This is a genomic window from Pseudomonas sp. CVAP#3 (genome assembly GCF_018986375.1).
In the GTDB taxonomy this organism is placed as follows: Bacteria; Pseudomonadota; Gammaproteobacteria; order Pseudomonadales; family Pseudomonadaceae; genus Aquipseudomonas; species Aquipseudomonas helvetica.
In genome coordinates this window covers 1-56003 of the sequence record NZ_JAHMSC010000009.1, presented here as the reverse complement: position 1 = coordinate 56003, position 56003 = coordinate 1, and the positions used below count along the sequence as shown (strand labels likewise).

At 59.1% G+C, this 56003-nt stretch carries 53 protein-coding genes and 4 tRNA genes (1 of these 57 running past the window's edge); 27 read left to right on the top strand and 30 right to left on the bottom strand.

Annotation, left to right across the window (positions count from 1 at the left end; all coding sequences use genetic code 11):
• From clpB to KRR23_RS16815, 5 genes are all read left to right on the top strand, one after another.
• A protein-coding gene (gene clpB / locus KRR23_RS16835) for an ATP-dependent chaperone ClpB (protein WP_216743425.1) crosses the window boundary here: on the top strand, positions 1-1115 show its 3' portion. 1450 nt of this gene lie to the left of the window's left edge; 1115 of the gene's 2565 nt are visible here — the last part of the coding sequence; its start codon lies beyond the left edge, outside the window; the stop codon is at positions 1113-1115.
• A gap of 296 nt (positions 1116-1411) precedes the next feature.
• Positions 1412-1487: transfer RNA gene (locus KRR23_RS16830), tRNA-Asn, on the top strand.
• A 9-nt stretch (positions 1488-1496) separates the two neighbouring features.
• Positions 1497-1573, top strand: a tRNA-Pro gene (locus tag KRR23_RS16825).
• Between the two features lie 5 nt (positions 1574-1578).
• Positions 1579-1654 (top strand) — tRNA-Lys (locus KRR23_RS16820).
• A 98-nt stretch (positions 1655-1752) separates the two neighbouring features.
• Positions 1753-1829, top strand: a tRNA-Pro gene (locus tag KRR23_RS16815).
• A 197-nt stretch (positions 1830-2026) separates the two neighbouring features.
• Here KRR23_RS16815 and KRR23_RS16810 read toward each other — a convergent pair.
• The 3 genes from KRR23_RS16810 to KRR23_RS16800 form a co-directional block, all read right to left on the bottom strand.
• Positions 2027-3325 (bottom strand): NAD(P)/FAD-dependent oxidoreductase, encoded by a 1299-nt coding sequence (locus KRR23_RS16810; RefSeq protein WP_216743424.1) that lies wholly within the window; start codon positions 3323-3325, stop codon positions 2027-2029.
• Positions 3326-3385: 60 nt separating this feature from the next.
• Positions 3386-3559 carry a DUF3094 family protein gene (locus KRR23_RS16805; protein ID WP_054595534.1) on the bottom strand — a complete coding sequence of 58 codons (174 nt, stop codon included), beginning with the start codon at positions 3557-3559 and terminating at the stop codon, positions 3386-3388.
• A 76-nt stretch (positions 3560-3635) separates the two neighbouring features.
• Complete coding sequence (locus KRR23_RS16800) at positions 3636-4262, bottom strand: DUF1780 domain-containing protein (protein WP_216743423.1); 627 nt, start codon at positions 4260-4262, stop codon at positions 3636-3638.
• Positions 4263-4514: 252 nt separating this feature from the next.
• Between KRR23_RS16800 and KRR23_RS16795 the strand changes: the two genes are divergently transcribed.
• Positions 4515-5858, top strand: coding sequence for an aromatic acid/H+ symport family MFS transporter (locus KRR23_RS16795; RefSeq protein ID WP_216743422.1), 1344 nt, complete (start codon positions 4515-4517; stop codon positions 5856-5858).
• Between the two features lie 84 nt (positions 5859-5942).
• Entirely contained in the window at positions 5943-7211 is a 1269-nt protein-coding gene (locus KRR23_RS16790; RefSeq protein ID WP_216743421.1) for an OprD family porin, read from the top strand.
• 8 nt (positions 7212-7219) lie between these two features.
• On the opposite strand, the gene KRR23_RS16785 is transcribed toward KRR23_RS16790, so the two are convergent.
• A complete protein-coding gene (locus KRR23_RS16785; protein ID WP_216743420.1) occupies positions 7220-7465 on the bottom strand; it encodes a DUF2790 domain-containing protein in 246 nt (81 codons plus the stop codon).
• Between the two features lie 121 nt (positions 7466-7586).
• On the opposite strand from KRR23_RS16785, the gene KRR23_RS16780 reads away from it, so the two are divergent.
• From KRR23_RS16780 to KRR23_RS16770, 3 genes are all read left to right on the top strand, one after another.
• Positions 7587-8519 (top strand): LysR family transcriptional regulator, encoded by a 933-nt coding sequence (locus KRR23_RS16780; RefSeq protein WP_216743419.1) that lies wholly within the window; start codon positions 7587-7589, stop codon positions 8517-8519.
• Between the two features lie 130 nt (positions 8520-8649).
• Positions 8650-9336, top strand: coding sequence for an energy-coupling factor ABC transporter permease (locus tag KRR23_RS16775; protein WP_216743418.1), 687 nt, complete (start codon positions 8650-8652; stop codon positions 9334-9336).
• A 63-nt stretch (positions 9337-9399) separates the two neighbouring features.
• Entirely contained in the window at positions 9400-9615 is a 216-nt protein-coding gene (locus KRR23_RS16770) for a hypothetical protein (protein WP_054595542.1), read from the top strand.
• Positions 9616-9624: 9 nt separating this feature from the next.
• Here the strand turns inward: KRR23_RS16770 and yacG are convergent, their stop codons facing one another.
• The 5 genes from yacG to pilB are packed head-to-tail and all read right to left on the bottom strand — an operon-like array spanning position 9625 to position 14238.
• Positions 9625-9825 carry a DNA gyrase inhibitor YacG gene (gene yacG, locus KRR23_RS16765; RefSeq protein ID WP_054595543.1) on the bottom strand — a complete coding sequence of 67 codons (201 nt, stop codon included), beginning with the start codon at positions 9823-9825 and terminating at the stop codon, positions 9625-9627.
• On the bottom strand, positions 9822-10445 hold the full coding sequence (coaE, locus tag KRR23_RS16760) for a dephospho-CoA kinase (RefSeq protein ID WP_054595544.1): 624 nt from the start codon (positions 10443-10445) through the stop codon (positions 9822-9824). Before coaE ends, yacG begins: the two co-directional genes overlap by 4 nt.
• Entirely contained in the window at positions 10442-11314 is an 873-nt protein-coding gene (locus KRR23_RS16755) for an A24 family peptidase (RefSeq protein WP_216743417.1), read from the bottom strand. Before KRR23_RS16755 ends, coaE begins: the two co-directional genes overlap by 4 nt.
• 2 nt (positions 11315-11316) lie before the next feature.
• On the bottom strand, positions 11317-12534 hold the full coding sequence (locus KRR23_RS16750) for a type II secretion system F family protein (protein WP_216743416.1): 1218 nt from the start codon (positions 12532-12534) through the stop codon (positions 11317-11319).
• Positions 12535-12537: 3 nt separating this feature from the next.
• On the bottom strand, positions 12538-14238 hold the full coding sequence (gene pilB, locus KRR23_RS16745) for a type IV-A pilus assembly ATPase PilB (RefSeq protein ID WP_216743415.1): 1701 nt from the start codon (positions 14236-14238) through the stop codon (positions 12538-12540).
• Between the two features lie 226 nt (positions 14239-14464).
• Here pilB and KRR23_RS16740 point away from each other — a divergent pair, with 226 nt between their 5' ends.
• Positions 14465-14875: a pilin gene (locus tag KRR23_RS16740; protein ID WP_216743414.1), complete on the top strand. Its 411-nt coding sequence runs from the start codon at positions 14465-14467 to the stop codon at positions 14873-14875.
• A gap of 278 nt (positions 14876-15153) precedes the next feature.
• Positions 15154-15510: a BON domain-containing protein gene (locus tag KRR23_RS16735; protein WP_216743413.1), complete on the top strand. Its 357-nt coding sequence runs from the start codon at positions 15154-15156 to the stop codon at positions 15508-15510.
• A gap of 173 nt (positions 15511-15683) precedes the next feature.
• On the opposite strand, the gene KRR23_RS16730 is transcribed toward KRR23_RS16735, so the two are convergent.
• The 16 genes from KRR23_RS16730 to dksA all read right to left on the bottom strand — a co-directional run bounded on the left by KRR23_RS16730 (position 15684) and on the right by dksA (position 36532).
• Positions 15684-15980 (bottom strand): DUF2845 domain-containing protein, encoded by a 297-nt coding sequence (locus KRR23_RS16730; protein ID WP_216743412.1) that lies wholly within the window; start codon positions 15978-15980, stop codon positions 15684-15686.
• Positions 15981-15982: 2 nt separating this feature from the next.
• A complete protein-coding gene (locus tag KRR23_RS16725; protein ID WP_216743411.1) occupies positions 15983-18925 on the bottom strand; it encodes a DUF748 domain-containing protein in 2943 nt (980 codons plus the stop codon).
• Between the two features lie 106 nt (positions 18926-19031).
• Positions 19032-20048 (bottom strand): class I SAM-dependent rRNA methyltransferase, encoded by a 1017-nt coding sequence (locus KRR23_RS16720; RefSeq protein ID WP_216743410.1) that lies wholly within the window; start codon positions 20046-20048, stop codon positions 19032-19034.
• 244 nt (positions 20049-20292) lie between these two features.
• Complete coding sequence (locus tag KRR23_RS16715; protein ID WP_216743409.1) at positions 20293-21165, bottom strand: oxygenase MpaB family protein; 873 nt, start codon at positions 21163-21165, stop codon at positions 20293-20295.
• A gap of 63 nt (positions 21166-21228) precedes the next feature.
• Positions 21229-23166, bottom strand: a complete 1938-nt coding sequence (gene acs / locus KRR23_RS16710; protein ID WP_216743408.1) for an acetate--CoA ligase — start codon at positions 23164-23166, stop codon at positions 21229-21231.
• A gap of 192 nt (positions 23167-23358) precedes the next feature.
• A complete protein-coding gene (pgi, locus tag KRR23_RS16705; RefSeq protein ID WP_216743407.1) occupies positions 23359-25023 on the bottom strand; it encodes a glucose-6-phosphate isomerase in 1665 nt (554 codons plus the stop codon).
• 242 nt (positions 25024-25265) lie between these two features.
• Positions 25266-25646: an aspartate 1-decarboxylase gene (panD, locus tag KRR23_RS16700; protein ID WP_003228271.1), complete on the bottom strand. Its 381-nt coding sequence runs from the start codon at positions 25644-25646 to the stop codon at positions 25266-25268.
• Between the two features lie 158 nt (positions 25647-25804).
• On the bottom strand, positions 25805-26665 hold the full coding sequence (gene panC / locus KRR23_RS16695) for a pantoate--beta-alanine ligase (RefSeq protein WP_216743406.1): 861 nt from the start codon (positions 26663-26665) through the stop codon (positions 25805-25807).
• A complete protein-coding gene (gene panB, locus KRR23_RS16690; protein ID WP_103320162.1) occupies positions 26662-27462 on the bottom strand; it encodes a 3-methyl-2-oxobutanoate hydroxymethyltransferase in 801 nt (266 codons plus the stop codon). The genes panC and panB overlap by 4 nt, the downstream gene beginning before the upstream one ends.
• Positions 27463-27787: 325 nt before the next feature.
• A complete protein-coding gene (gene folK, locus KRR23_RS16685) occupies positions 27788-28270 on the bottom strand; it encodes a 2-amino-4-hydroxy-6-hydroxymethyldihydropteridine diphosphokinase (RefSeq protein ID WP_216743405.1) in 483 nt (160 codons plus the stop codon).
• A 4-nt stretch (positions 28271-28274) separates the two neighbouring features.
• Positions 28275-29678: a polynucleotide adenylyltransferase PcnB gene (locus KRR23_RS16680; protein WP_216743404.1), complete on the bottom strand. Its 1404-nt coding sequence runs from the start codon at positions 29676-29678 to the stop codon at positions 28275-28277.
• 712 nt (positions 29679-30390) lie between these two features.
• A complete protein-coding gene (locus tag KRR23_RS16675) occupies positions 30391-31827 on the bottom strand; it encodes a sigma-54 dependent transcriptional regulator (protein WP_216743403.1) in 1437 nt (478 codons plus the stop codon).
• 22 nt (positions 31828-31849) lie between these two features.
• Complete coding sequence (locus KRR23_RS16670; RefSeq protein ID WP_216743402.1) at positions 31850-34804, bottom strand: sensor histidine kinase; 2955 nt, start codon at positions 34802-34804, stop codon at positions 31850-31852.
• On the bottom strand, positions 34788-34964 hold the full coding sequence (locus KRR23_RS16665; protein ID WP_003176118.1) for a hypothetical protein: 177 nt from the start codon (positions 34962-34964) through the stop codon (positions 34788-34790). Before KRR23_RS16665 ends, KRR23_RS16670 begins: the two co-directional genes overlap by 17 nt.
• A 77-nt stretch (positions 34965-35041) precedes the next feature.
• On the bottom strand, positions 35042-35938 hold the full coding sequence (gluQRS, locus tag KRR23_RS16660; RefSeq protein ID WP_216743401.1) for a tRNA glutamyl-Q(34) synthetase GluQRS: 897 nt from the start codon (positions 35936-35938) through the stop codon (positions 35042-35044).
• Between the two features lie 150 nt (positions 35939-36088).
• A complete protein-coding gene (dksA, locus tag KRR23_RS16655) occupies positions 36089-36532 on the bottom strand; it encodes an RNA polymerase-binding protein DksA (RefSeq protein ID WP_019691671.1) in 444 nt (147 codons plus the stop codon).
• Positions 36533-36863: 331 nt separating this feature from the next.
• Here dksA and KRR23_RS16650 point away from each other — a divergent pair, with 331 nt between their 5' ends.
• Entirely contained in the window at positions 36864-38036 is a 1173-nt protein-coding gene (locus tag KRR23_RS16650; protein ID WP_216743400.1) for a pyridoxal phosphate-dependent aminotransferase, read from the top strand.
• Positions 38036-38749 (top strand): DNA/RNA nuclease SfsA, encoded by a 714-nt coding sequence (gene sfsA, locus KRR23_RS16645; protein WP_216743399.1) that lies wholly within the window; start codon positions 38036-38038, stop codon positions 38747-38749. Before KRR23_RS16650 ends, sfsA begins: the two co-directional genes overlap by 1 nt.
• Here sfsA and KRR23_RS16640 read toward each other — a convergent pair.
• On the bottom strand, positions 38746-39063 hold the full coding sequence (locus KRR23_RS16640; RefSeq protein WP_216743398.1) for a Rieske 2Fe-2S domain-containing protein: 318 nt from the start codon (positions 39061-39063) through the stop codon (positions 38746-38748). The genes sfsA and KRR23_RS16640 overlap by 4 nt on opposite strands.
• A 185-nt stretch (positions 39064-39248) precedes the next feature.
• Between KRR23_RS16640 and KRR23_RS16635 the strand changes: the two genes are divergently transcribed.
• The 4 genes from KRR23_RS16635 to KRR23_RS16620 are packed head-to-tail and all read left to right on the top strand — an operon-like array spanning position 39249 to position 42798.
• Positions 39249-40136, top strand: coding sequence for a hemin ABC transporter substrate-binding protein (locus KRR23_RS16635; protein ID WP_216743397.1), 888 nt, complete (start codon positions 39249-39251; stop codon positions 40134-40136).
• Positions 40137-40186: 50 nt separating this feature from the next.
• Entirely contained in the window at positions 40187-41170 is a 984-nt protein-coding gene (locus KRR23_RS16630; RefSeq protein WP_216743544.1) for an iron ABC transporter permease, read from the top strand.
• Complete coding sequence (locus tag KRR23_RS16625; protein ID WP_216743396.1) at positions 41170-41937, top strand: heme ABC transporter ATP-binding protein; 768 nt, start codon at positions 41170-41172, stop codon at positions 41935-41937. Before KRR23_RS16630 ends, KRR23_RS16625 begins: the two co-directional genes overlap by 1 nt.
• Before the next feature lie 9 nt (positions 41938-41946).
• On the top strand, positions 41947-42798 hold the full coding sequence (locus tag KRR23_RS16620; RefSeq protein ID WP_216743395.1) for a ChaN family lipoprotein: 852 nt from the start codon (positions 41947-41949) through the stop codon (positions 42796-42798).
• A 256-nt stretch (positions 42799-43054) separates the two neighbouring features.
• On the opposite strand, the gene KRR23_RS16615 is transcribed toward KRR23_RS16620, so the two are convergent.
• From KRR23_RS16615 to KRR23_RS16605, 3 genes are all read right to left on the bottom strand, one after another.
• Complete coding sequence (locus tag KRR23_RS16615; protein WP_019691679.1) at positions 43055-43327, bottom strand: TfoX/Sxy family protein; 273 nt, start codon at positions 43325-43327, stop codon at positions 43055-43057.
• 224 nt (positions 43328-43551) lie between these two features.
• On the bottom strand, positions 43552-43896 hold the full coding sequence (locus KRR23_RS16610; RefSeq protein WP_054595571.1) for a pentapeptide repeat-containing protein: 345 nt from the start codon (positions 43894-43896) through the stop codon (positions 43552-43554).
• A gap of 91 nt (positions 43897-43987) precedes the next feature.
• Entirely contained in the window at positions 43988-45544 is a 1557-nt protein-coding gene (locus KRR23_RS16605) for a bifunctional aminoglycoside phosphotransferase/ATP-binding protein (RefSeq protein WP_216743394.1), read from the bottom strand.
• A gap of 117 nt (positions 45545-45661) precedes the next feature.
• Here KRR23_RS16605 and mrcB point away from each other — a divergent pair, with 117 nt between their 5' ends.
• The 3 genes from mrcB to KRR23_RS16590 are packed head-to-tail and all read left to right on the top strand — an operon-like array spanning position 45662 to position 49096.
• Positions 45662-47986, top strand: coding sequence for a penicillin-binding protein 1B (gene mrcB / locus KRR23_RS16600; RefSeq protein WP_216743393.1), 2325 nt, complete (start codon positions 45662-45664; stop codon positions 47984-47986).
• Positions 47987-48002: 16 nt separating this feature from the next.
• The gene (locus tag KRR23_RS16595) at positions 48003-48761 is read left to right on the top strand and encodes a tetratricopeptide repeat protein (protein ID WP_216743392.1); all 759 of its coding nucleotides are present in this window, start codon (positions 48003-48005) and stop codon (positions 48759-48761) included.
• Positions 48761-49096 (top strand): YqcC family protein, encoded by a 336-nt coding sequence (locus KRR23_RS16590; protein WP_216743391.1) that lies wholly within the window; start codon positions 48761-48763, stop codon positions 49094-49096. The genes KRR23_RS16595 and KRR23_RS16590 overlap by 1 nt, the downstream gene beginning before the upstream one ends.
• A 22-nt stretch (positions 49097-49118) precedes the next feature.
• Here the strand turns inward: KRR23_RS16590 and KRR23_RS16585 are convergent, their stop codons facing one another.
• A complete protein-coding gene (locus tag KRR23_RS16585) occupies positions 49119-49541 on the bottom strand; it encodes a DUF4124 domain-containing protein (protein ID WP_216743390.1) in 423 nt (140 codons plus the stop codon).
• 399 nt (positions 49542-49940) lie between these two features.
• On the opposite strand from KRR23_RS16585, the gene KRR23_RS16580 reads away from it, so the two are divergent.
• The 6 genes from KRR23_RS16580 (at position 49941) to msrQ (ending at position 55923) form a co-directional block, all read left to right on the top strand.
• The gene (locus KRR23_RS16580) at positions 49941-51665 is read left to right on the top strand and encodes an acetolactate synthase 3 large subunit (RefSeq protein WP_103320126.1); all 1725 of its coding nucleotides are present in this window, start codon (positions 49941-49943) and stop codon (positions 51663-51665) included.
• A gap of 2 nt (positions 51666-51667) precedes the next feature.
• Entirely contained in the window at positions 51668-52159 is a 492-nt protein-coding gene (gene ilvN, locus KRR23_RS16575; RefSeq protein WP_046815662.1) for an acetolactate synthase small subunit, read from the top strand.
• Between the two features lie 48 nt (positions 52160-52207).
• Complete coding sequence (gene ilvC / locus KRR23_RS16570; protein ID WP_003185459.1) at positions 52208-53224, top strand: ketol-acid reductoisomerase; 1017 nt, start codon at positions 52208-52210, stop codon at positions 53222-53224.
• Between the two features lie 144 nt (positions 53225-53368).
• The gene (pssA, locus tag KRR23_RS16565) at positions 53369-54226 is read left to right on the top strand and encodes a CDP-diacylglycerol--serine O-phosphatidyltransferase (RefSeq protein ID WP_054595577.1); all 858 of its coding nucleotides are present in this window, start codon (positions 53369-53371) and stop codon (positions 54224-54226) included.
• 63 nt (positions 54227-54289) lie between these two features.
• Positions 54290-55303: a protein-methionine-sulfoxide reductase catalytic subunit MsrP gene (msrP, locus tag KRR23_RS16560; RefSeq protein ID WP_216743389.1), complete on the top strand. Its 1014-nt coding sequence runs from the start codon at positions 54290-54292 to the stop codon at positions 55301-55303.
• Positions 55303-55923 (top strand): protein-methionine-sulfoxide reductase heme-binding subunit MsrQ, encoded by a 621-nt coding sequence (msrQ, locus tag KRR23_RS16555; RefSeq protein WP_216743388.1) that lies wholly within the window; start codon positions 55303-55305, stop codon positions 55921-55923. The genes msrP and msrQ overlap by 1 nt, the downstream gene beginning before the upstream one ends.
• Positions 55924-56003 lie beyond the last annotated feature (80 nt).

Below are 56003 nucleotides of genomic sequence, written 5' to 3'. Positions count from 1 at the left end.
AGGAACTGGAAGCTGCCCGCCGCAAAGGCGACCTTAACCGCATGGCCGAGTTGCAGTACGGGGTGATCCCGGATCTGGAACGCAGCCTGCAAATGGTCGACCAGCACGGCAAGAGCGAAAACCAGTTGCTGCGCAGCAAGGTGACTGAAGAAGAGATCGCCGAAGTCGTGTCGAAATGGACCGGTATTCCGGTGTCGAAAATGCTCGAAGGCGAGCGCGACAAGCTGCTGAAGATGGAAAGCCTGTTGCACCAACGCGTGATCGGCCAGAACGAAGCGGTGGTGGCGGTGGCCAACGCCGTGCGCCGTTCTCGTGCCGGGTTGTCCGACCCGAATCGCCCAAGCGGTTCGTTCATGTTCCTCGGCCCGACCGGTGTCGGTAAAACCGAGTTGTGCAAAGCCTTGGCCGAATTCCTCTTTGATACCGAAGAGGCGATGGTGCGGATCGACATGTCCGAGTTCATGGAGAAACATTCCGTTGCGCGGCTGATCGGTGCGCCACCAGGCTACGTGGGCTACGAGGAGGGCGGTTACCTGACCGAGGCGGTGCGTCGCAAGCCGTATTCGGTGATCCTCCTGGACGAGGTCGAGAAGGCCCACCCGGACGTGTTCAACGTGTTGCTGCAAGTGCTGGAAGATGGCCGTCTGACCGACAGTCACGGACGCACCGTGGATTTCCGCAATACAGTGATCGTCATGACCTCCAACCTGGGTTCGGTGCAGATCCAGGAACTGGTCGGTGATCGTGAAGCGCAACGTGCGGCGGTGATGGATGCGGTGTCGACGCACTTCCGTCCGGAGTTCATCAACCGGATCGACGAAGTAGTGATCTTCGAGCCATTGGCACGGGATCAGATTGCCGGCATTACCGAGATCCAGTTGGGTCGTCTGCGCAGCCGTCTGGCCGAGCGTGAGCTGAAACTGAACTTGAGCAGCGAGGCGCTGGATAAGTTGATTGCAGTGGGTTATGACCCGGTCTATGGCGCACGGCCGCTCAAACGAGCGATCCAGCGCTGGATCGAAAACCCGCTGGCTCAGCTGATTCTGTCCGGCAGTTTCCTGCCTGGCGCCACCGTGACGGCCACCGTTGCGAACGACGAAATCGTTTTCAACTGAGCGTTCGCGGCACGGTAATGGAGGAGGCCCCGCATCGCGGGGCCTTTTTTTTCTTAGGGTGTTGAACTGTAAGGAAAAGGCTTGTAAAGTGCGCCCCGCAGTAAGTCACCCCAGCGGTTTCTTCTCCCCAAGGAGAAATCTGAAATAAGTTGCAAATCATTGTCTTGAAAGCAATTTAGGGGGTTGACAGAGGTGCTTAAGATTGTAGAATAGCGCGCCTCAGACACACGAACGCAGCGATGCGAACGGGTCGAAGAGGTGAAGCAAGCTTCACAGTTGTAATTGAAATATGTAGTTCCGTGATAGCTCAGTCGGTAGAGCAAATGACTGTTAATCATTGGGTCCCAGGTTCGAGTCCTGGTCACGGAGCCAATTTCAAACCGGGGTATAGCGCAGTCCGGTAGCGCGCCTGCTTTGGGAGCAGGATGTCAGGAGTTCGAATCCCCTTACCCCGACCATTTTTGGGTCGTTAGCTCAGTTGGTAGAGCAGTTGGCTTTTAACCAATTGGTCGTAGGTTCGAATCCCACACGACCCACCATTTTTGAAACCAGTTAGCGCTGGAATCGAATCTTAAGATCAGAGGCCAAAAGCGCTGATCGAAGAAGGCGCTCTTTTAAAAGGGTGCCTTTTTTTTACCGGGGTATAGCGCAGTCCGGTAGCGCGCCTGCTTTGGGAGCAGGATGTCAGGAGTTCGAATCCCCTTACCCCGACCATATTAAAAATCCTCGTATCGAAAGATACGGGGATTTTTTTTGCCTGCTGAAATCCGCTATCGCTATAAATGATCGTTCCCACGCTCCCGCGTGGGAATGCAGCCCGTGACGCTCTGCGTCACTGGACGCGGAGCGTCCCTAGAGGCATTCCCACGCAGAGCGTGGGAACGATCAATCAATTAGCAGGCGAAATGATCTTAATGCAGCTTGAGCCGCGGTTCAGTGCCGCGACCAATCCTGCTGCCGAGCATCAGCATCGCCGTGCGGAACGGGCCGTACAACGCGACCTGGTGCATGCGGTACAGCGACACGTAAAACATCCGCGCCAGCCAGCCTTCCAGCATTACGCTGCCGGTCAGGTTGCCCATCAAGTTACCCACAGCCGAAAAACGCGACAGCGAGATCAGGGAACCGTAATCGGTGTACTTGTACGTCGGCAACGGCTTGCCTTCGATGCGCAGTTTCAACGATTTGGCCAGCAGCGAGGCTTGTTGGTGCGCGGCTTGCGCACGTGGCGGCACGTTGCGATCGGTGCCCGGTTGCGGGCAGGCCGCGCAGTCACCGAAGGCAAAGATATTTTCGTCGCGGGTGGTTTGCAGGGTCGGCAGCACTTGCAGCTGGTTGATCCGGTTGGTTTCCAGGCCGTCGATATCCTTGAGGAAACCCGGCGCACGGATCCCGGCCGCCCAGACTTTCAGGCTGGCCTTGATCTCCTGGCCGCTGGCAGTGATCAGCGCATCGGCGGTGACTTCACTGACGGCTGCGTTAGTCAGCACCGTGACGCCGAGCTTTTCCAGGGTTTTATGCACAGGGCCGCCGATCCGCTCCGGCAGGGCAGGCAACACCCGTGGGCCGGCTTCGATCAGGGTGATGTGCATGTTTTCCGGAAGGATCCGGTCCAGGCCGTACGCCGCCAGTTCGTGGGCTGCGTTGTGCAGTTCCGCCGCCAGCTCGACACCGGTGGCGCCAGCGCCGACGATGGCCACGCTGATCTGTTGCACTGCATCGGATTGCCCGGCGTGGGCACGCAGGTAGTGGTTGAGCAATTGCTGGTGGAAGCGCTCGGCCTGTTTACGGGTGTCGAGGAACAGGCAGTGTTGCGCTGCGCCCTGAGTGCCGAAATCGTTGGTGGTGCTGCCGACCGAAATCACCAGCGAGTCGTAACCCACCTCGCGTGCCGGCACCAGTTCCCGGCCATTTTCATCGTAGGTAGCAGCCAGCTGGATTTTTTTCTGGGCGCGATCGAGCCCGCTCATGCGCCCCAGTTGGAACTCGAAGTGGTTCCATTTTCCCTGGGCGACATAGTTGAGTTCGTCTTCGGAAGAGTTCAGCGAACCTGCCGCCACTTCATGCAACAGCGGTTTCCAGATGTGCGTCAGGTTCGCGTCGACCAGCATCACACTGGCCGTGCCACGCTTGCCCAGAGTCTTACCCAGACGGGTAGCCAACTCCAGACCGCCGGCGCCGCCGCCAACGATGACAATACGATGAGTCATGGGGATATCTCGCAAGGCTAAAGGAAATCGGTGCAATTACCCGAGCGAGCGCCACGCAGCTCATAGCGTCAGGTAACTGATAAGTCGGCTCACAAGGCCCAGGCCAATGGTCACTGCCAATACCACCACGAGGAGCATCCACGGCCGGAAAGGCCGGCGCTCGACTCGGTTCTGGGACAGTTGCAGATACTCTTCGACATGCTGCTGGTCGTCGGGTTTCAGGCGGCTGGTCATAATAAGGCCTCGTCAGGTAGACGTTGCTAAATGTATAGAAGCTACAGCGGGGGCGCCAACAATTGCTGTCGTGGGTTCACAGGCTGATCCCGACGTCGAAGAGGATGCTGCGCCCCAGATTGCTGCGCAAAAAGTCCGGTGCATCGGGATGGGCAAACAGCACGCGGGCGAATGTCGGGCCCACCAGTGACAGCGAGCGCCACCCCTGGCGCAGGTATTCGGTAGGCGGCGGGAAATGGCTGTTGAGGTCGAGCACTTCGCGCTTGAGGCTGGCGAAGGCAATGATGTCCAGTTCTCCGAGGTCCATCCCCCGCTCTTTGTAGTTGTGGGCTTTTTTGCGCAAGGTCGGTGCCAGTCTCAGCAAGAACTCGTTGGCTGGAATACGCCTGGGTTTGGCTTCGCGGCGCACCAGTTGGCTCAGGGAGAATGCACTGCGCCGGCGTTGCAGCTCGTCGCGCCACTCGTCATTCAACCGTCGACCTTCGTCGAGCACGAAGAACACTTCGAAATTCGCCTCGCGAAATAGTACGTCCGGCGGCTCCCCGGCGGGGCTGAATTCGTCGACGCGGTAGGGAATGTTCAAGCCTTGCAGCAGGCGTTGGCAGACCCAACGCTCACGCTCCCATTTGCGGGCATTGGAAAGGAACGCGTTGGCTTGCTCGGCCGCGATGGTCAGCAGGCGCAAATAATCTGAGTCATCCATAGGCCAAGCTTAGCGTTCAAATGCGATCGCAAAGAAGACAGTTTGTCGGAGAGGAAAAACTTTCCCGAGTCTTCATCGTTGCAAGCATCCAGCGATCTTCCTCCAAAGCCCGGTCCAGGGCACTGCACAAAACGGATAGCGATCTGCACAAAGCGGATATTGCCGCGCGCCAGGCGTCCCTACCCTCGGCTTTACGGACGTTTACCGCGTTACCGATGCTCTTAAAAAAACAACAACAAGAGAAAAGATGCCATGCGCACGATCGACGTACATGAGGTTATCGACAACGCACGCTTCAACCGCTTTCACTGGAGGGTGCTGTGCTGGTGTGCCCTGATCATCATCTTCGATGGTTACGATCTGGTGATCTACGGCGTGGTGCTGCCGATGCTGATGAAGGACTGGGGGCTGAGTCCTCTGCAGGCAGGTGCATTAGGCAGTTATGCACTGTTTGGCATGATGTTCGGGGCGCTGTTTTTCGGCCCGCTGTCGGACAGGATCGGCCGTAAAAAAGCCATCACCCTGTGCGTGATGCTTTTCAGCGGTTTTACCGTACTCAATGGTTTTGCCGGCAACCCTACTGAATTTGGCATTTGCCGGTTCATCGCCGGGCTGGGGATTGGCGGGGTGATGCCCAACGTGGTGGCGCTGATGAACGAGTACGCGCCGAAAAGAATCCGCAGCACCCTGGTGGCGATCATGTTCAGCGGCTACTCGGTGGGCGGCATGCTCTCGGCCGGGCTGGGCATCGTGCTGATCCCGAGCTTTGGCTGGCAGTCGGTGTTTTACGTGGCGATTTTGCCGTTGCTGCTGTTGCCGCTGATCATGTACTTCCTGCCCGAGTCGGTCGGTTTCATGCTGCGCCAGGGCCGTAACGAAGAGGCGCGCAATGTCCTCGAACGCGTTGACCCGGCTTACGTTGCGCAAGCCTCTGATCAACTGCACATGACGGAAGTGAAGGGTGCCGGCACCCCGGTTCTGCAATTGTTTCGTGAAGATCGGGCGCTGCGCACATTGATGCTGTGGCTGGCGTTTTTCTGCTGCCTGTTGATGGTGTATGCCTTGAGCTCCTGGCTGCCGAAATTGATGGCCAACGCCGGTTACAGCCTGGGCTCTAGTCTGTCATTCCTGCTGGTGCTGAACTTCGGCGCCATCTTCGGTGCGGTCGGCGGCGGAGTGTTGGGCGATAAACTCAATCTGCCACGGGTATTGGCGGTGTTCTTCGCCATCGCCGCCGTGTCGATCACCTTGCTCGGCTTCAACAGCCCGATGCCGGTGCTCTATCTGCTGATCGCCATTGCCGGCGCCACCACTATCGGTTCGCAAATCCTGTTGTACGCCTGCGCTGCGCAGTTTTATTCCATGACCATTCGTTCCACCGGTTTGGGCTGGGCCTCGGGCATCGGCCGCAACGGGGCGATCGTCGGCCCGCTGCTGGGTGGTGCGTTGTTGGGGATCAGTCTGCCGCTGCAACTGAACTTCATGGCGTTCGCCTTGCCGGGAGCGGTCGCCGCCATCGCCATGGGCGTGTTTGCCATCAGCAGTGAGCGCAATAGCAAAGGCGTTACCTCGACACTGGCGCCAACCAGAGTCTGACCCCCACCACCCGCATCGCAACGCAACGCAACGCTGCGGGTGGCGCACGCCAACCTGTCGATCAATAACAATAAGAGAAAAGCGATGAAACAGATTCTCCCAACAACCGGTTCAGTGTTGTCCCTGGCTGTCGTCTCGGGTTTTTCCAGTGGCTTGATGGCTGCTGAAGGCGGCTTTATTGAAGACACCAGCGCCACGTTGCAGGCGCGCAATTACTACTTCAGCCGGGACTTCTCCGACATCGTCGGGGCCAGCAAGCAGTCGAAGGCCGAGGAGTGGGCCCAAGGCTTTATCCTTAACGTCAAATCCGGTTATACCCAAGGCACCATCGGTGTCGGTGTGGATGTCATCGGGTTGCTCGGCCTCAAGCTCGACAGCAGTCCTGATCGGGTCAATACCGGGCTGTTGCCGGTACAGAGCGATGGGCGCGCGGCGGATGATTACAGCCGTCTGGCCGGTGCGTTGAAGCTGCGTTACTCCAAAACAGAATTGAAAGTCGGTGAGTTGCAACCCAACCTGCCGGTGCTGGCCTTCAGCGATATTCGTCTGCTGCCGCCCAGCTATCAGGGGGCGAGCATCAGCTCCAGCGAGATCAATGGCCTGACCTTGCAGGCTGGGCATCTGAGCTCGACCAGCCTGCGCAACGAATCCGGCGAGCAAAAAATGCAGGCGATGCTCGGCCATGTACCGCAGCGCCAGGTCAGCAGTGACGGCTTCAACTTTGCGGGCGCCGATTACGCCTTCAATGACAAGCGCACCTCGGTCAGCGCCTGGTACGGGCAACTGGAAGATATCTACAACCAGCGCTTCCTCGGCCTCAAGCACAGCGAACCGATGGGCGACTGGACCCTGGGCGCCAACCTGGGCTACTACGACTCCCGTGAGGACGGCAAAAAATTGTTGGGCAACATCGACAACCGGGCGTTCTTCTCCTTGCTCTCGGCCAAGCATGGCGGCCATACGTTCTATGTCGGTTATCAGGGGATGTATGGCGACAGCGCCTTCCCACGGGTTTTCGCCAACATCTCGCCGCTGGGCAACGAGGTGCCGACCTACGAGTTCGCCTATACCGACGAACGCTCCTGGCAGGCGCGCTATGACTACGACTTCGCCGCCCTCGGGGTGCCGGGGCTGACCAGCACTGTGCGTTACATCACCGGCAACAACGTCGACACCGGCAAGGGTTTCGAAGGCAAGGACCGCGAACGCGATCTCGATCTCGGTTATGTGCTGCAGAGCGGCACCCTCAAAGGTCTCGGGATACGCGTGCGCAACGCCGTGGCGCGTTCCAACTACCGCAGTGATATCGACGAAAACCGTTTGATCCTCAGTTACACCTGGACGCTGCTATGAGCCAGTGATCACAGGTCGCTGGTGCAGTTGCCCATGACCTGATACGTCACGCGGTGGGTTTGCCCCTGATGATCGACATAGACCATGGTCGCCGGTACCACGTCGCAGGCGGTGGCGGTGTTCGTCACTGAAACCACCTTGGCGATGTCCAGTGGCTGCGCCGGGTTGTAGGCGGTGGCAGCGGTTGGCTCGTTACCGGCGGCCATGGCCGAGGTGGCGACAACACTCAGAAGCAGGCTGATCAAGGTTTTCATTTTTGTGTGCTCCGTGTGGGTTCCGATGCTTGAAGTCTATGCCTTGCCCGCTACCGATAAAGGGGCAAACGCCTGATGCAGCCTTACGTGTAACGCAACAGTCAATGCCCGAGGAGGGCCTATGGATATGCTCAATAACTTGCGGGTGTTTGTCCGCGTGGTGGACAGCGGCAGCTTTACCGCCGCCGCCGACGCGCTCGAACTCTCGACCGCGCAAGTGTCCCGACTGGTCGCGGATCTGGAGCAACATGTGCAGGCGCGCCTGCTGCAACGCACCACTCGGCGTTTGAGCCTGACCGAGGCCGGCGAGCGCTTTTTGCTGCGCAGTCGGCAAATACTCGAAGAGATGGAAGAGGCTACGGCCGAAGCGCGTGGTGCTCATCTCAAGCCCAGCGGTCGGTTGCGGGTTCACAGCATGCATGGCCTGGGTGTGCTGATCACGCCGCTGATCGCTCGATACACCGAGCTCTATCCTGATGTGGTGTTCGAGCTGACCTTGTCGCAACGCAATCCGGATCCGCTGGAAGGAGGCCATGACGTGGTGATTTCGATTGCCCATGAGCTGGCCGACTCGCAGTTTGTCGCCCAGGTCGTCGGGCAGATTTACAGCGTGCCCTGCGCCTCCCCCGACTACCTGCAACGCCAGGGGGTGCCAGACAAGCCGCTGGCCTTGAACGATCATCGCTGCCTGCGCATGCTGGATCCGTTGTACAGCGATCAATGGGTGTTTCATGACGAGGAGGGTGAGCACCGCGTCAGCCCGGCGAAGACGTTTCAGTGCAATGTTGCCGAGTCGATGGTCAAGGCTTCCGAGGCGGGGATGGGGGTCAGTCTGTTACCGCTTTATACCGCGACACGGCCGTTGAGCGACGGCACGTTGCTGCGCCTGCTGCCGACCTATCGCCCGCGTGAGCGCAATGTCTACGCGCTGTACCCGTCGCGGCGCTTTCTCGATGCGAAGGTCAGAACCTGGGTGGACTTTCTCAAGGCCGAGTTACCGCGCCTGTTCGCCGAGCATGAGGCGGTGATGAACAATCCACGTCACTGGGCCTGAGATCGGAGGGCGCGCGCAGGGCGGTGTAGACTCAAGGCTTGTTTCGGTTCGACAAGGAGTCTGAAGTGAAGGTCTGTTCAGCAGGGTTACCGGGTTTTGTGCCGTTGTGGGCGTGGGAGTGCCGACTGCGATGATCGGTGCCGCATTGCTCTCGCCCGAAACCCTCACGGTCGGCTGGCTGATCTATGTGCCGGTGCTGATCTGGGCCGTTGCCCGAGCGCCGTGGGTCGAGTTGTTCACTGACAGTCGGCGTCAGCATTTGCTGTTCGGTACGGTGTTCGCGTTGTTCGTCCTCTGGCTGGTGCGACGGGACTTCGACACCGGCGTGTCTTATCACATCATTGGCATGACGGCGGTGACGTTATTGCTGGACTGGCCGCTGGCGATTGTCGGCGGGCTGGTGGCGCAGGTGGGGCTGGTGCTGCTCGGGCGTCAGGACCTGGCTGCAATGGGGGTCAATGGCGCGTTGCTGATTCTGTTGCCGGTGCTGGTCACCGAATGCTGCGCGATCCTGGTGGAGCGGGCGCAACCGCGTAATCCCTTTGTGTATATCTTTTGCTCGGGCTTTTTGGCCGCCGGGCTTTCGGCGTTGCTCTGCCTGCTGGTGGGGCTGGGGCTGTTGTGGTTCGACGAGCGTTTTGCGATGCCGGAATGGCTGGAGGATTTTGTCGGTTACTTGTGGCTGATCATTTTCCCCGAGGCGTTTATCAACGGCATGGTGATCAGTTCGCTGGTGGTGTTCTGTCCCGAGTGGCTGGAGACCTTCAACCGCACGCGTTATTTGTCGGCGCCGTGGAAGGATGACGACAAGCCTTGATCCATATCAAATGTTCGAATCGGCTGCGATTCCATGCTCTGGAAAATCCTCAGGAGCAGTGGCATGAGCGTTTACGAATGGGCAAGACAGGAATTGCGCAACAGTCTGGAATCGGCGCATGAGGCCGGGTTTGAACCGGGGTTGAGCCTGCGTGCCTTGCTCAGTGCGGTGGTGCAGCAGAGCAAGGGCGTACGCAGTGTCGAGGATCTGGCCGATGAGTTGCAGTTTCTGGCGGAGAATCTCGACGACAGCCAGGACTACGGGTTCATGCGGCCCTGAGGGGCGGGATCAGTGGCGCGGGTCGAAGTCTTCCGAAAACAACTCGTCTTCAGAGTCGGGGCTGACCGGAATCTTGTGTTCTTCCGAGGCCCAGGCGCCCAGATCGATCAGTTTGCAACGGTCCGAGCAAAACGGCCGGAAGGTGCTGGTCGCGCTCCATTCAACAGGGGCGCCGCAGGTTGGACATTCGACGACAGGGGGTTGGCTCATGACTGGCCTCCACGCAAAGTAAGGTAAAAGTGATGCAGGCGTTCGACCTCGCTGTGCAGCCAGGCGAGGTCGCGGTCGTTGACCACCACATCGTCGGCATGGCTGAGGCGGTCCTGACGGCTGGACTGGGCCTTGAGGATCGCCTGGACTTGCTGTTCGCTGGTCTGGTCGCGCTGCAGGGTTCGTTCGATCTGTAAGTGTTCCGGTGCGTCGATCACCAGCACTCGCTGGGTCATTTTGTACTGCCCGGACTCGATCAACAGCGGCGACACCAGAATCGCATAAGGTGATTGTGCGCGTGCCAGGTGAGCGGCGATTTCCTGAGCGATCAGCGGATGCAGCAACGCTTCGAGCCAGCGGCGTTCTTCGGGGACTTCAAAGATCAGCTTGCGCAGTGCCGCGCGATTCAATTGGCCATCGGCTTGCAGCACGCCGACACCGAAGTGCTCGGCAATCTGCGCCAGCGCCGGGCGACCGGGTTCGACCACCCAGCGCGCGGCATGATCGGCATCCACCGCATGCACACCCAGATCGATGAAATGCTGGGCCGCCGCGCTTTTGCCGCTGCCGATGCCACCGGTCAGGCCGAGAATCCAGGGTTTTTCCACAGGGGTATTCATTTGAAACCGACAAACTGCCAATAGAAGCCGGTTATTTGACCACCCCAGAGCAAGGCAATCCAGCCGGCAATTGCCAGATAGGGTCCGAAGGGGATCGGCGTCGAGGTGTTGGCGTCTTTCAGACGCAGCAAAATCACTCCCCCCACGGCGCCCACCAGCGATGAAAGCAGGACCGTCAGCGGCAGAATCTGCCAGCCGCCCCAGGCACCGAGCAGCGCCAGGAGCTTGAAGTCGCCGTGACCGATACCTTCCTTGCCGGTTATCAGTTTGAACAGCCAATACACCGACCACAGCAGCAGATAGCCGGCCACCGCACCCCACATTGCCGCCTGCAAAGGCACGAAAAGCTCGAAGCTGTTGACGATCAGACCCAGCCACAACAACGGCAACACCAGTACATCGGGCAGCAATTGGTGGTCGGCGTCGATCAGACACATCGCCAGTAACCCCCAACTCAAGACCAGCCCCCACGCAGCTGTCCAACCGAAGCCGAAGTGCCAGGCGACAAACGCCGACAGCACGCCGCAGGCCAGTTCGGTCAAGGGATAGCGGGCGCTGATCGGCGCTTTGCAATTCGAGCATCGGCCGCGCAGTACCAGGTAACTGAGCAGCGGAATGTTTTCCCAGGCGCGGATTTGATGGGCGCACTGCGGGCAGTGTGAATGCGGCAGCATCAGGTTGTAGGCCGGGCCCGGTGTTTCGGGCGGTAAACCCAGTACGTCCAGGGCTTGTTGCCGCCAGTCGCACTCAAGCATTTTCGGCAGGCGCCAGACCACCACGTTGAGAAAACTACCGATCACCAGCCCAAGCACGAGCGCAGTGACAACGAATGCCAGTGGATAACCGGCCATGAATTCACTCAAGGGCATGTTCAAATCGCTGAGCCGAGTTGGAAAATGGGCAGGTACATGGCAACCACCAGCCCGCCGACAATGACGCCGAGCACCACCATGATGAACGGTTCCATCAGGCTGGTCAGGCTGTCGACCATATTGTCGACTTCAGCTTCATAGTAGTTCGCAACTTTGTCGAGCATGTCGTCCAGTGCGCCGGACTCCTCGCCAATGGCGGCCATTTGAATCGCCATGTTGGGAAAAATCCCGCTGGTGCGCATCGAGAAGTTCAATTGCATGCCGGTGGAGACATCTTGCTTGATGCGCAAGACCGCCCGTTTGAACACGATATTGCCGGTAGCGCCCGCTACCGAATCCAGGGCTTCGACCAGGGGGACCCCCGCGGCGAAGGTGGTCGACAGCGTACGGGCATAACGGGCCACCGCCGATTTGTAGAGCAGTGTGCCGACTATCGGCAGCTTCAGCAGTTGGGCATCCAGCCAGTCGCGAAAGCGTTGTGAGCGCTTGAGCGCGTGGCGAAAGCCCAGAAACCCGACTATCAAGGCGCCGAACAACAGCCACCACCACGCCTGCATGAACTCGGACAGACCGATCACCATCACGGTAAAGGCTGGGAGTTCTGCGCCAAACCCGGAAAACACCGACTGAAATTGCGGGACCACTTTGACCAGCAGAATGCCGGTGACGACGATTGCGACAAAGACCACGGCCAGCGGATAGGTCATGGCTTTTTTGATCTTGGTCTTGAGGCTTTCGCTTTTTTCCTTGTAGGTCGCAATCCGCTCCAGCAGCGTGTCGAGCGCGCCGGCCTGCTCGCCCGCGTCGACCAGGTTGCAGTAGAGCTCATCGAAATACTGCGGCTTTTTACGCAGCGCGGTGGCGAAGCTGTTGCCGGCGGCGACTTCCTGTTTCACCTCATCCACCAGCTTGCGCATGTTCGGGTTGTCGAAGCCTTCGCCGATGATCTCGAACGACTGCAGCAGCGGCACACCGGCTTTCATCATGGTCGCCATCTGCCGGGTGAAGAGGGCAATGTCCAGCGCCTTGATACGGTTACCGAGGTTGAACAGCGAAGCGGTTTTTTTTCGTACTTTGCCCGGGGTGATACCTTGTTTGCGTAGCAGCGCCTTGATCAATGCCGGGTTATGACCGCTCAGCTCGCCGGTTACCTTGCTGCCTTTCCTGTCGGTGCCTTCCCAAGCGTAGACACTGACCTTGATTGCTTTGACCGCCATGACTCAATCCTTGGTGACCCGGTTGATTTCTTCAAGACTGGTGATGCCCTGCATGGCCTTGAGCAGGCCCGAGGTGCGCAGGTCATTGAAGCCGTCCTTGCGCATCTGCGTATCGATTTCCAGAGAATTGCCTTCAGCCATGATCAGCCGTTGCAGTTCCGGGGTATTTTTCACCACTTCATAAATACCGACTCGCCCTTTGTAGCCGTTGTTGCAGTGATCGCAACCGACGGGTTCGTAGATCGTGAAAGAGCCGATGCGTTCCCGTGGGAAGCCTTCCTTGATTAGAGTTTCGTCGGGAATCGAAAGAGTTTTTTTGCAGTGGCTGCACAGCTTGCGGGCCAGGCGCTGGGCAATGATCAGGTGCACGGCCGTGGCGATGTTGAACCCCGGGATGCCCATGTTGTGCAGTCGGGTCAGGGTTTCAGCCGCGCTGTTGGTGTGCAGGGTGGTAAGCACCAGGTGCCCGGTTTGCGCAGCCTTGATCGCGATTTCGGCGGTTTCCAGGTCGCGGATTTCGCCGACCATGATCACGTCCGGGTCCTGGCGTAGAAATGAGCGTAGCGCCTGAGCGAAATCCAGGCCCTGCCTGGGATTGACGTTGACCTGGTTGATGCCTTCCATGTTGATCTCCACCGGGTCTTCGGCGGTGGAGATATTGATGTCGACCGTATTGAGGATATTCAGCCCGGTGTACAGCGACACGGTTTTCCCCGAGCCGGTCGGCCCGGTGACCAGAATCAGCCCTTGAGGTTGCTTGAGCGCCGCCATGTACAGGTCTTTCTGATCGGGCTCGTAACCCAGCGCATCAATGCCCATCTGAGCGCTGGAGGGGTCGAGAATCCGGATCACGACTTTTTCGCCCCACAACGTTGGCAGGGTGTTGACCCGGAAATCGATGGATTTGCTTTTCGACAGGTGCATCTTGAGCCGCCCGTCCTGGGGTTTTCGACGTTCCGAGATGTCCAGGCTAGCCATCACTTTCAGGCGTGCGGAGATGCGGTTGGCCAGTTGAATCGGCGGTTTGGCGACTTCGCGCAGTATGCCGTCGGTCCGTACCCGGACCCGGTAGGTTTTTTCGTAGGGTTCGAAGTGCAAGTCCGAGGAGCCGCCCTTGATCGCGTCCAGCAGCATCTTGTTGACGAAGCGCACCACCGGGGCATCGTCGGAGTCCTGGCCGATGACAGCGTCCTGGCGCTGGTCGTCGACGGCTTCGATGTCCAGACCTTCGAGATCAACGTCGGCCATGTCTTCCAGGCCCGTGCTGTGGCTGTCGAAGAATTTCTCGATGGCGTCGCTGAGTTTGTCGTCTTCGACCAGGATCGCTTCGGTGGTGAGCCCGGTGCTGAACTGGATATCGTTGATCGCCTGGTGATTGCTCGGGTCGGAAATGCCCACGAACAGTTTGTTGCCGCGCCGCCAGAGTGGCAGGGCGTGGTGCTGGCGAATCAGCTTTTCGCTGACCAGCTCTTTGGGCTGGGAGTCTTTGTCGAGACAGTTGAGGTCGAGGAAGGCGACGCCGAAATGCTCGGAGGCAACTTCCGCGACCTGGCGGCTGTTCACCATTTTGTTTTGTACCAGATAGCTGACCAGGGAAATGCGATTGCGGTGGGCTTGCTGATCCGCCTGGTGCGCGCTTTGGTCAGTGAGCAGTTCGGCCAGCACCAATTGCTTGGCCAGACCGCTGAGGGCGATGTCATTCATTCGAATACCAGACACAGACAGTTCAAGACTTATAGCCTAGTCAACGGATGGAACCCCACCAGCGTTCTTGAGGTGACAAAAAGTGTCAGTTAGTGCGGTTCCTCGGGGTGTGCGCCGGACTATTGTCGATCTGACACCCTGTAAACAGGGGGCGCAGGGGTTGGCATGTGCTGTGCTTTGACTGATTCAGGACATGAGATTTCGCCTCATGCATGGAGCCGGTTCTATGAATAATCAAAAAGGTTTTACCCTCATCGAGCTGCTGATCGTGGTGGCGATCATCGGCATTCTGGCAACGTTCGCGTTGCCGATGTATTCCAAATATCAGGCGCGGGCCAAGGTGACGGCGGGGGTGGCGGAAATTTCGGCGCTGAAGGTGCCTTTTGAAGACATCATCAATCAGGGCACCGATCCGACATTGGTGCTGATTGGCGGCACGGCAACCACCAGTAACTGCACGATTACCGCATCGGGTACTGCATCCAGCGGTGCAGGTACTATTGCTTGCACGATTCTCAATGCGCCAGGGCCGGTGCTCGGCAAAACCATCACGCTGACGCGGACACTGGCCGGTGGCTGGACCTGCGCGACCACTGCATTGCAGGACTACGCGCCGAAGGGTTGCACTGGCGCCTGATCTCGCATCAATCAATCAATGCCTCGCCTCTACGGATGCGAGGCATTTTTTTTCACTGTTCGATGGCCCCGCGGTCAATCGATAAAACCCGCAACTTGCATGTCGACAATGCCCGGGTCATGCATTTTGCATGATTCCAGGGGTTTGATTTTTTTGTAATTTATTGATTTATATAGACTTATTTGGTTGCGGGAAGTTGGCACAGGCTTCGCACTATTTCTGCTAACCCTGCTGAGAAGGCAAGCAGCAGACTTTCTGGAAGAACAGGAGTTACTCGTATGAAGACGTTCGCTATCGCTGCCGCCACTGCAACCGTTCTGACCCTGACTATGGCCAACGCTGCATTTGCGCAGACCACTCAAACCACTCAGTCGCCGATAGTGGTCGCTGCCGGTGAAATGACCAAGGCCGAGGAAGCGACTTCCGATACCTGGATCACCACTAAAGTGAAAAGCGATTTGGTCACCGAGAAGGGGATTCCTGGCACCGACATCAAAGTCGAAACCAACAAAGGCGTGGTCTCGCTGTCGTCGAAAGTAGCCGTGACCAAGTCCCAGAAAGATATGGCAGTCGCTATCACCAAGAAAATCAAAGGCGTCAAAGCCGTTTCAGCTGATGGCCTGATGACCCAGTAAGACTCAAGGCTTCTCGCCTGAACCGGGAGAAGGGAATCTTGAGAGCGCTGTAGAACCCCTGTGGGAGCGAGCTTGCTCGCGATGGCAACTCTTCATTCAACCTCTATGTTGAATGTTAGTCAGCTATCGCGAGCAAGCTCGCTCCCACATTGGCACATTGGATAGTCGTAACTTCAGCTTCCGCGTTTGCTGGTGATCTGTACCAGGCGGTTGCCTTCAAAGCGCAGGTATTGGTACATGCCGCTGTTCGGACCGTAGGTCCATTCCTCAACCGGGACTTCTTCCCGGCGATTGGCGCTGCGTTTGTAGCCCAGCGCATCACGTGCCACCGGCTCACCGCATTTTTGCAGCACTTCACCGGCGCGATCACCGACGCTGATCAACTGACTGCCGCAGCGCAAGGTATCGGCCGCCGATGCCTTACTGGCGGCAAGCGCCAGTATCAGGCCGATCAGCAATCGGTTGTTCATACTCACTCCGCGTCCAGGTGCATGGGCGTGACGACCCGGCCATCGCTTTCGGCCTCACCCAGGTTAGCGTCGATGAAGTACACCCGGTCATCGGCGAGCTGGGCTTTGTCGACCAGGTAGTCCTTGATGGTGCTGGCGCGATCCTGACCCAGTTGGCGCAGCAGCGCGGTGTCTGAAGACCAGAACTTGATCACGCCTTCACGCAGTTTGGCGGTGCGCTCTGCTTTGCCCAGTTGCGTCCATTCGGCCGGTGGCTGGGTTTTCAGGCGCGTGCGGTAGATGGCTTCGAGCAGCGGGCCTTTTTCGCTGTCCGGGACTTCCAGCAACGAAGCTTGCGCAGGGACTTTGTCGCCGCGACGCTGGAGCATTTTGTAGTAGTTGTACTGGTATTCACGTTCCAGTCGCTGTTCGGCAATCAAGGAGCCATCGCTTTTCTCGGCGGCGGTACCTTCGATTTCCAGGCGCAGGGCCGGACGTTCTTTGAGCGCTTTGGCCAGGGTATCGAGCGCCGACTCGGCGTTTTTGCTCAGCTCGCTTGAACCGGGCGCGAACGACACGCTGCCCAGGTCCTCGGCCCCACTGCTGTTGATCAGCCCGCCAATGAGCTTGAAGGGCGCCTCGGCCGCGCGCACGATCAGGTTGCGCAGGGTTTGCCAGATGATTGGCATCACGCTGAATTGAGGGTTGTTCAGGTCACCGGTAATCGGCAATTCGATGGATATCTTGCCGTCGGAGTCCTTGAGCAGTGCGATGGCCAGTTTCAGCGGCAAGCTCACGGCGTCCGGGCTGTCGACTTTTTCACCCAGCTGCAGTTGCTCCACCACCACTTTGTTTTCGGCTTTCAACTGGCCCTTGGTGATCTGGTAGTGCAGGTCGAGATTGAGTCGACCCTTGCGGATCCGGTAGCCGGCAAACTTGCCGGAGTAAGGCGTCAGGGTGGTCAGTTCGACCCGCTTGAAACTGGTGGCGATATCCAGCGCGGACATCGGGTCAAATGGGGTGACGCTGCCCTTGATGGTCACCGGTGCGTATCGATCGACCTTGCCCTTGATGTCGACGGCGGCGGGTTTGACCTGGCGGCTGTCGATGGTGCCGATCTGGCCGTTGAGCTGTTGAATGGCGGTGGCGAAGTTCGGTGTCAGGCTGAAGTCGGCGAAGTTCGCCGAACCGTCGTTGATCGCAATCGCGCCGATGTGGATACCCAGTGGCTTGTCCTTGCTTGCAGCAGGTTTCGCGGCGGTGGTTTTACTGCCGTTGTCGGGCGATTGCGGGATCAGCAGGTCATTGATGTTGGTGGTGCGATCATCGTTGATCATGAAGCGCACATAGGGCTGTTGCAGATTGATCTTGTCGATCGACAGGCTATCGCCATGTTGGTAGTTCAGGCCTTCGACCACCACTTGCTGCCACTTGAGGAAGTCGCGGGTTTTCAGAGTGTCCAGGGTGTGCAATTGATCGACCTGAGCGCGGCCGGTGACGCTGAACGCCAGTGGCTCGGTGCTTTTCAGGTCGACCGCCAGGTCGCTGCCGAGCATCCCGGAACGCAGCTCCAGACGAATGAACGGGTTGATATAGGACTGGGCGACGCGCAAGTCGATGTCTTTGGTCTGGACCTTGAGTTTGGCGCTGATCGGCGCAAGGTTGACCTCGCCGTCCGCGAGAATCTTGCCCTGCTTGCCCAGGCCGGTATCGACTTTGAGGGAGAACGGCGAACCATTGAGGCTATCGAAATTCTTCACGTCGACGTTCAGCGGGCCAAGCTCCAGTGCCACCGCCGGTTGGGCCTGACGGTCGGCCAGGTGCACTTTATAGTTGCGCAGCTCGACATCCTTGAGCAGCACTTGCCAAGGTTTGCTCGGCACCGCTGGATCGGGTTTTGGTTGCGGCGAGTCTGCCGCCGCCGGGGCCTTGGCTGGCTCGGGTTTTGTGGCCGGTTTGGCCGGTTGGCTGGCGAAGAGTTTCTGCCAGTCGAGCTGGCCATCGGCTTCACGGGCGGCCCAGGTTTCGAGCTTCTGGCTGCGGATCTTGCCGACGATCACTTGTTGCTTGACCAGATCGACCGTGGTCTCGCTGACGTCCAGACGTTCGAGGCGCACCAGCGGCCGGCCATCCGGGGCCTTGATGGCGAACGGTGCAACGCTGACCGAGGCGTTGTTCAGCAGCAGTTCGGTTCCCTGCGTCAGGTTGAACTTGTAATCGGTGCTCAGGTTCAGCGTTCCGTCTTCGAGCACCAGCGGCAATGCGTCACGCACGTAAGGCCACCAGGATTTCATTTTGCCGTCGGTGACTTTCAGTGTGCCTTCGGAGCTGATGGGCACCAGGCTGATGTGGCCGGTCCAGTCGATCCGGCCACCCGCCGGGCCAGCTGCGACGAGGGTCATGGCGGCGTTGTCGTCGGGCAGGGTACTGAGGTTGTTCAACTCCAGATTGAGCGTGTCGTACAGGAATTCGATCGGCTCGCTCGGGCGCAGGTCCTGGAAGTGCACATAACCACCGGCCAGGTTGATGTGGTCGATGCGCAGCGGGAAGGGTTTGGCGTTCGGGTCCGCAGGCGTCGGCTCACTGGCTGGCAACTTGAACAATTGCGTGAGGTTCAGGCTGCCGTCCTTGTTGAACAGAATCTCGGTTTTCGGCTTGTCCAGCTGCACATCGATCAAGTGCAGTGCACGAGTCCAGAGGCTATCGATTTGCAGGTTGGCGTACAGGCGCTCGAAGGCAAGCTGTTCCTTGCCCGGCTCGCCGATGTTCAGGCCCCAAACGGTCAGTTCAAGACTGAAGGGATTGAGTTCGATCCGTTGAATGTGCGCAGGCACCGCCGCGTAGTTGGCCAATTGTTGATTGGCGACCCGCAAGGCGATACCCGGCAAAATCAGAAAGCCCAACAAGCTGTAAAGGGCGACGGCAATCAACAAGGCGCCGATGGCGCGAATCAATCCTTTGGGCATGTTCGGCTTCAACTATCGGAATCGGGAGTGCCTTGGAGTATGGCATGCGATTCTGGTTCCAAAGCAATCACCTTGAACAGCAAATGTCAGGTTTTTTCGAAAGAGGTCAGAGTTGCAGGATCAGGGTTTTCAGCGGCGGCTGCTGATCCATCGACGGAAAGTCGCTGCCAGGTGTCAGCACTTTCCAGTCGCGCACCGGGCGTCCGGCCTTTTCTGCGCAGCGCAGCACCTGCTCACGCCAGTCGTCCATGCTGACTTTTGCCAGGTTGTTGCAGCAGATCAGCACGCCATCGTCGGCGGTGGCCAGTAGCGCCGGTTTGAGCAAACTCTGATAGTCGCGCAGCAGGTCAACGGTGCCGAATGCACTTTTGGCCCAGGCGGGTGGATCGAGCAGGACCAGGTCGTACTGACGCTGTTCCAGGCGCGGATAACTTGGCAGTTTTTGCCCGCGGCGCTGGCTGATCGGCAGGCCGGCGAGTTGGCGGATGGCCGGGAAGTAATCGGACTGTACGAACTGCATGGTCGGCAGTTGCGGGTTGAGCAGACCGTTCTCACGGCCGACTGCCAGGTTACCCTCGGCGAAATCCAGATTGCACACCTCGCGTGCACCGCCAGCCGCCGCGGCAAGGCCGACGCCACAGGTGTAGGCGAACAGGTTCAGCACGCTTTTGCCGGCGCTGTGGTCCTTGACCCAGCCGCGGGCGTTGCGCAGGTCGAGAAACAGCAGAGGGTCTTGCCCGGCGTGGCGACCACGGACCCGGTAGTTCAGGCCCCATTCGTGGCCGACCATGTCGACAAGTGCGGCCTCTTCGGCGCGGTAGACCGTGTCTTCGCGATCAATCCGCGAGTTACCCCGGGAGCGGTCGTTATAGACCAGCAGGGTGTTGAGGTTGAGGTGTTGATTGATGATCGCGTGCAACGCGAGCAAGTCATCGCGTTCCAGCGACTGGTGAAAGCTCTGGACCAGCAGTTGCGGGCCGTAACGGTCGATGGTCAGGCCGCCGGCACCTTCCTGGCTGCCATGAAACAGCCGATAGCAGTCGGTGCCTTGCGAGTGGAGCTCGGCGAGCAAGTCTTGGCGATGATCGAGGGCGGCGCGCAGCGCCTGATTCAAGGAAGACATGGACGCGCCTTGCTGGGGAATTTGGCGCGAGAGTTTAACAGGATTGTGATCGATGGATCCCCTGTGGCGAGGGAGCTTGCTCCCGCTCGGGCGCGCAGCGCCCGTAAAACTTTCGACCGGGCTCTGTCTGAAAGAGCTCGGCTGAGGGATTTGGGAGCTCTTCGCGCTCCAACGGGAGCAAGCTCCCTCGCCACAGGGTAATTGTTTGGCGAGGACTTGGCGTTCGGTCGGCAACACCACGCATTCAGCTGGGGATTCCCATCCGCCGTTTGGCCCGCTGCACCGAACCATTGCGCACCGCCCAGCGCAGCATCGGGGCACTGCGATTGACGCTGGCGCGAATCAGTTTGCGTTGTAGCGGATTCTGGCGGACACCGAGCATGTCACTGGCCCAGTCGGGCAGCAGGTCGATGCCCGCTTGCATCATCAGCCCACCGAAGGGCCTGGCCAGGCGGCTGGGTGACGGTGCAGCGAGGAGCAACCGCAGCACTTCGCGGCTGCGTTCATCGCAGAGCAGTTGTGGGCGAATTCGCTCAAGGTATTCGCTGATTTCCCGCCGTGAGCGCGGAACATCGCGGGCGCCCAGACGCTCGGCGACCAAGGCGATCTCGGCGTAGTAACGGTCCTGATCGGCGGGCGAAAGATTCGGATTGCGGTAGCGCAAATGCGCGGCGAGAAAATTGCTGACCTCGGCCACATGGACCCAGGTCAGCAGGTCCGGATCGCTGGCGGCATAAGGGCGCCCATCAGGCGCGATGCCGACCACTTGCAGGTGAATGGTACGCACTTTCTCGATCAGCCACTCGGCGTCCTGACGCGAACCGAAGGTGGTACCGGAGATGAACTGCCCGGTGCGGCGCAGTCGACCGAGCATGTCTTCGCGGAAGTTCGAGTGGTCCCAGACCCCGGCCAGCGCCAGCGGGTGTAGGGCTTGCAGCATCAAGGCGCTGATGCCGCCGATGAGCATGCTGCTGAAGTCGCCATGCACTTGCCAGCTCACCGAGTCGGGGCCGAAGAGGCCGGGATCGCCCTTGGGGTTTTCCAGGTCGAGCTTGCCCAGCGAAAGGCCGGACAGGCTCATGATCTGGGTTTCGATACGGCTACGGATGAATTCCATGACGACTCGGTGGCTACGGTATTTAAAAAGTGCGCGGCCAGCGGCCGCGCTTGGATGAACAGATCATTGGTTCAGACGCTTGTCGATCAGCCCGGCGACCACGCTGGGGTCGGCCAGGGTCGAGGTGTCACCGAGGCTGTCGAGCTCATTGCAGGCGATCTTGCGCAAGATGCGCCGCATGATCTTGCCCGAACGGGTTTTCGGCAAGGCCGGTGCCCATTGGATCAGATCGGGTTTGGCGAAACTTCCGATTTCCTGGCTCACATGGGCCAGCAGTTCTTTGTGCAACGCGTCGCTGGGTTCGATGCCGTTCATCGGCGTGACAAAGGCGTAGATGCCCTGGCCCTTGAGGTCGTGGGGGTAACCGACCACCGCCGCCTCGGCGATGCTGTCATGCAGTACCAGCGCGCTTTCGACTTCGGCAGTGCCGATGCGGTGCCCGGAGACGTTGATCACATCATCGATGCGTCCGGTGATCCAGTAGTCGCCCTGTTCGTCGCGTCGCGCGCCGTCCCCGGTGAAGTAGTAGCCGGGATAGGGTTTGAAATAGGTATCGATCATGCGTTGCGGGTCGCCATAGACACTGCGGATTTGCCCTGGCCAGCTCGATTTTATGGCGAGCACGCCGCTGCCGGCGCCGCTGATTTCCTTGCCTTGTTCATCGAGCAATACCGGTTGCACGCCAAACATCGGCCGGGTTGCGCAACCGGGTTTGATCCGTTGTGCGCTGACCAGCGGGCTGAGCATGATGCCGCCGGTTTCAGTCTGCCACCAGGTATCGACGATCGGGCAGCGCTGCTCGCCGACCGCGTTGAAATACCAGTCCCAGGCTTCCGGGTTGATCGGTTCTCCGACGCTGCCCAGCAGCCGCAAACTGGCGCGTGAGCTGTCTTTCAACGGCTCCAGGCCTTCGCGCATCAGAGCTCGCAAGGCGGTTGGCGCGGTGTAGAAAATGTTCACCTGATGCTTGTCGATGACCTGCCAGAACCGTGAGCTGTTCGGGTAGCTTGGCACGCCTTCGAAGATCAGTGTGGTCGCGCCATTGGCCAGTGGCCCGTAGACGATGTAGCTGTGGCCGGTGACCCAGCCGACGTCGGCGGTGCACCAGAAGACTTCGCCGTCGCGGTAGTCGAACACGTACTTGAAGGTCATCGCCGCTTGCAGCAGATAGCCGCCAGTGGTGTGAAGCACGCCTTTGGGTTTACCGGTGCTGCCGGAAGTGTAAAGGATGAACAACGGGTCTTCGGCGTCCATGGGTTCTGGCGGGCAGTCGTCGCTGACGTCGCGCAGGGCCTGGTGATACCAGAGGTCGCGGCCCTCGACCCAATTGACCTCGATCTGAGTGTGTTCGACCACTACGACAGTACTGACGGCCGGGCAACTGAGCAGGGCTTTGTCGACGTTCTGTTTGAGCGGTACATATTTACCGCCACGTACCCCTTCATCGGCGGTAATCACGGTACGGCAGTCCGCGTCGAGGATCCGGTCACGCAGGGAATCGGGGGAAAACCCGCCAAAGACCACCGAGTGCACGGCGCCAATGCGTGCGCAGGCGAGCATTGCGTAGGCGGCTTCAGGGATCATTGGCATGTAGATGCACACCCGGTCGCCTTTTTTTACGCCACGGCTTTTCAGCACGTTGGCCAGGCGGCAAACGCAGTGATGAAGTTTCTGGTAGGTGATGTGCAGCGATTCAGCCGGGTCGTCGCCTTCCCAGATGATCGCGGTCTGTTCGCCGCGTTGGGTGAGGTGGCGATCGATGCAGTTATAGCTGACGTTGAGCTGAGCACCGGCAAACCATTGTGCCGCGCCGGTTTTGATATTCGTGTGTTGAACGCTTTGCCAGGGGGTCGACCAGTCGAGAAAACGCTTGGCCTGTTCGGCCCAGAAGACCTCGGGTTGCTCGATGGATTGGCGGTACAGGCGCTGGTAGTCGTCCTGACTCAGTTGCGCAGCCTGGCGGACGGCATCGGCTTTGGGGAACATGCTGATATCGAACATGGCGGTTCCTTATGCTTGTATTGCACAAGTGATAAAGATGCGCCGAGTGACTATCGGGTTCAAGAGGGGGAGCTACGCGACCCTCGTAGGAGCAGAGCTTGCTCGCGATGAACGATGATGCGGTGTATCGGATACACCGCAGCGCCTGCATCGCGAGCAAGCTTTGCCCCTATGGGACGGTGGAGGGTCAAATCACCCGCGGTGACGACCACGGAAGTAGTTGATCAGGCCCTGGGTCGAAGCGTCTTCGGCCGGGGTTTCTTCGCTGCCGACCAGGCGGCTGTAGACGCCTTTGCCCAGCTCCTTGCCTAACTCCACGCCCCATTGGTCGAAGGCGTTGATGCCCCAGATCACGCTCTGCACGAACACCTTGTGCTCGTACATCGCGACCAGCGCGCCCAGACGACGCGGGCTGATGCGCTCGACCACCAGGGTGTTGCTCGGGCGGTTGCCCGGGATCACCTTGTGCGGTGCGAGTTTTTGCACCTGGTCTTCGGTCACGCCTTTTTCACGCAGCTCGGCTTCCGCCTCGGCGCGGGTCTTGCCGAGCATCAGCGCCTGGCTTTGCGACAGGCAGTTGGCGTACAGCCACTGGTGGTGGTCGGCAACCGGGTTGAAGCTGACGATCGGCACGATGAAGTCAGCCGGAATCAGTTGGGTGCCCTGGTGCAGCAACTGGTGATAGGCGTGTTGACCGTTGCAACCGACGCCGCCCCAGATGACCGGACCGGTATCGGTGGAAACTGGCGTGCCGTCCTGACGTACGCTCTTGCCGTTGGATTCCATGTCCAGTTGCTGCAAGTGCTTGGTGATGTTGCGCAGGTAGTGGTCGTACGGCAGGATCGCGTGGCTTTGCGCGCCCCAGAAGTTGCCGTACCAGACACCCAGCAGTGCCAGCAGCACCGGCATGTTCTGTTCGAATGGCGCGCTCTGGAAATGCTGGTCCATGGTGTAGGCACCGGACAGCAACTCCTTGAAGTTCGACATGCCGATGGCCAGGGCAATCGGCAAACCGATGGCCGACCACAGCGAGTAACGCCCACCAACCCAGTCCCACATCGGGAAGATGTTTTCTTCGCGAATACCGAAGGCCACGGCCGCAGCGTTGTTGCTCGAAACGGCGATGAAGTGGCGATACAGCTCGGCTTCGGAGCCGCCCTGAGCCAGGTACCAGGCGCGTGCGGCCTGGGCGTTTTTCAGGGTTTCGAGGGTGTTGAAGGATTTCGAGGAAACGATGAACAGGGTGGTTTCGGCACGAATCTTTGCCGACAACTCATGGAATTCGCTGCCGTCGATGTTCGCCAGGTAATGGCAGCGCACGCCTTTCTGGGCGTAGGACAACAGCGCTTCGGAAACCAGTTCAGGGCCGAGGAACGAACCACCGATGCCGATGTTCACCACGTCGGTGATCGGCTTCTCGGTGTAACCACGCCACAGGCCGTCGTGAATGCGCCCGACCAGCTCGGTGATCTGGTTCAGCACTTTGTGCACGTCAGGCATGACGTTGACGCCATTGACCGACAGCTTGTCGCCCACCGGGCGGCGCAGGGCCGTATGCAGCGCCGGGCGGCCTTCGGAGGCATTGACGATTTCGCCGTTGAACAACGCCTTGATCGCGTCTTGCAAGCCGACTTCGTTCGCCAGGCCCACCAGCAGATTGCGGGTTTCGGTGTTGATCAGGTTTTTCGAGTAATCAAGAAATAGCCCACAGCTGCTCAGTGTGAACTGGGTAAAACGCTGCGGGTCGGCATTGAACGCTTCGCGCATGCTGAAATCCTGCATGGCTTGGCGGTGATCATTCAGCGCCTGCCAGGCTGGCAGAGCGGTAACGTCATGAGGAGTGCGGTAGTACGCCATCGCTGCGGGTTTCCTTTTTACTTGGACTGCCTTTAGGACACTGAAAAAACCGGAATGTCCTGTTTGATGACAGGCACCCTCCGGTTGAACTGCGAATAAACGATTTAATAACGCAGGGCGATTACAGTAAACCTCGCGATGTGATCTGTCTTGGCTTTGTCTGACCTGTGACCGGTACTATTTTGTACCGGCGCTTCAGGTAGCCAGGCAGGTTTTCAGTGCACAGGGTACGGGGGGAGGGCTCAGGCGACCTGAACCGGGATGGCATTGCTGGTATGGCTCAATTCGTTGCCTGGAGCCATGTAGAGCATGCGCGGTTTGAAATTGAGCAGTTCGGCTTCGCTGTAATGAGCGTAAGCGCAGATGATCACCCGATCACCGACCTTGGCCTTGTGTGCGGCGGCGCCGTTGACCGAGATCATGCGCGAGCCTTCTTCGCCACGGATGGCGTAAGTGGTGAAGCGTTCGCCGTTATCGACGTTGTAGATCTGGATTTGTTCGTACTCACGGATCCCGGACAGGTCCAGCCATTCGCCGTCGATGGCGCAAGAGCCTTCGTAGTCGAGCACTGCGTGGGTAACTTCGGCGCGATGCAGCTTGGCCTTGAGCATGATGGCGTGCATGAGTGTTTCCCTTGGTCAGATCCGAACGGCGGGCAGTTTGCCCGAAGCTTTTGAGGCCGGCAATACACCGCAAAAGATCGCAGCCTGCGGCAGCTCCAACACGGAATCGTATAATTCTGTAGTTGCTGCCGCCGGCTGCGATCTTTTGATCTTGCCCTTTAAACCGGAGCGTCGAGGTTCAGGTGCAGGTTGTCGATCAACCGGGTCGTGCCCAGGAAAGCGGCCACCAGGATCACCAGGTCACGGTCACCCACGGTCGCTGGGCGCAGGGTCAGCGCGTGGCGGATTTCCAGGTAATCAGGACGCAACCCGGCGGCCTGGAGCTGCTCGATCTTCCGGGCCAGGAGCGCCGGGTAATCGCGTTCGCCCTGTTTGATGGCTTCGGCGATGTCGCTCAGCGTGCGATACACAATTGGCGCGACGGCCCGCTGTTCTTCACTGAGGAAACCATTGCGCGAGGACAGCGCCAGACCGTCGGCGGCTCTTACGGTGGGCTCGCCAATGATCTGGATCGGCATGTTCAGGTCATGCACCAGCGCGCGAATCACCGCCAGTTGCTGGAAGTCTTTATGACCGAAGACCGCGAGGTCTGGCTGAACCATGTTGAACAACTTGCTGACCACCGTCGCCACGCCTTCGAAATGCCCGGGGCGGCTGGCGCCACACAGGCCTTCAGAAAGCAGTGGAACGCTGACGCGGGTCTGGCCGGCCATGCCGTCCGGATACATTTCCTCGACGGTTGGGGCGAACAACAGGTGACAGCCGGCTTGCAGCAGTTTCTCCTGATCGGCGGCCAAGGTCCGCGGATACTTGTCGAGGTCTTCGCCCGCGCCAAATTGCAGCGGGTTGACGAAAATGCTCGCGACCACAAAGTCCGCTCGTTGGGCGGCTTTGGTGACCAGCGCGACGTGACCACTGTGCAGGTTGCCCATGGTCGGTACGAAGCCGATACGTTTGCCTTCGCCGCGAGCGCGGGCGACGGCGGCACGTAGTTCGCGTACGGTTTTGACAGTGTTCATGCAGAGAATCCGTGTTCGGCGCCAGGGAAGGTTGCGGCTTTGACTTCAGCGACGTAAGCGCTCAGGGCAGCGTGAATGCTGTCTTGGCCGGCCATGAAGTTCTTCACGAACTTCGGTGCGCGGCCGCTGAGGGACAGGCCGAGCATGTCGTGCAGTACCAGCACCTGACCGTCGGTGGCATTGCCGGCGCCGATGCCGATCACTGGAATCTTCACCGCTTGAGTGATTTCGTGGGCCAGCTCGCTCGGTACACACTCGAGCAACAGCATCGCCGCGCCGGCCTGTTCCAGGGCAATCGCGTCGGCACGCATCTGCCGGGCCTGGTTTTCATTGCGGCCCTGAACTTTATAGCCGCCGAGAATGTTCACCGACTGTGGCGTCAGCCCCATGTGCGCGCACACCGGAATACCGCGTTCGGCCAGTAGACGAATCGACTCGGCCAGCCACAGCGCGCCTTCGACCTTGACCATGTGCGCACCCGCCTGCATCAGCTGGGCACTGTTGGTCATCGTTTGCTCGATGGTGGCGTAGGCCATGAACGGCAGGTCCGCGAGGATCAAGGCATCGGTGTTGCCACGCTTGACCGCGGCGACGTGGTAAGCCATTTCGGCGGTGGTCACCGGCAGGGTGCTGTCGTGTCCTTGCAACACCATGCCAAGGGAGTCGCCCACCAGCAACACTTCAACACCCGCCTCATTGCAAGCGTGGGCGAAGGTAGCGTCGTAGCAGGTCAGCATGGTGATTTTTTCACCCTTTTGCTTGAGGCTCTGCAATGTGGTCAAGGTGATAGCTGGCATGTAAGGAATCCTCATTCAGGCGCTTGGAAAACTACTGCGGGTAACGCGCGTGATTCTTCATTTACTCAGGCGCACGGTCTTGTGTCGTGCTTTAAAAGCCTGGATTGCGCCCTGTAGTGCCGGGTTGGCGGCAGCGGGACGCCTATAGTCGTGAGGAGAACTCGGGAAGTCAATTGGATGTGTTACCGCAATGTTACGTCGTTGGTGTTACCGGCGTTACTGATGCGATTCAGCATAGATCTGTAGGAGCTGAGCTTGCTCGCGATGAGCGATTACGCGGTCTGTCTGGAAACCGCAGTGTTGCCATCGCGGGCAAGCCTTGCTCCTACGGGGCCAGGCGTTCCAGTCCGACGAACGGACATGCGGCGAGCAGTTCGCGCAGGTGACGGCCGTCCGCCAGTTGCAGATCGGCGGGCGCCAGTTCGGCCAATGGGTACAGCACAAAGGCTCGGGCCTGCATGTGGTAATGGGGGACTTTGAGGCGGGGCTCGTCGATCAGTCGATCGCCAAACAGCAGGATATCCAGATCCAGCGTGCGCGGGCCCCAGCGTTCATGACGCTCGCGACCCTGGTCGATTTCGATGGCTTGCAGCGCATCGAGCAGCTCGAGCGGCGCCAGCGTGCTGTCGAGCGCGGCCACCGCGTTGGTATAGCGCGGCTGGCCCGGCAGCAAGGAGTCGCTTTGATAGAAGGACGAAACCCCCACCAGCGCTGTCTTGGGTAACTGCGCGAGCGCTTCGACGGCGCTGCGCAATTGTTCCGCTGGGGCGGCGAGGTTGCTGCCCATGCCAATGTAAATGCGTTCCATCGATTTACTCGCCCGACGCACTCGGTACGCCAGCGGCACGTTTGCGTTTGGCGCCACCGCTGCGGCGACGTTTACGCGGCGCACCGCTGGCACCGTCGTCCTTGCCACTGAGGTCGCGGATCATGTCGCGGCGTTCGCTTTCGTTGGCGTCCTGATAGTCCGTCCACCATTCGCCCAGGCCATTGGTCTGTTCGCCAGCGCTTTCGCGCAGTAGCAGGAAGTCGTAACCGGCGCGGAATCGCGGGTTGTCCAGCAACAGGTCGGCACGTTTGCCACTGCGGCGCGGAAGACGCTCCTGCATGTCCCAGATCTCGCGGATCGGCATGGTGAAGCGCTTTGGAATCGCGATCCGCTGGCATTGCTCGCTGATCAGTTCGTGAGCCGCTTCCTGCATGGCCGGAATCGGCGGCATGCCACGATCCTGCAAGCGCAGTACGCGGGCCGGCAAGGCTGGCCAAAGCAGGGCGGCGAACAGGAACGCTGGCGTCACCGGCTTGTTCTGCTTGATCCGCAGGTCGGTGTTGATCAGCGCTTCGCTGATCAGGGTGTGAGTGTAGGTCGGGTTGTGTTCCAGGGCTTCGGCGCTGGCCGGGAACAGTGGGTCGAACAATTGCAGGTCGACCAGCATCTCGAAGGTGTCCGCGGCATGACCCGAAAGGAACAGCTTCAACACTTCTTCGAACAAGCGCGCCGACGGGATCTCGCGCAGCATCGGTGCCAGGTTGCGGATTGGCGCGGCACTGTGTTTTTCGATGCCAAAGTCCAGCTTGGCGGCGAAACGCACCGCACGAAGCATCCGCACCGGGTCTTCCTGGTAACGCTGGGTCGGGTCGCCGATCAGGCGGATCAGGTGATTGCGGATGTCGTGTACGCCGTTGGCGTAGTCGAGAATGCGTTCGCTGACCGGATCGTAATACAGGGCGTTGATGGTGAAGTCGCGGCGTTGCGCGTCTTCCTCCAGCGTGCCGTAAACGTTGTCGCGCAGAATGCGCCCGCTTTCGTTACGCGAGGACTGGTTGCTGTCTTCTTCCTCGTCGTTTTGCGGGTGATTGGCGCGGAAGGTCGCGACTTCAATGATTTCGCGACCAAAATGGATGTGCACCAGTTTGAATCGGCGCCCGATGATCCGCGCATTGCGAAACTCGGCGCGAACCTGTTCCGGCGTGGCGCTGGTGGCGACGTCGAAATCCTTGGGTGTGATGTTGAGCAACATGTCGCGCACACAGCCACCGACCAGGTAAGCCTGGTAGCCGGCGTTCTGCAGGCGTTCGACGATGTTCACCGCATAACGGCTGAACTGAGCCCGTTGCAGCGAGTGTTGGCTGCTGTTGAGCACTTCAGGCGTGCTGCGAATGTGTTGCGTACGACGCAAGGGAGAACGGAATGACTGGAACAGCTTCTTCAGCATGGGATGCACTGTTTGAAGGAATGTTCGGCCAAAACGAAGAATGACCGCATGATGGGCCGGGATTCTAGCATTTAGTCGGGGGATGGTGTAGGAAGCTGCGCAAGGTCTCTGTAGCAGCTGTCGAGCCTGCAAGGCCAAACGCCAGAAACCACAAGGGGAGCCGAAGCTCCCCAAGAAGTAGTTGCATGCTCTATTTTTATTTTTGGTTTCGGGCTTCTTGTTTTTGTGTAACGCCCTTGTCATGAAGATTTCCTTCATGACCCTCCCAATCGGGAGCCAAGAGCAAACGGATTGCTTTGATCGCTGTGTTGCAATGATCTGTGTGATCCAACCAGTTCAGGCTCTGCCTTAGGGCAGTTTTTGTTGTTCTCGGCCTGGTTGCGGGGCAAGCCCCAAATACAACGCCTCTCCAAAAGAATCAGTTAGCTACGCCTCTCGCCGTCTTGTTTTTGTTATGCGTGAGTCGATTCGTCTTATTTTTATTGTCTTGTGCATTGCTTGTTATTGTTCTTGTACCAAACCTATAGCAGGTGCCGTGCCAACTTTTGCGGGCCCCAGTAAAACAAGGGGTTAGGTGCCTGAGTCGCCTTTTTCATGGCCAAAAAAAACCGGGGTTTCGTTACCGTAAGCCCCGGCTTCTGTTACGAGAAAAAGCTGCGGTAACAGTTTTTTCACAATGTCATGTGTTACTCGCACACTCGACAGGTGACGTTCAGCTTTCGCTGGTCGCGCCGGTCTTGCGTCGTGGGATACCGAGGCGCTGACGACGTTCCCACAGGCATTTGCGGCTGACGCCGAGTTTGCGCGCCAGCTCGGTTTCGGTCATGTGATCCTGGTGTTCGAGGACGAAGTGCTGGAAATAGTCTTCCAGTGACAGGTCTTCGGTGGGCTCGTGGCTGGTGTTGCCGGTGCTGCCCTGTTGCGGTGCCAGGCCGATGAACTCGTCATCTTCAAGGTCGCTGAGCTCGATATCGATGCCCAGCAACTCGGCAGAAATCTCCGGGCTCTCACACAGGATGACGGCACGCTCGACAGCGTTTTCCAGTTCGCGCACGTTGCCCGGCCAGGAGTAATGACGAATTGCCTGCTCGGCGTCCGGAGCGAATTTCAGGTCGGTGCGATTCACGCGCGCGCTCTGGCGGGCGAGGAAAGCATGGGCGATTTCGTTGACGTCCGCGCCACGCTCACGCAGGGCCGGCAGTTTCAGGGCGATAACGTGGAGACGGTAATACAGGTCTTCACGGAACTGGCCGATCTTGGCCAGGCTCTTCAGGTCACGGTGAGTCGCAGCGATCAGGCGTACGTCGACCTTCTGCGATTGCACCGAGCCCACGCGGCGGATTTCACCTTCTTGCAGCACGCGCAGCAGGCGCGCCTGGGCTTCAAGTGGCAGTTCGCCGATTTCATCAAGGAACAAGGTGCCGCCGTCGGCTGCTTCAACCAGGCCCGCGCGCCCGGCGCTGGCGCCGGTAAACGCGCCTTTCTCGTGGCCGAACAGTTCGGACTCGATCAGGCTTTCCGGGATGGCTGCGCAGTTCACCGAAATCATCGGCGCCTTGGCGCGTTTGGACAGGTTGTGCAGGGCGCGGGCGACCAGTTCTTTACCGGTGCCTGATTCGCCCTGAATCAATACATTGGAATCGGTGGGAGCCACTTTACGGATTTTGCCGTACAGATCCTGCATCGGTGGGCACGAGCCGATGATGCCGATTTCGCCATTGCTGTTATCGACTGCGGACTTCGCCGAGCCAGCGGCGGCTTTGCCGACCGCAGGTTCGCCCACGGAGCTTTGCGCCGATTGCCGGTCACGCAGGATGCGCGCGACAGCCTGGAGCATCTCGTCATGGTCGAAAGGCTTGGCGATGTAGTCCACCGCGCCCATCTTCATAGAGTCGACTGCCGAGCGCAGGCTGGCGTAGCTCGTCATAATCAGCACCGGCTTGCCCTGGCCCAGCTTGATCAGTTCGGTGCCCGGTGCGCCAGGCAGGCGCAGGTCACTGACAATCAGGTCGAACGTGGGAATGCTGAAGCGTTCTTGTGCGTCCTGCACTGAACCGGCTTCGCTGACCTGGTACTGGTTACGTTCCAGCAGGCGGCGCAAGGCGGAGCGGATAATTGTTTCGTCTTCGACGATCAAAATGTGCGGCATTGATTCGATACTCTCGACGGTCTCAGTTCACAGCGGACGTCGCTTCGACATGACGCGGTAAGGTCACCCGGATACGGGTGCCGCGTTGGCTTTGTGTGTCAGCCGGGCTGTCGATGGTGATTTGTCCATAATGCTCTTCAACGATGGAATAGACCAGTGCAAGGCCCAGACCGGTGCCTTCGCCAGGATCCTTGGTGGTGAAGAAGGGTTCGAACAATCGGTCCATGATGCTCGACGGGATACCGCTGCCTTCGTCTTCCACGATCAGATCGATCGTGTGTTCGTTGGCTTCACTTTTTACTCGGACCGCGCTGCCGGCCGGCGATGCGTCGCGGGCGTTGGACAGCAGGTTGATCAACACCTGGGCGAGCCGCTGCGGATCGCCATCGACCCAATGCTCGGGATCGCACAGGTTAAAGAACTGCACTTCGAAGTTGCGGCGGTTCAGCGCCAGCAGACCAATGGCATCCTGGGCCACCTCGGCCAGACAGACCGGTTCGTCATTATGCTGGTGGCTGCCGGCATGGGCGAAGCTCATCAGCGATTGGACGATGCGTGACACGCGCTTGGTCTGTTCGAGGATTTGTCCGCTGATTTCCTTCAGTTCGCTGTCTTCTTCACGCTCTTCGCGCAGGTTCTGCGCCAGGCACGCGATGCCGGTGATCGGGTTGCCAATTTCATGGGCCACGCCGGCCGCCAGTCGACCGATACTCGCCAAACGTTCGGAGTGCACCAGTTTGTCTTCGAGCATCTGGGTTTCAGTCAGGTCTTCGACCAGCAACACCAGGCCGCTGTTACCCGGCGCGAGCGGTTCGTCGATCGCCGCTTTGTGCAGGTTCAGCCAGCGCGTCTGACCGTCCAGGGCCAGGTGCTGTTTGTGCAAATGCTCGTCCGGAAGATTGATGAAGCCTTGCAGCAGTTCTTTCCACGGTTCGCCGAGGGTGCCCAGGCGTGAACCGACCACGCGCTGCGCGGTGATCCCGGTCAACTCCTCCATGGCTTTGTTCCACATGAGGATTTCCTGATCCTTGGCCAGCGAGCAAACGCCCATCGGCAGTTCTTGCAAGGTCTGGCGGTGGTAGCGGCGCAGGGCATCGAGTTCGGCGGCAAGGCCGGTGAGGCGCGAGTGATAGTCCTCGAGGCGGCTTTCGATGAAGTGAATGTCTTCGGTGACATAGTTTTCACCGCTGGCCTTGTACGGCAGGAAGGTTTCGACCATGTCTTGCGCAACGCTCGGGCCCATCAGGCCGGAGAGGTTGGCTTCGATTCGGTCACGCAGTCGGCGCAAGGCGTACGGGCGACGCTCGTCGAACGGCAGATAAAGGTCGCGCAGGGCCTGTTCGACTTCCTTTTGTGCCGCCTTGGCGCCCAGCGGTTTGGCCAGTTGGGTGGCGAACTCCTGGGGTGACGCGGCGTGCAGTTCGCGGCGTTGCGGGCGACGTACATTGTCTACGGCGCAGGCTTCGGCGGCGCTGGCTTCTTCGGTGCTGGCGTTGGTGAACAACGAGATCAGCGTGAACATCAGCACGTTGGCCGCCAAGGACGCAATCGCCGCCATGTGCCAACTGGTGTCGTCGAGCACGTAGATCATGTTCAGCAGCGGAATATAGAAGCCCTGCAGATTGCCCACCAATGGCAACAGCATGGTCACCAGCCAGACCAGAATCCCCGCGAGCAAGCCGGCGATGAAGCCGCGACGGTTGGCGGTCGGCCAATAGAGGACGGACAGCACGCCGGGTAAAAACTGCAGGGTGGCAACGAACGCGACGATGCCCAGGTTGGCCAGGTCCTGCTCGGCGCCCAGCAGCAGATAGAAACCATAGCCGGCCATGATGATTGCGACGATCAAGGCGCGGCGGGTCCATTTCAGCCAGCGGTAGATGTTGCCTTCGGCAGGCGGCTGATACAGCGGCAGCACCAGGTGGTTCAGGGCCATCCCGGACAGTGCCAGGGTGGTGACGATGATCAGGCCGCTGGCAGCTGACAAACCACCGACGTAGGCCAGCAGTGCCAGGGCCTTGCTGTTGGCGGCGATGCCGACGCCGAGGGTGAAGTATTCCGGGTTGGTGGTGGCGCCAAGTTTGAGGCCGGCCCAGAGAATCAGCGGTACGGCCAGGCTCATCAGCAGGAGGAACAGCGGCAAGCCCCAGCTCGCACTGACCAGCGAGCGCGGGTTGAGGTTTTCGGTGAAGGTCATGTGGTACATGTGCGGCATCACGATCGCCGAGGCGAAGAACACCAGCAGCAGCGTGCGCCATGGGCCTTCTTGCAGCGGCGTGTGCAGGGCGGCGAGGGCGGTCTGGTTTTGCAGCAACCAGACTTCCAGCTGTTGCGGGCCGTCGAACACGCCGTACAAGGCGTAGAGACCAACGCCGCCAATGGCGATCAGCTTGATTACCGATTCAAAGGCAATCGCGAACACCAGGCCTTCGTGTTTCTCCCGGGTCGCTATATGCCGCGAGCCGAAGAAGATCGTGAACAGGGTGATCAGTGCACAAAAACTCAGGGCGACCCGATGCTGCACCGGCTCACGGGTGAGGATGCCAATCGAGTCGGCGACCGCCTGAATCTGCAATGCAAGCAACGGCAGCACACCGATCAGCATGAAGATGGTGGTCAGCGCGCCGGCCCAGGTGCTGCGAAAACGAAACGCAAACAGGTCGGCCAGAGAGGAAAGCTGATAGGTGCGGGTGATCTTCAGAATCGGGTACAGCAACACCGGCGCCAGCAGAAACGCCCCGGAGACACCTAGATAGCTGGACAGAAAGCCGTAGCCGTACTGATACGCCAAACCAACCGTGCCATAAAACGCCCACGCACTGGCGTAGACGCCCAAGGACAAGGTGTAGGTCAGCGGGTGGCGAATGATCGATCGCGGGATCATTCCGCGTTCACTGATCCAGGCAACGCCGAACAGCACCGCAAGGTAGGCGGCGCTGATCAGGATCATCTGGGTCAGACTAAAGCTCATCGGCATCTTTTTGGCTCTGCAGGATGAAGGTCACGACGATCAGAATCAGCCACAGCAGATACGGGCGATACCAGGCGCCAGTGGCGTCGATCCACCAGTCCATGATGGCTGGGGAGAACAGATAGATCCCCACTACCAGGAGCAGGACCAAGCGATAGATGTACATCCCGGCCTCTCTTTATTGTGTGCGTGCCCGAAAACGTGCGGCGATGGTAACGGATGGGCGCCAACCTGCAAGCTTAGTCAGCGTAATTGCGCTTCGGGCAGTGTCAGTGTGCGCGGGATTAACCTCGCATCCCAGTGCCTGATGCCCCAATTCAATACTTCCCTGGGGCTGGCATCGTCGAGTTCGCTGCCGGGGTTTTGCCCCAGTGCGCGCAGGGCACGCAGCAATAACGGTGTGGCTTGATCTTCGGTCAACGGCGGCGAGCGGTAGGACTTGCCGAGCTTGTTGCCGTCCGGCTGGGTTATCAGCGGCAGGTGCAGATAGCGCGGTTGCGGCAGGCCGAGCAGTTCTTGCAGGTACAGCTGGCGCGGGGTGGAATCGAGCAAGTCGGCACCGCGGACAATATCGGTGATGCCTTGCCAGGCGTCGTCGAGCACCACTGCCAGTTGATAGGCGTAGAGCCCGTCGCGCCGACGGATGACGAAGTCGCCGACCTCACGGCCCAGGTGCTGGCGGTATTCGCCTTGCACGCGGTCGGTGAAGTGATATTCCAGTTCCGGGACGCGCAAGCGGATTGCGGCGTCTTCGCTGGCATGACCGGCGTTGCGGCACAGACCTGGATAAATCCCGTGATAAGGCACCAGTTTTTTCCGCGAGCAGGTGCAGGCGTAGGCCAGGCCGTGGTTGAACAGTTGATTCAACACCTGCGCGTAGGCGTCGTGACGGTCGCTCTGGCGGACCATTTCGCCGTCCCATTCGAAACCGTAGCTTTCCAGTGCCTTGAGGATCGCCGCTTGGGCGCCGGGCTCCTCCCGAGGCGGGTCGAGGTCTTCCATGCGCAACAGCCAGCGGCCGCCAACCGAGCGGGCGTCAAGGTACGAGGCCAATGCCGCGACCAGCGAGCCGAAGTGCAGGTGCCCGCTGGGGGTGGGAGCGAAGCGCCCGATGTAGGTGGGGGATTTGATGGCAGTCATGGGCGCGATGTTACGTTGTCTGGTTCTGTAGGAGCACGGCTTGATATCGCCATCGCACTCTGTAGGAGCAAGCTTTGCTCCTACAAATATTGATGCACCAGAAACAAAAACGGAGCGTTCGCACGCTCCGTTGTTTGTTCAAGCGGCCACTTACTTGCCGACTTGCTTTTCCTTGATCTCTGCAAGGGTCTTGCAGTCGACGCACATGTCAGCGGTAGGGCGTGCTTCCAGGCGTTTGACGCCGATCTCGACGCCGCAAGACTCGCACCAGCCGTATTCTTCGTCTTCGATCAGTTGCAGGGTCTTGTCGATTTTCTTGATCAGCTTGCGCTCGCGGTCGCGGGCACGCAGTTCGAGGCTGAATTCTTCTTCCTGACTGGCACGGTCGGCCGGGTCGGGGAAGTTCGCGGCTTCGTCCTTCATGTGATCAACAGTGCGGTCGACTTCCTGCATCAAGTCCTGTTTCCACTTGTTCAGGATCTTGGTGAAGTGCGCGCGCATGGGCTGGCCCATGTACTCCTCGCCCTTCACTTCTTTGTAGGGTTCGAAGCCGCTGATCGACGGGTTCTGCTGTTGCTTTGCTTGGGTGGGCATGAAATGGACCGCCTCTACTCTTGTAATCCATTGCGCAGGATTGCTCCATCACCGACACCTGCCGGCCCTGCGGCTGCAAGCGGGCGAACTTACCAGATCAAATCGGAGCGCGCTACTCCCGGATGTCGAGGCTGCGGTCCGTAAGGCTTGCAAATGTTTGCAAAGCCTTGTCTGGCGGGTCTGGAGGCCTGATCAGATATTGATTTTAGTCAATCCTGAGCCTTATGTATCAGCTCTTTTACGGGTGAACTTCCGGTTGTGACCGCTTTAGGTTCTCGCTCGTTCCCGGGCTTGGGTAGAATCAATTCTTTTCCCCGATGAAGGAAGGCTAATGGCTCAGTCCTACAGTGCGCGCAGCCGCGCTATCGAACCTTTCCATGTCATGGCATTGCTGGCGCGCGCCAATGAGTTGCAAGCGGCCGGGCACGATGTGATTCACCTGGAAATCGGCGAACCGGACTTCACCACCGCCGAGCCGATCATCAAGGCCGGTCAGGCTGCGCTGACGGCGGGGAAAACCCGTTACACCGCGGCTCGCGGCATTCCGGAGTTGCGGGAGGCCATTTCGGGCTTCTACGAACAACGTTACGGGTTGAACATCGACCCACAGCGCATCCTGATCACACCGGGCGGTTCTGGCGCGTTACTGCTGGCCAGCGCCTTGCTGGTCGATCCCGGTAAACACTGGCTGCTGGCCGACCCGGGTTACCCGTGCAACCGGCATTTCCTGCGGCTGGTGGAAGGTGCGGCGCAACTGGTGCCGGTCGGCCCGGACGTGCGCTATCAGCTGACGCCAGGCCTGGTCGAGCGTTACTGGGACCACGACAGCGTCGGGGCATTGGTCGCTTCACCGGCCAACCCGACCGGAACCATCCTGACCCGCGATGAACTGGCCGGGTTGTCCGCCGCGATCAAGCCGCGCCATGGCCATCTGGTGGTGGACGAGATCTATCACGGCCTGACCTACGGCACCGACGCTGCCAGTGTGCTGGAAGTCGATGACAGCGCTTTTGTGCTGAACAGTTTCTCCAAGTATTTCGGCATGACCGGCTGGCGCCTTGGTTGGCTGGTCGCCCCGGAGGCTGCGGTCGGCGAGTTGGAAAAACTCGCGCAGAACCTTTACATCAGCGCGCCGAGCATGGCCCAGCACGCAGCACTGGCCTGCTTCGAGCCGGACACCATCAGCATTCTCGAAGAACGCCGGGCCGAGTTCGGGCGTCGGCGTGACTTCCTGTTGCCAGCCTTGCGCGAGTTGGGTTTCGGGATCGCCGTGGAGCCGGAAGGCGCCTTCTATCTGTATGCCGATATCAGTGCCTTTGGCGGTGATGCGTTTGCCTTCTGCCGGCATTTTCTGGAAACCGAACACGTTGCCTTCACCCCGGGCCTGGATTTTGGTCGGTATCAGGCCGGTCATCACGTGCGGTTCGCCTACACCCAGAGCCTGCCGCGTTTGCAGGAGGCGGTTCAGCGGATTGCCCGTGGCCTGCGGAGTTGGCAAGGCTGATGCATTTCAATCCTCCTCTCGAAGAAGGTCGGCTGATTCGTCGCTACAAGCGTTTTCTCGCCGATATCGAAACCGTTGGCGGCGAGTTGCTGACCATTCACTGCCCCAACACCGGCTCGATGTTCAACTGCATGGTCGAAGGCGGGCAGGTCTGGTTCAGCCGCTCCAATGATCCGAAACGCAAGTTGCCCGGCACCTGGGAGATCAGTGAAACCCCGCAAGGGCGGCTGGCCTGCGTGAATACCGCGCGGGCCAATACCTTGATTGAAGAAGCGCTGCGTGGCGGTTTGATCACCGAGCTCTATGGTTTTACCGGGCTCAAGCGTGAAGTGCCGTACGGTCAGGAAAACAGCCGCATCGATTTCCGCCTCGATTACCCGAGCGGCCCGGCCTTCGTTGAAGTCAAAAGCGTCACGCTGGGCTTCGATGGCTCAGCGGTCGCGGCGTTTCCGGACGCAGTGACTCAGCGCGGTGCCAAGCACTTGCGCGAGCTGGCGTGCCTGGCGCGGGATGGTATTCGTGCGGTGCAATTGTATTGCGTCAATCTGACTGGCATTGACTCGGTGCGCCCGGCCGAGGAGATCGATCCGGGTTACGCGGCCGCTTTGCGTGAGGCGAAAGCGGCCGGGGTTGAGGTGTTGGCGTACGGGGTGAGCCTGACCTCGAATGAAGTGCGCGTTGACCGTCGACTGGAGGTGCTGCTCGGCGCCTAATGTTGAACCCAGATGCCCTGGCTGTCTTCGCGACACACCAGGGCACTGAGGGACTGCCCGGCACAGGGCCCGGCCACGCATTCACCGCTTTCGATCAGAAACAATGCACCGTGAGTGGCGCACTGGATCAGGCTGGCGCTGGGGTCGAGAAACTGGTCCGGCTGCCATTCCAGGCCGACACCGCGATGCGGGCAGCGATTTTCATACACGTAGACCCGGCCTTCACGGCGCACGGCAAACAACTTCTGGCCGTCGATCTCGAAACCACGGCTGCTGGCATCGACCAGCTCGGCGCTGGAGCAAAGAAACTTCATGACTATCCTCAAGTGCCAAAGGCTCTGGCCTTTGGCGGTGATGCGTGCGCGCTCACTGGTTAGCAAATGTGTCTGCGCTTGACGTGCAAATGCAAACAATTATCAAATGGGTGTTTCGCCCGTGGTGGCTGCGTAGCTGACGACGCCTTGATCCTGCGGGAAAACTCCACAAAGGAAACCCTGTTATGCGCCTGAGTACCAGCGCTATTGCGCTCTGTGTCGGACTTTTGGTCAACCATGGGGCTCAAGCGACCGAATTGCCGCAACGCTGGGTCAGTGCCGGCGGGGCTTTGTCGGAGTGGGTGAGTGCGTTGGGCGGCGAGTCGAAACTGGTCGGCGTTGACAGCACCAGCCAGCATCCCGAATCGCTCAAGGCCTTGCCGAGTATCGGTTATCAGCGGCAATTGTCGGCAGAGGGCATCCTGAGTTTGCGTCCGCAGCTTCTCATTGGCACCGAAGAAATGGGCCCGCCGCCAGTGTTGTCGCAGATTCGCGGTGCCGGGGTGCAGGTTGAGTTGTTCTCTGCACAACCTGACTTGCCAACCCTGCAAGGCAACTTGCAGCACCTGGGTAAATTGCTCGGTAGCGAGCCGCAGGCCACGGCGTTGTTCCATAGTTATCAACAGCAACTTGAGCAGCAGAAAGCCTGGGTCAGCCAGGCTCAGTCCAAACAAAAAGCGCCGGGCGTGTTGCTGTTGCTGGGGCACGCTGGCGGCAAGCCGCTGATCGCCGGCAAGGACACTGCAGCCGATTGGCTGTTGCAACAGGCGGGTGGGCATAACCTGGCGACCCATACCGGTTACAAGCCTTTTTCCGTAGAGTCCCTCGCGGGCCTGACGCCAGACGTGTTGGTGTTCGCCGACCGGGCGCTGACCGGTGACGCTGCGCGTGCCGCGTTGTTCAAGGAAAACCCGATTCTCGCGTCGACGCCGGCGGTCAAGGCCGGGCGGGTGTTCGAGCTGGACCCGACGCTGTTGGTTGGCGGCTTGGGACCGCGCTTGCCTTTGAGCCTGGTGAAGTTGTCCGCCGGGTTCTATCCCGCTGAATCGGCCAAGGCAACCATCGCCCCATGAGTACTCTGGTCAAACCTCGTTCGTTGTTCATCGGGCTGAGCCTGCTGTGTTTGTTAGCGATCTGGTTGTCATTGGCTCTGGGCCCGGTCAGCTTGCCGCTGCTCGATACGTTGCGCGCCGCAATGCGGATGATCGGTCTGCCGGTTCCTGCCGAGGGATTGGAGCAGGCCGAACTGATTCTGGGGCAGATTCGCTTGCCGCGTACCTTGCTCGGTCTGGCAGTGGGTGGGGTGCTGGCGTTGTCTGGCGTGGCGATGCAGGGTTTGTTCCGCAATCCGCTGGCGGATCCGGGGTTGGTCGGCGTTTCCAGTGGTGCAGCCTTGGGCGCGGCGATTGCGATTGTCGGCGGCTCGATGTTTGGCGGCTTGCCTGAGGCGATCGGTCCTTACCTGTTATCGCTGTGTGCGTTTCTGGGTGGGCTCGGGGTGACGGCGCTGGTTTACCGTCTTGGTCGGCGTAATGGCCAGACCAACGTGGCAACCATGTTGCTGGCAGGCATCGCCCTGACGGCACTGGCCAGTTCGGCGGTGGGTTTGTTCACCTATCTGGCGGACGACGCGACCTTGCGTACGCTGACTTTCTGGAACCTGGGCAGCCTGAATGGCGCCAGCTATGCGCGACTCTGGCCATTGTTGTTGGTGAGCGCCGCGGTAGCGCTGTGGTTGCCGCGCCGGGCCAAGGCGTTGAACGCGCTATTACTCGGTGAGTCCGAGGCCAGTCATTTGGGGATCAACGTCGAAGGGCTCAAGCGTGAGCTGGTGTTCTGCACGGCGCTGGGCGTCGGCGCGGCTGTTGCGGCGGCGGGGATGATCGGTTTTGTCGGGCTGGTGGTGCCGCATCTGGTGCGACTGTTGGCGGGGCCCGATCATCGTGTGCTGTTACCGGCCTCAGTCCTGGCAGGCGCCAGCCTGTTGCTGTTTGCCGATCTGGTGGCGCGCTTGGCGCTGGCCCCGGCGGAGTTGCCGATTGGCATCGTCACCGCGTTTATCGGCGCACCGTTTTTTCTGTATTTGCTGCTACGAGGTCGCGCCTGATGCTGCGAGTGGAAAATCTGCAGATCTGCCGCGGCAAGAAAATCGTCCTGGCCGATATCGATCTTGAGCTCAAGCCGGGCGAAGTCCTCGGAGTGCTGGGCCCCAACGGCGCAGGCAAAAGCACCTTGCTCGGCGCGTTATGTGGCGAATTGCGTCCTGATCACGGCCGTGTCTGGCTCGATCAGCGCGAGTTAGGCCAATGGGATGGTGCGCAGCGGGCGCAACGCCTGGCGGTATTGCCGCAGACCTCGACCCTGGATTTTGCGTTCCGCGTCGAGGAAGTGGTCGGCATGGGCCGTTTACCGCATCAAACAGGCCGGGTGCGCGATGACGAGATTGTCGCCGCTGCCTTGCAGGCCGCCGATGTCGGGCATTTGAGTGGCCGCAGCTACCTCGCCCTGTCCGGCGGTGAACGCCAGCGTGTGCATCTGGCGCGGGTGCTGGCGCAGCTTTGGCCGGGGGAGGCTGGGCAAACCTTGCTGCTCGACGAGCCGACGTCGATGCTCGATCCACTGCATCAGCACACTACCTTGCAGGCGATTCGGGAATTTGCTGATCGCGGAGCGGCGGTGCTGGTGATTCTGCATGACCTGAATCTGGCGGCGCGTTACTGTGATCGCATTCTGTTGCTCGAAAGTGGCCGTCCGCATGCGTTGGACACACCGCAGCAGGTGTTGCGGCCGGAGCCGCTCAAAGCCGTGTTCGGGCTGGATGTGTTGGTGCAGCCGCACCCGGAGCGCGGGCATCCGCTGATCATCGCCCGTTGAGGTGAGCTCATGCGTGGGATATTGATTCTGGCGCTGTTGTTACTGGTGTCATGCCAAAACATGGCACCCAGTGCCGTGGATCAGCCGGCTGGGGTGATTCGCGATCTGCATAGCGGTCAGCGTCTGAGCGCGCAAGCGCTGGTCGAGCGGTTGGCCGGGGCGCCACAGCTGATCGTTGGCGAGCAGCATGACAATCCCGATCATCATCACGCACAGCTGTGGTTATTGCAGGCACTGTCCCAGCGCCGGACTCAGGGCAGCGTGCTGCTGGAAATGCTGACGCCGGATCAGCAGGCACGTGTCGATGAAATCCATGCGTTGGACACCGCTCGCTGGCCCGCCGATTTGCTGGCGGCGTTGGCCTGGCAATCGGGTTGGGACTGGAATCTGTATGGGCCGATTGTGCGCTATGCCCTGGCTCAGCCCTATCCGTTATTGGCGGCGAATCTGGACTCGACTGACGTTCGGCGTATGTACAAGCAAGCGCCGGCCGTAAGCGGAACCCGGTCGAATGCGCCAGCGGTCAGGAATGAGCTGCTGGCGCAAATCCGTGAGTCTCATTGCGGGTTGTTACCCGAAAGCCGGATGCCGGCCATGCTGGCGGTTCAGCAACAACGTGATCGGCAAATGGCTGAACAACTGCTGGCAGCGCCCGCGCCGGCATTGTTGTTTGCCGGCGCTTATCACGCGCGGCTGGACATTGGCGTACCGCTGCATGTGCAGGATCTTGGTGAGCATTCGGCGCCCGTGGTGGTGATGCTGGCTGAGAAGGGAGCTGTGGTCTCGTCGGCATCGGCGGATTACGTCTGGTACACGGCCGCCCGACCCGTGCAGGACTATTGCGCGCAAATGCGTCAGTAACAAGCAGTCGGCATATCTCGCGAAGCACTTTTCGACAGGCAAAAAAAAGACCCGGCAAGAGCCGGGTCAAATAACCGTGATTAGCCTGATGAGGAGATAATCTGAGAGTCCGAACCAATGGTCTTTCAGAAGATCAGCTGATCTCGCGATCAGTTGCGATAATCATAACGATTCTCATTTCTAAGTCAATCGCTGTTTTCCGAGTTCTTTGCTCTTTTGCTAAACACTTGTTTGGATTGCCTGTAAATGCTGGGCTTTAGACCTTGTGACGTGACGAAATGGCTTCAAGCTGTTTATTGAGTGCTTCCTTGCGATCGGCGGGGATATCGTTCCAGTGCACGTCCATCAGCGCCCCCTCAATCGCATACAACAACACCTTCGAGGCGCGAAACCCGCGAGTGCGTACCGCACGATAAGCATCTACCGCGCCCAGGCGGCGCAAGTCCGAGGCGCTGTGGATGCCCACGGCATGCAGCCATTGCGCCGATGTCTTGCCAAGGTTTTTCAGGTGTTGCAGTTCATCATTCATCAAGCCTCCTTGCGACAGCCGAAGAGTGCGTGGGCAAGCCTCACAGGAGTGTAGCGGTCAGTAGGAAAAGCGTGGTTGTTTGGTCAGTTTGAACGCAAAAGCTTCTAAGGCGTTCTACCAGATAGTTCTGGAAAGGGCGGTAGCAGCGGCAGGAAAGGACTTGGGAGATCAGGCATGCAGTCCGGCGCGCAGCAGGGGCACCGGACTTCAGGTGACGGCAGGTGTTAGCGGGTGCGGTAGCGCAGGCGAGTGCCGAAATTCATCGACATGAGAATTTCGTCAGCGCTCAGCTCGGAGGGAAAGTAAGCGCCGGAGATTTGTGCGTGGGCCAAGCTCGCACCTTCGAGGGAGGCATCACGAAAATCAATGCCGCGCAGGTCGGCAGAGCGGAAATAGGCATCGCTGAAATCAATACCTTCGGCGTTCAGTTCGCGCAGGTCGAGGCCACGAAAGTCGCCGCCCACCATATCGATAGGCCCGGACTTGGGCCTTTCGCGATTGAAGCCTTCGATGTCGTCTTTGTGCAGCAGGGCATATAGCGGGGTGTCGAGAAGTTTCGGCTGGCTCATAAGGTGTCACCTGTTGGTTTTATGACGCCAGTATAGTGCCACTATTTTGAGTGCGTGAAGCCGGTTAGGGCTTCACGCCTGAAATAGTTTCTTACAGCCCCGGCAGACGCTGACGAATCTGCGCGACCACGGTGTCGAGGGTCCCGCTTTCATTGGTCTGAACGCGTTTGCTGCAGAGAATTTCTGCCGGAGTCAGCGGCTCGCGGCTGGCTTGTTGAGCTGCGATAACAGCCAGATTGGCGTCAGATGGATCGTTTTTGTCTGCCTGACGCTGTGCGAGCCAGCTCTCGATCACGGCTTGTGGTGCGTTGCAATCGAGGATCAGGAATGGCGCGCCGGTCGCTTCGGCAATTTTTGCCGCGTTATCGCGTTGTTCATGCTTGAGGTAAGTCGCGTCAATGACCACCGGGAAACCGGCGCGCAGAATCACGCCAGCGATTTCATGCAGGCGGGAATAGGTGGTGGCACTGGCGTCGGCGCTGTAGATACCGGCTTGCAGATCGTTCGGTACGTGCTGTTCGCCGAACAGGCGCTTGCGCTCGACATCGGAGCGCAGGCGAATCGCGCCCAGTGCTTCTACCAGTCGCATGGCTACGTGGCTTTTACCTACGGCAGAAACACCGTGGGTGATTGCCATGAAGCGCGATGGAATGGTGCTGTAACTTTCCGCCAGGTTGGCGTAGTTGCGGTACTGGCGCAGGGTGGTGGCGCGCTGCACCGGATCGGCCTCGGCGGGCATGCTGAACAGGGCGACTTTGGCGCGAACCAGTGCGCGGTAGGCTTTATAGAAGTTCAGCAGCTCAAGGCCCTGATAGTCGCCGGTCAGCTCCAGGTATTGGCTCATGAAGCGCCGAGCCAGGCTTTTCAGGCCACGGTCTTCAAGGTCCATCGCCAGGAAACCGGTGTCGGCATAGACGTCGGTGAAGCGGAACGGCTCGTTGAATTCGATGCAGTCGAAAATCACCACGTTGCCGTCGATCACGGTGACGTTGCCCAAATGGATATCACCGTGGCATTCGCGGATGAAACCTTCGGCCTTACGTTGTACCAGCAGTGGTTTCAGGCGTTCGAAACTGCTTTCGGCCCAGGCTTGCAGGGCGTCGAGTTGCAGCAGGTCGGCTTTTTCGCTGAGGAACGGGCGGATTTGTTCGAAGTTCTGCCGCACCGGTGCCATGACGCTTTCAGGCGTGCCAGCTTCATGAGCTACCGGAACCTTCGGGGTGCTCAGGTGGAACCGGGCGATCTGCGTGGCCATCTCGTCGATGTGCGCAGTCGTCAGTTCGCCATTGGCCTGCAGGTTACTGAGCAACTGGCTTTGCGGGAACTGGCGCATTTTCAGCGCGTAATCGAGCACTGGACCGGTGCCGCCCAATTGCGGCGCTTCAATGCTGCCGGTGATCGGCAGCACTTCAAGGTACAAATCGTTGGTCAGACGCTGGTTCAGACGCAGTTCTTCGCTGCAGAAATGTTCGCGTGACTCGAGACTGGTGAAGTCGAGGAAGCCGAAATTGACCGGCTTCTTCACTTTATATGCATAGGGGCCAGTGAGCAGCACCCATGAGATGTGCGTCTCGATGACCTGGAATCCCTCTACAGGATGCGGGTAGAGGGCCGGGTTTTGCAGGGCAGCGATCAAGGACTGGCTCACAGGTGATCCTTCAGAGTCTGGAAAAATACAAGGGCAACATTATGGCGGCTAACCGGGTTAACGCAAACCTCGCTGGGCTCATGTTGATCGGGAATAAAGTGCGTATAATCCGCCGCCATGACTCGTACCCGATCCCCTCGTACCCCTAAAAAACCTCCTTCTAGCGGCCTGCGCCCCTGGTTAGGCTGGGCGCTCAAGCTCAGTCTGGTCGGCCTCGTAGTGCTGGCAGGCTTCGCGGTTTACCTTGATGCCGTGGTCCAGGAGAAGTTCTCCGGCAAGCGCTGGACCATTCCGGCCAAGGTTTATGCGCGCCCGCTCGAACTGTTCGTCGGACAGAAACTGAGCAAGGATGACTTTCTCACCGAGCTTGATGCCTTGGGTTATCGCCGCGAAAGTGTGGCCAATGGACCTGGCGCGGCATCGGTCAACGGCAATACCGTCGATTTGAACACCCGTGGGTTCCAGTTCTATGAGGGCCTGGAGCAGGCTCAACCGGTACGTGTGCGCTTCTCGGGCGACTACGTCGCCGAGCTGTCGTCGACCAACGGTTCAAAACTGTCGGTGGTGCGCCTCGAACCGCTGTTGATCGGTGGCCTTTACCCGAAAAACCTCGAAGACCGCATCCTGATCAAGATCGATCAAGTGCCACCCTATTTGCTCGATACTCTGGTGGCGGTGGAAGACCGCGACTTCTATCACCACTTCGGTGTGTCGCCGAAGTCGATCATGCGGGCTGTTTGGGTCAACACGTCGGCTGGGCAAATGCGTCAGGGCGGTAGTACGTTGACGCAGCAACTGGTCAAGAACTTCTACCTGACCAACGAGCGCAGCCTGAGCCGTAAGCTGACCGAAGCGATGATGGCGATGCTGCTTGAGTTGCACTACAGCAAGCCGGACATTCTTGAGGCTTATCTCAATGAAGTGTTCATCGGTCAGGACGGTCAGCGCGCCGTGCACGGTTTTGGTCTGGCCAGTCAGTTCTTCTTCAGCCAGCCGCTGTCCGAACTCAAGTTGCATCAAGTCGCGTTGCTGGTAGGTATGGTCAAAGGGCCGTCCTATTACAACCCGCGTCGCTACCCGGAGCGCGCGCTTGAGCGACGCAATCTGGTGCTCGATTTGCTGGAGCAGCAAGGGGTCGCTACCGCCGAGCAAGTCGCTGCGGCGAAGAAAATGCCGCTGGGTGTGACCAAGCGCGGCAGTCTGGCCGACAGTTCGTTCCCGGGCTTCCTCGATCTGGTCAAGCGTCAGCTGCGCGAAGACTACCGCGACGAAGACTTGACCGAAGAAGGTCTGCGGATCTTCACCAGTTTCGATCCGATCCTGCAGATGAAGGCCGAAGCCTCGGTCAACGATACCTTCAAGCGCCTTGCAGGTCGCAAAGGTTCGGAAGACGTTGAAGCGGCGATGGTCGTGACCAACCCTGAAACCGGTGAAGTCCAGGCGATGATCGGTAGTCGCCAGGCCAGCTTCGCCGGCTTCAACCGGGCGCTGGATGCCGTGCGGCCAATCGGTTCCCTGATCAAGCCGGCGGTATACCTGACCGCGCTTGAAAAGCCGAGCCAGTACACCTTGACCAGTTGGCTGTCCGATGAGTCCTTCTCGGTCAAAGGCGCAGATGGTCAGGTCTGGAAACCGCAGAACTATGATCGTCGCTCCCACGGTACGGTTTTCCTGTACCAGGGGCTGGCGCACTCCTACAACCTGTCGACTGCGCGTCTGGGCTTGGAAGTCGGTGTGCCGAACGTCCTGAAAACCCTTGGGCGTCTGGGCATCACTCGCGAGTTTCCGGCCTTCCCGTCGATGTTGCTGGGAGCGGGTGGCATGACGCCGATTGAAGTGGCAACCATGTACCAGACGCTGGCCAACGGTGGTTTCAACACGCCGATGCGCGGGATTCGCAGCGTACTGACTGCCGAAGGTCAGCCGCTCAAGCGTTATCCGTTCCAGATTCAACAGCGTTTCGATCCGGCTTCCATCTACCTGATCCAGAACGCCATGCAGCGTGTGATGCGTGAAGGTACCGGCAGCTCGGTTTACAACGTGCTGCCCAAGACGCTGACGCTGGCGGGTAAAACCGGTACCAGTAACGACTCGCGAGACAGCTGGTTCGCCGGTTTCAGCCAGGATCTGCTGGCAGTGGTCTGGCTGGGTCGCGATGACAACGGCAAGACGCCGTTCACCGGTGCCACGGGCGCGCTGCAAGTCTGGACCAGTTTCATGCGCAAGGCCGACCCGTTGCCGCTGGATATGCCGCAGCCGGATAATATCGTTCAAGCCTGGGTCGATTCGCGCACCGGGCAGGGTTCTGAAGCCAACTGCCCAGGCGCGGTGCAGATGCCGTATATTCGCGGCAGCGAACCGCCTCCTGGCGCTGCGTGCGGTGGTTCAGGCCCCTCGCCTGGCGAATCGGTGATGGATTGGGTCAAGGGCTGGATGAATTAAGCGAAGAGGGATTTAAGTGAACAAGTGGTTTATTCCAGCGGTTACGGTGACAGCCCTGGCTTTGCTCAGCGGCTGCTCCAGTGTGCAGCACGGCTCGATTCCAGTGGTCGACTCCGGTACGGCGGTGTCCAACAGTGAGCGGATCTCTGCCAATGGCGGCTTCCGCAAAACGACCGTGAAGCGTCCGGCACAAGCCCAGACTCAGGCGATCCCGCAGGGTGACACTGGCGTAGTGGTGATGATCCCGGGCGGTGGCGCGACGACGTCGACGCCAATCAGCACGCAGCCGATCAGTCCTGGCCCGACCAGTTCCGGTCCGATTACTCCGGGGACGTATGACAGCGGACCGATGCAGTCGGCACCAATCAATCAGGGTAACTACAGCATGCCATCGACGCCGAGCGGGATTCCTCCTGCGAGCAGCGGCGGCGGTTTGTCTGCCGACGAGCAGCTTGACGGTCCGGTACTGGCCTTACTGACCACCGCGCAGCAGCAACAGGCGAGCGGCGATCTCAATGGTGCGTCTTCCAGCCTCGAGCGTGCCCAGCGGGTTGCTCCGCGTGAGCCGCAAGTGCTTTATCGTCTGGCGCAGGTGCGCTTGGCCCAAGGTGATGCAGCGCAAGCCGAGCAGTTCGCTCGCCGCGGTTTGACGTTTGCCAATGGACGTCCGGATCTGCAGGCAAGCCTGTGGGAGCTGATCGCCCAGGCGCGTGAGAGGCAGGGCGACTCTGCAGGCGCAGCGCAGGCTCGTCAAAAGGCCAAGGTTTCGCTCTGATGGATGTCCGTTTTCCGAAGATCGCTGAACAGCTGCTGCTGATCGAGCGTGAGTTGCGTCTTCAGGGCTGGTGGGACGAGGTCTCGCCAAGCGCAGAGGCGCTTGCCAGTGTCGAACCATTTTCCGTCGATACGCTGGATTTCGAGCAGTGGCTGCAATGGATCTTCCTGCCACGCATGAAGACCATCCTTGAGAACAACCTGCCGCTGCCGAATGCCTCGGGCATTCAGGAAATGGCCGAGATGGTCTTCGCTGCGCGCAATGTCCAAGGCAAGGATCGGCAACTGCAAGCCTTGCTCAAAGAGTTCGATCAGCTCATCACTGCCTCCCGCTAAGCCGGAAACTGCCAGTACCTAACTACTGGCAGTTATCCTTGATCTGTTTTTGTGTTTCGGTGATGCGTTCCTGACGCTGTTGGTCCGTCAGGCGACGCATCTCACCGTCGACTTCCTCACGTAACCTCGGATTGTTCTGCAGTTGAGCCAGGTTCGTTCGTGCCTGTTCGCAGAACGTCTTGAGCTGGGCTTTCTGCTCTGCGACCTGCTTTTTCACTGTGCTATCGATGGCCTGTTGATCGCCTATCGCGCTGTTGCGCGGTGGGGTGGTCGGTTTGCCAGCGGGCAGGGCGGGTTTCACTACGGTGGTGGCTTCCTGCCCTTGAGGCGGCTGTGCATCGAAATGGGTAACGCCCTGGCCATCAATCCATGTGTAGATCGGACTGGCCATGCACAAAGGGCTCAGGCCAATCAGCAGACTGGCCGTGAAGATCAACGTTCGCATGCCGTTTCCTTGTCGTGGGTTGCGCAATTGAAGCTAACACACCTGCTGTTTATAGGTTTTTTCTTGCGTTCTCATGCGCTTAGTTCGAATAAAGCACATTGACGACTTGACTTGCAGAGGGCGAAACAGAAGAATCCAAAGTCCGCTGTAGAGGGACTGCCAGAAGCAGACCCACTCGGCAGATCATGAGGCGCATATCCGCGCCGACCTGTTACACCCGCAACGCGTTACCTCGCGCTGGGTGGGAAAGCCCCGCAACACTTGGGACGATCCCAATACTTGCTCAGTCAGTGCTGACGTAGTCGGCGACCACCGTCGCTCATGCTCTGCCGAGAAGTAAACCTATTAAGACCCGTCCCCTTATGTGGGCGGTATTCTGGCGTTTTAGAGGTGAACAACGTGGAGCTTTTATCTGGCGGTGAGATGCTCGTCCGCTTTTTGCGTGACGAAGGCGTCAAATATATCTACGGGTACCCGGGTGGTGCTCTCCTTCATGTATACGATGCCCTGTTCAAAGAACCGGAAGTGACCCACATCCTGGTTCGTCACGAACAGGCTGCGACCCATATGGCTGACGGCTACGCCCGTGCTACCGGTAAAGCCGGTGTAGTACTGGTGACCTCCGGGCCGGGCGCAACCAACGCCATCACCGGTATTGCCACGGCCTACATGGACTCCATCCCGATGGTGATCATTTCCGGCCAGGTGCCTAGCACCATGGTAGGCACCGATGCGTTCCAGGAAACCGACATGATCGGTATCTCCCGGCCGATCGTGAAACACAGCTTCATGATCAAGCACGCGTCGGAAATCCCGGAAGTCATGAAGAAAGCGTTCTACCTGGCGCAATCCGGTCGTCCCGGTCCTGTCGTTGTCGATATCCCGAAAGACATGACCAACCCGGCCGAAAAATTCGAATACGTCTTCCCGAAAAAAGCCAAGCTGCGTTCCTACAGCCCGGCGGTTCGTGGTCACTCCGGGCAAATCCGCAAGGCAGCAGAAATGCTTCTGGCAGCCAAGCGTCCCGTGCTGTACTCGGGCGGCGGCGTGATCCTCGGCGGTGGCTCCGCGCCGCTGACCGAGTTGGCGCAAATGCTCAACTTGCCAGTGACCAACACCCTGATGGGCCTGGGTGGCTACCCTGGCACCGACCGTCAGTTCATCGGCATGCTCGGCATGCACGGTAGCTACACCGCCAACCTGGCCATGCACCATGCTGACGTGATTCTCGCTGTCGGCGCGCGTTTCGATGACCGCGTGATCAACGGCCCGGCCAAGTTCTGTCCGAACGCCAAGATCATTCACATCGACATCGATCCGGCTTCGATTTCCAAGACCATCAAGGCAGACGTGCCTATCGTTGGCCCGGTTGAGAGCGTCCTGACCGAAATGGTCGCGATCCTCAAGGAAATCGGCGAGACCCCGAACAAGGAGTCTGTTGCCAGCTGGTGGAAGCAAGTTGACGAGTGGCGTGGTGATCGTGGCCTGTTCCCGTATGAAAAGGGCGACGGTAGCGTTATCAAGCCGCAAACCGTGATCGAAACCCTCTGCGAAGTGACCAAGGGCGATGCCTTTGTGACCTCCGACGTGGGCCAGCACCAAATGTTCGCGGCGCAGTACTACAAGTTCAATAAGCCGAACCGCTGGATCAACTCCGGTGGCCTGGGCACCATGGGCTTCGGTTTCCCGGCGGCGATGGGCATCAAGTTGAGCTTCCCGGATGCCGACGTCGCCTGCGTGACGGGCGAGGGTAGTATCCAGATGAACATTCAGGAACTGTCCACCTGCCTGCAATACGGTTTGCCGGTAAAAATCGTCATCCTGAACAACGGTGTTCTGGGTATGGTTCGCCAGTGGCAGGACATGAGTTACGGCAGCCGTCACTCGCACTCCTACATGGAATCGCTGCCTGACTTCGTCAAGCTGGCAGAGGCCTATGGTCACGTAGGCGTGCGCATCACCGACTCGAAGGATTTGAAGTCGAAGATGGAGGAAGCGTTCGCCATGAAAGATCGCTTGGTGGTGCTCGATATTTCGGTCGATACCAGCGAGCACGTCTATCCGATGCAGATCAAAGACGGCTCCATGCGCGATATGTGGCTGAGCAAGACGGAGCGTACGTAATCATGCGGCATATTATTTCCTTGCTTCTGGAAAACGAACCGGGCGCTCTGTCTCGTGTAGTCGGCCTGTTCTCGCAGCGCAACTACAACATCGAGAGCCTGACCGTGGCACCTACCGAAGACTCGACATTGTCGCGTCTGACGTTGACCACTGTCGGCCACGATGAAGTGATTGAGCAGATCACCAAGAACCTGAACAAGCTGATCGAAGTGGTCAAGCTGGTCGACCTGTCGGAAAGCGCTCACATCGAGCGCGAACTGATGCTGGTCAAAGTCAAGGCCACCGGCGCCCAGCGCGCCGAGATCAAACGCACTACCGATATTTATCGTGGACAGATCGTCGATGTCAGTGCCAGCGTGTATACCGTTCAATTGACCGGTACCAGCGATAAGCTCGACAGTTTCATTCAGTCGATCGGCACTGCCTCGATTCTGGAAACCGTACGCAGTGGCGTCACCGGGATTGCCCGTGGCGACAAAGTACTCAGCATCTAAACCAAATTAGCGAATGGCCTGAACGGCCTGGATATATAGGGGAAATTCATGAAAGTTTTCTACGATAAAGACTGTGACCTGTCGATCATCCAGGGCAAGAAAGTTGCCATCATCGGTTACGGTTCCCAGGGCCACGCTCAAGCGTGCAACCTGAAAGACTCCGGCGTTGACGTTACTGTCGGTCTGCGTAAAGGTTCGGCCACTGTTGCCAAAGCCGAAGCTCACGGCCTGAAAGTGACTGACGTTGCCTCCGCTGTTGCAGCAGCCGACCTGGTCATGATCCTGACCCCGGACGAGTTCCAGTCTGCCCTGTACAAGAACGAAATCGAGCCGAACATCAAGAAAGGCGCCACCCTGGCCTTCTCCCACGGCTTCGCGATCCACTACAACCAGGTTGTGCCGCGCGCTGACCTCGACGTGATCATGATCGCGCCGAAGGCTCCGGGCCACACCGTGCGTTCCGAGTTCGTAAAAGGCGGCGGTATCCCTGATCTGATCGCTATCTATCAGGATGCTTCCGGCAACGCCAAAAACGTTGCACTGTCCTACGCTGCTGGCGTTGGCGGTGGTCGTACCGGCATCATCGAAACCACCTTCAAGGACGAGACCGAAACCGACCTTTTCGGCGAGCAAGCGGTTCTGTGCGGCGGTACCGTTGAGCTGGTCAAAGCCGGTTTCGAAACCCTGGTTGAAGCTGGCTACGCGCCAGAAATGGCCTACTTCGAATGCCTGCACGAACTGAAGCTGATCGTTGACCTCATGTATGAAGGCGGTATCGCCAACATGAACTACTCGATCTCCAACAACGCTGAGTACGGCGAGTACGTTACCGGCCCTGAAGTCATCAACGCTGAATCCCGTCAGGCCATGCGTAATGCCCTGAAACGTATTCAGGACGGCGAATACGCCAAGATGTTCATCAGCGAAGGCGCTACCGGCTATCCTTCGATGACCGCCAAGCGTCGTAACAACGCTGCACACGGCATCGAGATCATCGGCGAGCAACTGCGCTCGATGATGCCGTGGATCGGCGCCAACAAAATCGTCGACAAAGCCAAAAACTAAGTCACGAGTTTGTACAGAAAACGCGGCTTAGGCCGCGTTTTTTCGTTTGAGTGGTCGGTTCTGGTATAAAGCTGCATCGTTTGCGGCCGAACCGTTGTCGCAGGCACCTGTCGAAACTTTCCACACCGTTGCAAGGTAATGTCCATGAGCGAACGTCCCGAAGAGCCAAACCAGGCCTCTGACGCCGAAAGCCTGCTACCCATCGATGAGCATGTCGAAGAAGGGCATGACGCTGAAGGCCGTAAAGTCCGGCATCGTGGTATCTATCTTCTGCCGAATCTGTTCACCACTGCGAACCTGTTCGCAGGGTTCTATTCCATCATCAACTCGATGAGTGCGCAGAGCGCGTTGAGTGCCGGTGATGCTGCAAGCGCGAGCAAGTACTTTGCTTTTGCGGCGATCGCGATTTTCGTCGCCATGGTCCTCGACGGCCTTGATGGCCGGGTAGCGCGCATGACCAATACCCAAAGCGCCTTCGGTGCCGAGTACGACTCACTGTCGGACATGGTCGCCTTTGGTGTTGCGCCGGCATTGCTGGCATTTGGCTGGGCGTTGGGGGATATGGGCAAGGTTGGCTGGATGGTTGCCTTCATCTATGTTGCGGGCGCGGCATTGCGTCTGGCGCGCTTCAATACTCAGGTCGGCACTGCAGACAAGCGCTACTTCATCGGTCTGGCCAGTCCGGCAGCGGCGGGTGTGGTTGCAGGTATTGTCTGGGCATTCAGCGATTATGGGATTCAGGGCTCCAAGATGTCCTTCCTGGTTGCGCTGATGGTTGCAGCCGCCGGGATGCTGATGGTCAGCAATATCAAGTACAACAGCTTCAAGGAACTGGACCTGAAGGGGCGTGTACCTTTCGTGGCGATCCTGGCGGTGGTGCTAGTGTTTGCAGTGGTCTTCAGCGATCCGCCACGCATTCTGCTGCTGGTTTTTCTCGCCTATGCAGCTTCTGGCCCGGTGCAGTACCTGTTGCATCTTCGTCGGCACAAAAACGCCGAGTGATGTAATTTCCCCCATACTCCGCAGTCTATTGGTGCATCTGTCCTCCAATTCTGCGGAGTTGCCATGTTATTCAAGTTTCCCAAGTCGTTCGACTGTCATGAGTCGGACGTCACGCCTGAGTCTCTCTATCTCTCTCGTCGCAGTGTGCTTGGTGGGGCGATCGCCAGTATGGCGGTCAGCGGCCTGCCGCGTTGGGCCAGCGCTGACAGCGCGGCTCGGTACGCGGATGTCGAGTCGGGCAAGGCACCTTCCTGGTTTTCCGAAAAACTCCCTGCAACCAAATGGGGGGCGGTGACCGTCAAGGATGAGGCGATCACGCCATTCAAGGACGCGACTCACTACAACAACTTCTATGAGTTCGGTACTGACAAGGGCGATCCCGCGCAGAACGCTGGCGCGCTGAAAACCGAGCCGTGGTCTGTAGTTGTCGATGGCGAGGTGGGTAAGCCAGGGCGTTATGCGCTGGAGGACTTCATGAAGCCGTATCAGTTGGAGGAGCGCATCTATCGTCTGCGCTGTGTAGAAGCCTGGTCGATGGTGATTCCGTGGATCGGCTTTCCCGTCTCGGCGTTGCTCCGTGAGGTCGAACCGACCTCCAAGGCAAAGTACATTCGTTTTGAAACCTTGCAGGACCCCAAGACCATGCCGGGGCAGCGTTCTGGTTTTGCCTTGATCGACTGGCCTTATGTAGAAGGGCTGCGTCTGGATGAGGCGATGAATCCGTTGGCGATTCTTGCGGTCGGCATGTATGGCCGTGAGCTGCCCAACCAGAACGGCGCTCCGTTGCGCTTGGTGGTGCCTTGGAAATACGGGTTCAAGAGCGTCAAATCCATCGTACGTATCAGTCTGGTCAGCGAGCAACCGAAAACCACTTGGCAGAGCATTGCATCCGATGAGTATGGCTTTTACGCGAACGTGAACCCGGCGGTTGATCATCCGCGTTGGACTCAGGCCAGGGAGCGGCGCCTGCCGAGCGGGTTGTTCAAGCCTAATGTGCGTGACACACAGATGTTCAATGGCTATGCGGATGAAGTCGCTTCTCTCTATACAGGCCTCGATCTGCGGAAGAATTACTGATGCGTTTTCCAGTGTGGCGCATTAGCGTCTTTATAGTTGCGGCGGTGTGGCCGTTACTCTGGCTGTATGAGGCCTGGAGCTTTGCTTTGGGGCCGGATCCGGGAAAGGTGCTGGTTGATCGATTGGGCTTGGGAGCGCTGATCCTGCTGTTGACCACTTTAAGCATGACGCCTCTGCAGAGGCTGACAGGGTGGGCAGGCTGGATTGTTGTTCGACGACAGCTCGGTTTGTGGTGCTTTGCTTATGTTGTTCTGCATCTGAGTGCCTACCTGGTTTTTATCCTCGGTCTTGATTGGTCTCAACTGGGGGTAGAGCTGAGCAAGCGGCCGTACATTATTATTGGCAGTCTGGGGTTCCTTTGTTTGCTGGCGCTGGCGATAACGTCCAATCGTTATAGTCAGCGACGATTAGGTGTCCGCTGGAAGAAGTTGCATCGCCTGGTCTATGTGGTCCAGGGTCTTGGATTGCTGCATATGCTTTGGATAGTTCGGGCGGATCTAAAGGAGTGGGTGATCTATGCATCTATAGGCGCACTGCTGTTAGTGCTGCGAGCACCCTCCGTAATGCGCCGAATCCCTCGATTGATGACCAGAAAAGCACCTTCTGCAACAAAAGCGTAATTAACCCTTGACGGCAGATTCTGGAAGTCTATAATTCGCCCCACTTCCGGCGCAGTCGAAACGGAAAACTCCTTGGTAAA

What these genes read in the sequence shown, in the direction of transcription:
- KRR23_RS16810 (WP_216743424.1), bottom strand. Translation starts at nt 3,325, where the DNA reads ATGACTCATCGTATTGTCATCGTTGGCGGCGGCGCCGGCGGTCTGGAG.
- KRR23_RS16805 (WP_054595534.1), bottom strand. Translation starts at nt 3,559, where the DNA reads ATGACCAGCCGCCTGAAACCCGACGACCAGCAGCATGTCGAAGAGTAT.
- KRR23_RS16800 (WP_216743423.1), bottom strand. Translation starts at nt 4,262, where the DNA reads ATGGATGACTCAGATTATTTGCGCCTGCTGACCATCGCGGCCGAGCAA.
- KRR23_RS16795 (WP_216743422.1), top strand. Translation starts at nt 4,515, where the DNA reads ATGCGCACGATCGACGTACATGAGGTTATCGACAACGCACGCTTCAAC.
- KRR23_RS16790 (WP_216743421.1), top strand. Translation starts at nt 5,943, where the DNA reads ATGAAACAGATTCTCCCAACAACCGGTTCAGTGTTGTCCCTGGCTGTC.
- KRR23_RS16785 (WP_216743420.1), bottom strand. Translation starts at nt 7,465, where the DNA reads ATGAAAACCTTGATCAGCCTGCTTCTGAGTGTTGTCGCCACCTCGGCC.
- KRR23_RS16780 (WP_216743419.1), top strand. Translation starts at nt 7,587, where the DNA reads ATGGATATGCTCAATAACTTGCGGGTGTTTGTCCGCGTGGTGGACAGC.
- KRR23_RS16775 (WP_216743418.1), top strand. Translation starts at nt 8,650, where the DNA reads ATGATCGGTGCCGCATTGCTCTCGCCCGAAACCCTCACGGTCGGCTGG.
- KRR23_RS16770 (WP_054595542.1), top strand. Translation starts at nt 9,400, where the DNA reads ATGAGCGTTTACGAATGGGCAAGACAGGAATTGCGCAACAGTCTGGAA.
- yacG (WP_054595543.1), bottom strand. Translation starts at nt 9,825, where the DNA reads ATGAGCCAACCCCCTGTCGTCGAATGTCCAACCTGCGGCGCCCCTGTT.
- coaE (WP_054595544.1), bottom strand. Translation starts at nt 10,445, where the DNA reads ATGAATACCCCTGTGGAAAAACCCTGGATTCTCGGCCTGACCGGTGGC.
- KRR23_RS16755 (WP_216743417.1), bottom strand. Translation starts at nt 11,314, where the DNA reads ATGCCCTTGAGTGAATTCATGGCCGGTTATCCACTGGCATTCGTTGTC.
- KRR23_RS16750 (WP_216743416.1), bottom strand. Translation starts at nt 12,534, where the DNA reads ATGGCGGTCAAAGCAATCAAGGTCAGTGTCTACGCTTGGGAAGGCACC.
- pilB (WP_216743415.1), bottom strand. Translation starts at nt 14,238, where the DNA reads ATGAATGACATCGCCCTCAGCGGTCTGGCCAAGCAATTGGTGCTGGCC.
- KRR23_RS16740 (WP_216743414.1), top strand. Translation starts at nt 14,465, where the DNA reads ATGAATAATCAAAAAGGTTTTACCCTCATCGAGCTGCTGATCGTGGTG.
- KRR23_RS16735 (WP_216743413.1), top strand. Translation starts at nt 15,154, where the DNA reads ATGAAGACGTTCGCTATCGCTGCCGCCACTGCAACCGTTCTGACCCTG.
- KRR23_RS16730 (WP_216743412.1), bottom strand. Translation starts at nt 15,980, where the DNA reads ATGAACAACCGATTGCTGATCGGCCTGATACTGGCGCTTGCCGCCAGT.
- KRR23_RS16725 (WP_216743411.1), bottom strand. Translation starts at nt 18,925, where the DNA reads ATGCCCAAAGGATTGATTCGCGCCATCGGCGCCTTGTTGATTGCCGTC.
- KRR23_RS16720 (WP_216743410.1), bottom strand. Translation starts at nt 20,048, where the DNA reads ATGTCTTCCTTGAATCAGGCGCTGCGCGCCGCCCTCGATCATCGCCAA.
- KRR23_RS16715 (WP_216743409.1), bottom strand. Translation starts at nt 21,165, where the DNA reads ATGGAATTCATCCGTAGCCGTATCGAAACCCAGATCATGAGCCTGTCC.
- acs (WP_216743408.1), bottom strand. Translation starts at nt 23,166, where the DNA reads ATGTTCGATATCAGCATGTTCCCCAAAGCCGATGCCGTCCGCCAGGCT.
- pgi (WP_216743407.1), bottom strand. Translation starts at nt 25,023, where the DNA reads ATGGCGTACTACCGCACTCCTCATGACGTTACCGCTCTGCCAGCCTGG.
- panD (WP_003228271.1), bottom strand. Translation starts at nt 25,646, where the DNA reads ATGCACGCCATCATGCTCAAGGCCAAGCTGCATCGCGCCGAAGTTACC.
- panC (WP_216743406.1), bottom strand. Translation starts at nt 26,665, where the DNA reads ATGAACACTGTCAAAACCGTACGCGAACTACGTGCCGCCGTCGCCCGC.
- panB (WP_103320162.1), bottom strand. Translation starts at nt 27,462, where the DNA reads ATGCCAGCTATCACCTTGACCACATTGCAGAGCCTCAAGCAAAAGGGT.
- folK (WP_216743405.1), bottom strand. Translation starts at nt 28,270, where the DNA reads ATGGAACGCATTTACATTGGCATGGGCAGCAACCTCGCCGCCCCAGCG.
- KRR23_RS16680 (WP_216743404.1), bottom strand. Translation starts at nt 29,678, where the DNA reads ATGCTGAAGAAGCTGTTCCAGTCATTCCGTTCTCCCTTGCGTCGTACG.
- KRR23_RS16675 (WP_216743403.1), bottom strand. Translation starts at nt 31,827, where the DNA reads ATGCCGCACATTTTGATCGTCGAAGACGAAACAATTATCCGCTCCGCC.
- KRR23_RS16670 (WP_216743402.1), bottom strand. Translation starts at nt 34,804, where the DNA reads ATGCCGATGAGCTTTAGTCTGACCCAGATGATCCTGATCAGCGCCGCC.
- KRR23_RS16665 (WP_003176118.1), bottom strand. Translation starts at nt 34,964, where the DNA reads ATGTACATCTATCGCTTGGTCCTGCTCCTGGTAGTGGGGATCTATCTG.
- gluQRS (WP_216743401.1), bottom strand. Translation starts at nt 35,938, where the DNA reads ATGACTGCCATCAAATCCCCCACCTACATCGGGCGCTTCGCTCCCACC.
- dksA (WP_019691671.1), bottom strand. Translation starts at nt 36,532, where the DNA reads ATGCCCACCCAAGCAAAGCAACAGCAGAACCCGTCGATCAGCGGCTTC.
- KRR23_RS16650 (WP_216743400.1), top strand. Translation starts at nt 36,864, where the DNA reads ATGGCTCAGTCCTACAGTGCGCGCAGCCGCGCTATCGAACCTTTCCAT.
- sfsA (WP_216743399.1), top strand. Translation starts at nt 38,036, where the DNA reads ATGCATTTCAATCCTCCTCTCGAAGAAGGTCGGCTGATTCGTCGCTAC.
- KRR23_RS16640 (WP_216743398.1), bottom strand. Translation starts at nt 39,063, where the DNA reads ATGAAGTTTCTTTGCTCCAGCGCCGAGCTGGTCGATGCCAGCAGCCGT.
- KRR23_RS16635 (WP_216743397.1), top strand. Translation starts at nt 39,249, where the DNA reads ATGCGCCTGAGTACCAGCGCTATTGCGCTCTGTGTCGGACTTTTGGTC.
- KRR23_RS16625 (WP_216743396.1), top strand. Translation starts at nt 41,170, where the DNA reads ATGCTGCGAGTGGAAAATCTGCAGATCTGCCGCGGCAAGAAAATCGTC.
- KRR23_RS16620 (WP_216743395.1), top strand. Translation starts at nt 41,947, where the DNA reads ATGCGTGGGATATTGATTCTGGCGCTGTTGTTACTGGTGTCATGCCAA.
- KRR23_RS16615 (WP_019691679.1), bottom strand. Translation starts at nt 43,327, where the DNA reads ATGAATGATGAACTGCAACACCTGAAAAACCTTGGCAAGACATCGGCG.
- KRR23_RS16610 (WP_054595571.1), bottom strand. Translation starts at nt 43,896, where the DNA reads ATGAGCCAGCCGAAACTTCTCGACACCCCGCTATATGCCCTGCTGCAC.
- mrcB (WP_216743393.1), top strand. Translation starts at nt 45,662, where the DNA reads ATGACTCGTACCCGATCCCCTCGTACCCCTAAAAAACCTCCTTCTAGC.
- KRR23_RS16590 (WP_216743391.1), top strand. Translation starts at nt 48,761, where the DNA reads ATGGATGTCCGTTTTCCGAAGATCGCTGAACAGCTGCTGCTGATCGAG.
- KRR23_RS16585 (WP_216743390.1), bottom strand. Translation starts at nt 49,541, where the DNA reads ATGCGAACGTTGATCTTCACGGCCAGTCTGCTGATTGGCCTGAGCCCT.
- ilvN (WP_046815662.1), top strand. Translation starts at nt 51,668, where the DNA reads ATGCGGCATATTATTTCCTTGCTTCTGGAAAACGAACCGGGCGCTCTG.
- ilvC (WP_003185459.1), top strand. Translation starts at nt 52,208, where the DNA reads ATGAAAGTTTTCTACGATAAAGACTGTGACCTGTCGATCATCCAGGGC.
- pssA (WP_054595577.1), top strand. Translation starts at nt 53,369, where the DNA reads ATGAGCGAACGTCCCGAAGAGCCAAACCAGGCCTCTGACGCCGAAAGC.
- msrP (WP_216743389.1), top strand. Translation starts at nt 54,290, where the DNA reads ATGTTATTCAAGTTTCCCAAGTCGTTCGACTGTCATGAGTCGGACGTC.
- msrQ (WP_216743388.1), top strand. Translation starts at nt 55,303, where the DNA reads ATGCGTTTTCCAGTGTGGCGCATTAGCGTCTTTATAGTTGCGGCGGTG.